Genomic DNA, 57,671 nt, shown 5'->3' with positions numbered 1-57,671 from the left:
TTGAACCTTCATACGTTATTTTGCCTCCTGAAGGAACACAAACTAGTACCGCTGCACTCTCTGGTGCAATCTTTATTTTAGCCGAAGAAGAAACGTTATGGGCTACAAAACGTCCAGAAACTGTATTATATAAATCGACTTTTTTTCCTTGCTCTGTTTGTATTGAAACATTTTTCTTAGTCGTATAAGGATTGTAATATAAAAAAGAAGGATAGGCTTTATCACTATAAAAATCCGTAACCAGTAAATTGAGTTGCAGAATCCCGGCAACATTCGTTTCGCGGATAATACTCCCGAAGATCCCCACGTGTCCACTCCCATAAACACTAAATTGAGACTCCTTTGGATTTTGACCAGGTACCCAAAGCGGTCCGTCCCCTTGTGCTACAGGTCCTTTTAAATTTTCATATTCCTTATAGCTGGATTGTTTGATAATACCTTCATATCCAATGACTCCTTTACTTACCTCAGCCAGTTCAGGAATTGTTTCATGCTCATTAGGCATGTATTGCGGATAAAAAAAACGGGATGCATTTGCGGCATTCAACATCCATTTTCCAATAGCCGTAGCATAGGATTGATTGTAGCGAACCATTGGAACCATTGGCCAAGCCATATCATAGGTATTCATTAAAAAACCATAACCGCCATGATCCACTGTACTGCCAACAGTTCCTGAAATATCAAAACCATTCCAATTGCCTACCAATACGCCCCAACCTTCACGACAAATAGCAGTTCCGTCGAAGGTCCAACCCAGCATTTTATTCGTGTCGTATTGCTCTACTCCTGCTTCAGCATTTAGTCTTGCCGCTAAATATGCACCAAAAGGCATTAATAACTCATACGTCGGGTTTATAGGTTGAGATTGTAACGCAGATAAGGCACTTTTGGCTCCTTTTAAATATCGTGGATCACCAAACTTTTTATACGCTGCATACAAAACCCAAGCATGACCCGCAGCGGCATCTGGTTGTGCACAAATATTATTTTTCATGGGTTTCATTTTACCATAATCAAAATAGGAATAATCATAATTCCCATTCAAAATGGAATCGGCTTTGAAGAATTTTTCGGCAATGCTTTTGGCGATGACCTCAAAGCCAGGTTCATTAGGATATTTATCGTAAACGGCATAAAACAAGAGATTCGGATACACGTCATACCACCAGTCGCGGCCATAGCCGCCGCCCAATAAAGCAACTTCAGGACAGGTATTATTCATCATAATATCCCAACCAGTTTCCGAATTGAAATAATTTTTTAGCATACCAACATAGTTCTTATTTTGTTGCTTAGTTTTGTCAATTCCAACCAAACTCGCTCCTAATGTGGCACCCATAGTAGCAAGCGCTTCATGAAACATCCCTTTATTATTGGTTCCTTGTCTTACATCAGCAACTGCGGTATATAAACCAACAACATCCTGAGGAAAATTCTTTTTACTGCTATCTATCCATACCATAGGCCAATATTTACCTTTGGCATTGAAATCATACACCGTACTATCAAAACGGACCGCTAGTTTTTTATAGTCGATGATTTGAAATGGTTCCGGCAAGTTTGGCATTTGATCTACACGAGCTATCTTTTGTTGTTTTACTTGCGCTACTGCATTGCTTCCGGAAAAGATTAAAAACAGCGCGGCAAAAGTGATTTTGAAAATAGTATTCATTTCTTAATTTGATTTATGTTTAAACTAATTTGGTAGCTACATCTTCTAGGACTTTCATATCGATTTCTACGTCTTCCTCAGTAGAAAGTTTGTTGCCTTCTTTGATGATTTTTTTACTAATGTAAATGGAACACAATTGCAATGTAGCAATAATCCCAACGGCATAACGCAAAGCAAAATCTTCGGATACACTATAATATAAAACTAGAAATGTTCCTGCACCGAAAAGTCTTCCGATATACAAACCCGCTTCATGATTCAATATATAGGTAAATTCACCTCTTTTTTCAATGTGGGAAACAATATCAATCACTCTCAACTGAATAGGAAAATAAGCTAAATCCATTAATGGTTTCGCAATCAACAATAATAACAAAAATATAATTACTCCTGTTTGATTGTACAAAAATCCATTTAGACAAGCACCAAGGGCAAAAAGAATAAGCCCTACAGAAAATATCTTAATTCTGTCTGACGGCTTAGAAAAACGACCGATCAGATAAATGATGATGGCCGCTAATACCGCGCCAATCGATTGTGCATTTCCTAATGCACCTTCTTCTCCTAATAATTTAAAAATAAGCATTGCCGGTGCGGTAACCAAAAATCCTTGCGCCAAACCTTTGAAAGCAGCCAAAGAAAGTAATTTATACCACAACGGATGAAATTTGAAAAATACATATTGCTTTTGAACGGGGTTTTCAAATTTCCCCCTGAAACAGACTACAGAAGCTAAAATAGTGATAACAAAGACAATTCCTGTGATAATAATGTAAGCATCATGTTTCTCTGCATCTCCCGTTTTTGATTGGATAAACCAACCTATCGTTGCAGGTATAATGATGGCAATAATAGTATAAATAAAAGTCTCCAGTCCATAGTAATAATTACGGTTTTTGTCATTTGTAATAGCTAACGCAAGGTAATCTCTATTAGACCAGTATAAACCAAATGACATCCCCATTATAATTCCCGCTATTCCAATTCCGGTTAAATCTAATATCTCGAACGACATCATGACAATCATTGCTACACCACTTAGCATCATTCCGGCAGAATATAGCTTTCGAATGTTGAAATGCTTCAACAGAAAACCATTTAATATGAAAGTAAGTGGTATTCCAGTATAAATGGCCAACTGATAAATTACTACTTTAGAAGTATCATTTGAGTTTCTCATAATATAAGCAGCTACGAAAATATCAATGACCGGCAACACTAGAGCATAAACCAAATTGGTAAAAATCAGAATGCGAAAATTTCGCGTCTGACTCTGAAAATGGTCAATTTCATTTTTAATTTTTTTAAACATGGTCAAATTTTAAAAGTGAATAAATATCTTTTATTGAAAACTTCGCACCACAAACAAATTCATCTGAAGCGCCATAATAAATTGTAATTGTATCCCCATCAGGTTCTACGATGTGTCCATTAGTAAACACTACATTGCCGAAGAAACCGCTCAATTCATAGTCTGCCGTAGGAACCATGATAGGTTCTTGTGTTCTTGCAATTACTTTTGTAGGGTCTTCTAAATCCATTAAAAAAGCGCCTAAACAATATTGATGACTTTCATTGGCACCATGGTAAATTTCTAACCAGCCATTTTCAGTTTTAATAGGAGCCGCACCAGCACCTACTCTTTTGCTATCCCAAAGCCCTTTTCTGGTTTTGATAATACATTTGTGATTTCCCCAATGAATCGCATCTGGAGAGGAAGCAATCCAAATATAATTTCCTCCTATTTCAACACTGCTCGGGCGATGCAAGGCATAATACATCCCATTTACTTTCTCTTCAAAAATGGCACAATCCTTATTATGAGGTGGCATAATCATTCCGTGTTTTTCGAAATTTTTCCAATCAGTAGTCGTACGTAAACCAACACCTACCCCATTATCCGACACGGAAGTGAAGCTCAAATAATATTTACCGTCAATCAAAGCTACCCTGCTGTCTTCGATACCAAAAGTTTCCAACATTCCTTCCCCTATAAGTAATGGATAATCTGCTGGTTCGTGAAAATTAATCCCATCTTCACTGCACAACAATCTTAAATGTGAAAGTGTAGTTAAATAATCTACTCCTTTGTAGTTAATAATTCTGGCGTCACTGGCATCTAATTCCGAATCATCTTTAGCGATTTCAATAATTTCAGTAGTTCCTTTATCGGTTAATACCGGAAAAGAAATCACGCCTTCTTTTTGTTCTGGTCTTTCAGCAACTCTTACCAATAACCACGTTTTTCCATTATATTGAAAGACACCCGGATTCAGCAAACAGGTAACTTGCAGCCCTTCTGTGCTTGCAGGCAAATCTTTCGGTGATAATAATGGGTTTTGTTCAAATCGTTTTGCAATGTCTTTCATGCTATTCTATTTTTTAGTTTTTTAGTTTTATTTTTTGTAAGTCTGCGTTCATTTAAACATATACAACAAATAGCCAATTTTTATTGGACTTAAAAGTTGCTGCAGATCTATGAAAATTTGTTAAATTCGTAAGTATACGTTGTGCAGTTAGATTTTACTTTTGATTATTTGAAACCAATTCAAAATAGAGAAGCAGCAATTTTTTTTAAATGTAACTGCTACTTCTCAAGGGATATTAATCAAACCAAACCAATTAATTAACCATTAATACCCAGCATTTTGAGTCAAAGTTCCCGCAGATGCATCAATTTCTGATTGAGGGATTGGATACAACATATGCTTATCTTGGAAATTTTTTCCATGTGCTGTCATAACTGCTTTTGCAATTCCCCATCTTTTTAAATCAAGCATTCTTTGATTTTCAAAACCAAGTTCTGCTCTTCTTTCAGAAATCAACCACCCTTTTACAGTCGCTTTATCGCTTGAAGCGGGTCTGTCTATTAAAGTTCCAACTGGAGCAGTTCCGCCTGTGGCTGTTACCGTAGTTCTAGCTCTGCCTCTTATTTGGTTGATAATCGCAATCGCTCCAGCATAATCACCTGTTTCATTTAATGCTTCTGCTTTCCAAAGTAAGGCATCAGCATAACGCATATAAACTTTATTTGTAGGCGCATCATCATTTCCTTTATTGGCTCCATCTAAACTACCCAACATTTTATTTACATTACGTTTGGCTATATCTACAGTAAGTAATTTTCTAGGGTCATTTGCTTCAAATGAATTTAAGAAATCAGTACTTGGGGCAAAGAATCCCCAATCCAATGGTGCGCATATTCCGTTTCCTTTTCTAGGATTTGTATTCGATTGGTGATCATAAGAAAAAATAACCTCATTATCAGTAAATTCTTTAGACGTACTGAAATTATCGAAATAATTCGCATTTAAACTATATCCTAACGGAGCTAATTCATTGACGAAAGTGATTACTTCAGGCCATTTTTGAGTATACAATGCTGCTTTTGCCTGTAGTGCTATCACTGCACCTTTAGAAACTCTCCATTTTTCAGTTGTGGAAGAATATTTGGAATTTGGCAACAATGCTTTTGCCAATACTAAATCTGATTTTATTTTGTCCCAAACCAAGTTTTTATCAGCTCTTACAGCAACTTCAAATGCTTCTTGATATGTTTTAACTGGAGCTAAAATTAAAGGCACATCTCCAAAATTAGTCACCAAAGAAAAATAATAGTATGATCTCAAGAAATAAGCTTCTCCCAATAATTGATTTTTTCTCGCAGATGTTATCCCTGTAATAGATTCTATGTCAGACTTTGTCAATAACTCAATGGCAATATTCAGTCTTTTTATCCCTTCATAATCATATTTCCAAAGGCCATTTGGCCCACCATTTGTTGATGTAAATGAGAAATTGTTTATTTCATCCATCCAAGTTTGATCACCGTCTGGATTCCATTTTTTTTCCATGTCATCAGAAGCAATGTCTTGTAAGATATAGTCATTTTGAAATACAAGACCTCCACCCCAATCCCATTGAGCCAAAATGTTCAATCTATTGGAGAGCAATTGATAAGAAGAATTTACAGAATTTTCTACACTATTCAATGTTGGAGCACTATTAGCCTGTTCCAATGTTGTTAATCCAATTGGGGCTTGTGTAAGTTCATCTTGACAACTTACCAATAATGTCAAGCCCATTAGGATACCCGTTTTAAATAAGTTTTTCATAATTTATATTTTTTAATTTTTTATTTAAAGTTTAACTTTTACTCCAAAAATGAACGACTTAGACTGAGGATAAGTTCCTTTGTCAATCAATGAAGTAGATTCTGGGTCTAAGCCTGTGTAATCCGTTATTGTAAATAAATTTTGACCTGATGCATACAAACGCAGGTCATTTATACCAAGAATCGTTTTATTAAAAGTATATCCTATTTCTATATTTTTCAATCTTAAGTAAGAAGCATCCTCCACAAAAACGCTTGACACATTACCTCCACCGTTATTATTAAAAGTAACTCTAGGTGTTGTGTTACTTGTTCCTTCACCATGCCAGCTGTCTAAAACAGATACCATAGAGTTGAATGGGCGGCTATCATAATTAAGGATTTGTTTTAAATCATTGTAACGATCTACTCCTTCAACTCCTTGCAATAAGAAAGAGAAATCAAAGTTTTTGAATTCGCTGTTAAAAGAAAGTCCGTATGTTATTTTTGGAATTGGATTACCAATAAAAGTTCTGTCATCAGCATTAATCTGACCATCATTGTTTAAATCTTTAAACTTGATATCACCCGGTTGAGAGCCATTTGCATTTGCAAATAAATGACTGCTTACTTCTGTAGCATTTTGATAAATTCCATCAAATTGATATCCATAATACGAACTGATTGGTTGGCCAACTTCTGTTTTTGTATGTGTATAATCATCCGTGATATTTTTTACAAATTCCTGAAGTTTATTCACACGATTAGTCAAGGTTGCAATGTTTCCATTTATACCATATTTAAACGCATGATCGTTGTTTTGAAGATTAACACCAAACTCAAATCCTTTGTTGCTCACTTCACCAGCATTTACATAGGTTCTGTTTATCACTCCTACAGAAACAGCAGGCAGACCTACAGTCAATAAAATATCATCTGTTTTTTTTGTAAAGTAATCAGCGGTAAAAGATAATTTGTTATTTAATACACCGAAATCTAATCCAAAGTTGGTTTGCGTAGTGGTTTCCCATTTTATGTCTGGATTACCATAACGAACTACATTTACAACGCCTCCAGATGAGGAAACAAGTGTTTCGTATGCATTATTAGGAATTTCCTGATTTCCGGCTTGACCCCAACTTGCTCTGAATTTCAAATTGGACATCCAGTCAATATCTTTCATAAAATCTTCTTTTGAAACTACCCATCCACCTGAAACTGAAGGGAAATATCCCCATTTATTATTAGGTCCAAAACGAGAAGAAGCATCTGCTCTCATTGTAGCTGTAGCAAAATATTTATTGGCATAACCATAAGTTCCTGAAGCAAAGTAGGATAATAAACTCCAGTTATTTGCTGATCCGGAACTGTAAGCATTATTTGTACTACCATAATCCAAGTATCTGAAAGCATCAGTTGTATTGTCAAAATTTTGTCTGCTTCCGCCTATTGCAGATTCTTTACTGTTTATATTTTCCATACCAAGCAATAAATTGATGCTGTGCAGATCATTAATAGTTTTCACATAATTCAGTGTATTACTGAAAGTAAAAGTCATGTCTTGACCTCTGTTTTCATCTAAATTATTAGGTCTGTTATTTCTTCCTAAACCATAATACTGATTTGAGCTATCGTTAATATTAGCATCCCCAAAATTTTCTGCAAAATTTTTGTTATGACCAAATTTGATATCCACACCTAAATTACTTTTGAATTTTAAAGATTTGTCTGCCAAAAACGCCAATTCTCCATATAAATTTCCAAAAGTTTGAAATGTATTTCTTTTGTCATCTGTAAAGTGAACTATTGCAATTGGATTTGAAGTGTATTCATAATTTTGACTCCAACCGTTATTAGGACCGGCATAAAAAGGCAAATCGGTGTAAGGATTTCTAGTAGAATAAGTTGGGTCATTCACATCTTTGTAAACTCCCAAAACTGGTGGGCGAATCAATGCATGACGAATAATTCCAGGAACATCACCACTTGAAGATAATTTGTCTTGTTTTGCATAACTAATTTGAAGATTAGATCCAACCTTAAAACGATCCGAAACATCTGCACTGATATTCGATCTAAAATTAAAACGCTGATATTGGTCATTGTCTTCTACCACAATACCATCTATACCATAATAGCCCCCAGAAATTAAATATTGAATATTTTCAGAAGCTCCACTCGCTGAAACTTGAACATTTCTAGATATTCCTGTAGTAAATAATTCATCTTGCCAATTTGTATCTGCTAAATCTGTTCTGGTTCTTCTGTCAAAAGCATAAGGACTCTCAGCAGATGCGGCATTTCCAGCAGTATTGTGCCAAGCTTGATCTTTTACGGTTAAGTACTGATCCGTATTTAACATTTTAGGAAGATTCGTAGCGAAATGTAAACCTGTATAATATTCCGCATCAAAACTCGTCATTCCTTTTAAACCGCTTTTGGTAGTAATTAAAACAACTCCACCAGCTGCTCTCGAACCATAAATAGCTCCAGCTGCAGCATCTTTTAACACAGTCATCGTTTTCACATCAGATTGGTTAAGGAAAGAAATATCGCGGGTAGGAACTCCGTCAATTACATACAAAACCTCATTGTTTCCAAGTGTACCTTCTCCTCTAATACGTAATTTTATACCATCACCTGGCGCTCCGGTATTTGCAGCTACAAATACACCTGCAACTTGACCTTGTAAGGCTTGAGCTACATCAGCAACTCTAGTTTTTGATAAATTGTCCATGTCAACAGTTGTAACTGCTCCAGTTATAGACGCTTTCTTTTGACTGGTATACCCTACAACAACTACTTCATCTAATTTTAGTGAATCATTAGTTAATATTGCATTGATAATACTGTTTCCTTTAACTGGAATTTCCTTGGTCAAATAACCAATATAACTAAAGATTAAAACCGCATTAGAATCTACTTTATTAATGGTATAATTTCCATCAAAATCAGTTGTGGTACTTATAGATGTTCCTTTGACAGAAACATTTACTTGTGGTAACGGACCGCTATTATCCGAGACATTTCCCTTAACAGATTGAGCATTAATAATGCCCCCAGCTAATATTACAAACAATAATATTAAATTATTAATGACATTTTTTTTCATCATTGGGAAGTGTTAAATTGATTAATAAATTGAGTTATTTTTTTCATGTTAATAAAAATTAGGTTAATTAAATGCGTTATTGGTTTTTTTTTCTGATTTAAATCAGTTCATAAAAGTAATTGGAGGGCACAAAAAAAGGTGTACACTATTTCGTCAAAAGTGTACACCTGAAGTAAAGATGCTGATTTTTAGAATTTTAAAAAATACCTAATCTTTAGATTTGAATTTAAGCTGGTAATTTTTTGGAGTGGTATTATACACTTTTTTAAACTCGCGATAAAAGTACGAACGGTTATTGAAACCGGATTGATAACAGATCTCAGAGACTGTCAAAACATTCTTACGCAAAAGCTCTGCGGCATGTTTTAATCGTATTGTCCGAATTAAATCTCCTGGAGTAAAACCAAAAATCTGCTTAATTTTTCGATACAATTGTGAATTACTGATGCCTAATTCTTTTTCAATAAATAAGCTTTGAAGATTTTCATTATCAATATTATTGCGAATAAGTTCAATTACCCTTTTTATAAAATCTTTTTCCTCATTATCTATGGGAAGCGTAGATAAGTTTTCGGCAAGAGTATCTTGTGTAAAGTGCCTTAATATCAGTTCTTTTTCTTCCAGTAATTTTTGTATCCTTATTAATAAATGATCGGGATAAAAAGGTTTCGGTATATAGGAATTAGCACCGCTTTCCAAACCTTCGATTCTATGTAATACCGAGTCTTTTGCGGTAAGCATAATAAACGGAATATGGCATGTTTTAATGTCCGTTTTTATTTTTTCACAAAGCTCAACTCCATCCATTATTGGCATCATTACATCGCTGATGATAATATCAGGAATTTTATTTTCAAGGGTTTTTAAAGCTTCTAAGCCATTATAGGTTGCAATAATTTTGTATTTTTCCCCCAATAAGTCATTCAAAAAAAGATGAATTTCTTTCTCATCTTCGACAATTAAAACTGTTTTTCGATTATCTTCCAGCTCTTCAAGTGATGAAATCTTATTGGGTGTATCATCTGTCTTGCTCGGAATTTCTTCCAAGATATTTTTAAGGTAATGCGATATTAAAACTGGACTGATTTCAACGTCCAATTCCTTCTCGCTAAATGCCTCTTTGCCGCAAGGCACCAAAATGGTGAAAGTTGTTTCTTCATTTGGTATGCTAGAAACCAGAATTTCTCCTCTCAATACGGTAACCAATTTTTTAATATAAGCCAGTCCAATACCGGTTCTAAACATATCATTATCAATCCCTTTGTTGGTATCAGATAGAAAAAAACGATCAAACAAAGAATCTAATTTCTCTTTTGGAATCCCTTTACCTGTATTTACGATTGTGATGTTTAATCTTTTTAAATCCTGATCCTCAATGTGAAATTTAAGATCAATTTTTCCATTTACGGGAGTGTATTTAAAAGCATTTGACATCAGATTAAAGACTATTTTTTCAATTTTATCTTTGTCAAACCATCCAGGCAATGTGGAAGGAATATCAAGATTATAATCGATATTTTTATCTAATGCCCATTCGTCAAACAATTCGGCTATTTGTTCAACCAAATTAACCAGATCAAATTCCCTCGCAGTGATTTCTAAATAATCATATTCCGCTTTCCTGAATTCCAATAATTGCTGCGTTAGAAATAATAACCTTGAGGAATTTCGTTGAATCATCTGTATGAACTTTTGATTTCTATCGCTAAGGTTTGCAGTTTCAGATAATTTTTGAACAGGTCCAACAATCAAAGTCAAAGGAGTTTGAAATTCATGGGCAATATTGGTAAAGAATGTAAGTCGGTTTTCGTGAAGTTCTTCTTCCCTTTTTCTAAAAACAATATTTTGACGCAATGATTGACGCTTGTTGTAGTAACTCAATACAAATAAAATAAAAAGTACAAAAAGTACTAAATAAATCAGGATTGCAACAGTTGACTGCCAAAACACAGGCTTAATTCGGATATCAATAGCATGAACCGGTTTACTCCAAACTCCATCGCTATTGGTCCATTTTATCCACAAGGAATAATTCCCCTGAGGAACGTTTGTATAAGAAATAATTCTTCGATTATTAATTGTATTCCAATCCTTATCAAAATTCTTCAACTGATAGGAGTACTGGCATTTTTCACTGTTGATATAAGTCAAAGCCGCTAATTCAATGTCAAAAAAGTTTTGATTATAATTTAAAACAATAGACGGATTCGTTTTTGAATTGGGAGCGATTACCAATCCCTGATAATAGGGAATAGCCTGATTTTGTCCACTGATTTTATCAATAAGAATATCTGGAATAGCGGAAGATTCCTTTATATTTTGGGGCAAAAAATAATTAAATCCTTTTATTCCTCCCATAAAAATAAAATCCGATTTCAGATCTTGGTAAAAAGCACCATCCGCAAATTCATTATTTTGAAGGCCTTCATTTTTTGTGAAATTACTGAATTTGGATTTGGCAAGGTTGAAATTGGACAACCCAAAATTTGTACTGATCCAGAGATTGGATTTTTTATCCGAAACTATTCCATGTATTGTATTATTGGGTAATCCGTCTTTAACTGTAAAACTTCTAAATACGGCGCTTCCATCACTTTTTAAATTTTCTAATAAATTCAAACCAAAACTCGTTCCAATCCAAAGTCTGTTATTAGCATCATTTTGCAGACACAAAATGTCATTATTGGATAAGCTGTGAGGATCATTCTTTATATTTTTAAAAGTGTGAAATTGCCCCGATTTCTTGTCAAAAAGATTTAATCCTCCCAAGCGAGTTCCAATCCAAAGCTGATTTTCATTTTTCGGAATTATTGAAAAAATAATATTGCTACTTAAAGATTTCCCTTCATTATTACCTGCAAGGTATTTCTTGAATTCAGTAACTTTCAATTTTTCTCCTGAACGCCTTATTTTGCAACGAATCATCCCATAACCATTAGTTCCAAGCCAGATAAATCCTTTTTTATCCTGAGAAATGGTATAGGTTGACTTAAAATAATCACATTTTTTATTCCCTTCAATTTCTGCCCAATTGATGAGTTTTGATTTTTTTAGATCAAAAACAGTGATACCATCTCCATCAGTTCCTATAAAAACCAGATTATCCTGTCCTTTGCTTAAAGCAAATACGGCGTTATTAATGGAGCTATTACTTTCATTGAAATTTTCGGGAGTTAAAGATTTTTCAGGGTTTAAATAAAAATTAGAAGGAAAACGGAATAATCCTTTTCCCTTTGTCCCAACCCAAAAAGAATTGCCTCCCACTTCCAAAAATGTCCGAACAATACCACCATCCAGTTCTGGAATTTGCGCTTTTGAAATTAGATTGAATGACCTTTTAAGTGGATACATTTTAAATAGTCCATCACCATCAGTTCCTGTCCAAAGAACATTTTCAGTTCCTTGAATTAGCGTTGTTATCTTTTGATTATTTAGGTATTTCAACCATGGCTTGGTGGTAATTCTTCCAGCGTTGTCTATAATGAAATATCCCGACTTGCCCGAAAGCACAAGTCCTTCTGGAGTATGTCCTATGATATTTTTAATATGTTGTTCAGGAAGTACCTGCTTTTTTTTATCAGGCAAAGAATATAAAGTAGCTTCCCCTACCGTTGAGACACCACAGATTTTCTGATTTGATACTATCCCAAACGTTCTAATATTCTGCGAAATTAATCCCACTTTTGAAATTATTTTTTTACCACTATTCGAAGTTTTAAGCGACAAAGCGTAAAGTTCATTGTTTTCAAATAAGACAAGCAATTCACCTGTTGGTGAGAATTCCATTTTTTTAACCGCTTTTGTCGTAAGATTTTTAACCTTTAATAATTGAAAAGCAGTTCCATCAAAGTAGCCAATTCCCCAGTCTTTTACAGCACAAAATACTTTTTTTGAAGCATCAAGCGCCATGTTAAATTCAGATTCTGATAATGGAGGCTTATTTTCTCTCGAAAAGAAGTACCTCTGAAAGGTATCTGTTTTTTTATCATATCGATTAATTCCATGTATGGTTAAAATCCAAATCTGACCACTACTGTCTTCGTCTATTTTTAGAATTACTTGATTGCTCAGGCTATTTTCATTATCCAATTCAGGTCTGAAGATTTTAAAATTATTCCCATCATATCGATTTAAACCATCCCATGTACCTATCCAAAGTAAATTTTCGGAATCCTGAAAAATAGCATTAACGGAACTATTGGATAATCCTTTAGTATTATCTAATTGTTCCAAAGAATATTTTAAATCTAAAGTTTTGGAAGAATCTAAAAGCGGTTTACGTTTATCGTCATTGCTTCCTTGTCTGGCTGTTTCTTGAAAAAGTGGCGTCTGTTCATTATATGAAGGAGTAGTTTTTTCCTTATTATTACAAGAAATAAATCCCATAAAAATAAAGCCAATAAATAATATTTTAATTTTCAAATTGGATTTTCTTGTGATTATTTTTATTTTTTCTGAAATAATACCGCATTGTAGATACCATGATATCTAATATTTTCGTTTTCTCTTTTAAGCTAAATACAAAAATTTCGATTATTTTTAATGCGCCAAAATTTCTATAAGAAAGATTGTTTTTTTTTAAACAAATTGAAGTATTTATTAATTTCTCAAATATACAAAAAAGTCTTCAATAGAATATGATTGGTGAATAAGTGACAGGTGTAATAATTCAATAATGCTAAATAAAAACTGTTTCGAATAATTTTAATTTAAAATAAACAATGAATTCAAAAAATAATTAAAAAATTTTCGTCTAAATAGATACCTTAGTGAACGAGTTAAACAACATTTCCGCTGTAAACAACGTTCCCGTTCCAAACATCACAGGCAATCCTTTAGATTGATTATGAAACAAATTTTAGTCAATTAAACCATATAAAAAAGACTCCACCATTCCATATGTCACTTTCTCACACAAATGGCAATACTGACCTAAATGTCGGTTGGCAATCAAAATAAATGCTCAATTTCAGTTATATGCTTTTACATATAAATTTAATTTAACCAACTAAACTATATGCTTTTACATATAATTAACTACATTTGTTTAAAATCGTTGCAAAAGCATATAATTATGACATCGCCAACAATAAAGTTGCAATCATTAAAGTGGTGATTACATATCACGATAAAAACAATAAGTTTCCGCCTATGAAAACAATAGCAGATTTTGTAAAAGAGAAAAGAAATGAGGTAAACCTCACACAGGAAGACTTTGCGGAGCGTGCTGGGGTGGCTCTTACTGTGATCCGAAAAATAGAACAAGGAAAGGAAAACCTGAATCTCGAAAAAGTGAATCAGGTACTCAAAATGTTCGGACATACCTTAGCTCCGGTAAATACAAGAGAATTATCCAAAAGTGAAGATTAGAATCTATGAGAAAAGCAGCGATCTACTATAAAGAGTTTCTGGCAGGAATACTCACAGAAACGGATGATGGGGATTATACGTTACAATACGAAGAAAAGTATATAGCGGAACATCCGAAAGAAAGCATCACTTTGACCATGCCGGTACGAACAAAAACATATACGGAGAAACGGTTATTTCCATTTTTTGAAGGTCTGATTCCCGAGGGATGGTTACTGGATATCGCAGCCAAAAACTGGAAAATAAATCCAAACGATCGCATGGGACTCCTTTTGGCTTGTTGCCAAAATTGTATCGGAGCAGTCAGTGTTCAACCAATACCAAATGAAGATGCCTAAGAAATGTTTATATTGTTACCAATCACTAGACGATAAAATCGTTGGTGATTTTCATGAGCACTGCAGCCTAGAATTTTTCGGTACCAAACAACCGCCGGCATTCGAGCATTCGCTAAAGCAAATGGTAGAATTAGCCAAAAATGTGGTGGAGCGAAGCGTGGCAGTACCCGGAGTGCAACCCAAATTATCCTTATCTATTGTCAACGATACGATACAGGACGGAAACAAAGGACGGCTTACAGTTGTCGGTGCTTTGGGCGGCAATTATATTTTCAAACCACCATCCGAGCAATTCCCTGAAACGCCTGAAAATGAGCATGTAACAATGCGTATCGCAGAAGCTTTCGGCATCAATACCGTGAAGTCTAGTTTAATAAGACTGCAGTCAGGAGAACTATCCTACATCACCAAACGCATTGACAGAACGGAAACCGGAGAAAAGATTCACATGCTTGACATGTTCCAAATCACAGAAGCTTTTGACAAGTATAAAAGCTCGATGGAAAAAATAGGCAAAGCCCTGGATGAATTTTCAGATAATACCTTGCTGGATAAAGTCTACTTTCTGGAACTGGGCATTTTCAGTTTCCTGACTGGCAATAATGATATGCACCTGAAAAACTTTTCGATGATACATTCTGGGGAAACCTGGACATTGGCACCAGCCTACGATTTATTAAATGTGGCCATAGTAAATCCAGACGACATCGAAGAACTGGCCCTGACATTGGAAGGGAAAAAGAAAAAGCTAAAATGGGAACATTTCAAAAGACTAGGTGTAAACCTTGGTTTGAATGAAAAACAAATAAAAGGAATTGCGAAACGGTTCCAAAAAAATAAACCCATAGCCATCCAGTGGATTAATAATTCATTCCTCTCGGATGCGTTCAAAGAAAAATACAAAGTACTATTAGAAGAAAGATACCATAGATTATTTGATATCGATTAAGCAAACGCTTTTTTTCATAAATTTAGGCTTCCTAAAGTTTGATAAATAGTACTTTAGAGTGAACCTACTCAAAGCAATAGATAAAGTATGAAAACAGAAACGAAGAGATTGTGTATTTATCCAAAAGACATACAACGCATAACCGGAAAAAGTTACCGTCAAAGCATTAGATTATTACAAAATATAAGAAAGGAGCTGAACAAACTTCAAAATGAATTCGTATCAATCGAGGAATTCTGCCAATACACCAGTTTAAAAATGGAACAGGTCGAACCGCTGATAATTGGTTAAAAATTATTTTTTTGAGAATCAAATTTTGAACTGCTACCCGTTCAAAATTACAAAGTAACCCGTTCATTTTTTAGTATCATTTTTTGTTATTTTGTTGCATAATTCTCAATAAAGCAGTACTTTTACAAAGCATTATTTAATGAATTCAGCACGATAAAAAGGGGGTAAATTCGATTGCCCATATAACATTCAAGAGTATAATTTACTGGTAAACAATACATTATAAAGAGACACAAATCCCTCTTTCTCCGCCAGTAGTATTACAAATTGAATTAAAACCCTTTAAATCGTATGATTTAGAGGGTTTTTGCTTTTAGCCAAACCCCATTTTATTCATTAAATCGTCTTCCTAATGAGACAAATTCGGTGACCTACACCCTATTCCATTTCTAAACAATAGATTGAAAAGGCTATAGCAAAAAATTAAAGGCTTTTAAATATTTTTCAGCAGAGGATAAATCTTTTTAAATTTCTCAAAACTCTGTTTGTAGGTTTCTTTGACACCTCTATTTGGTAAAAAGGTTTTTTCAACTTTATTTTGAGCTAGAACGGCAATATTAGTAGCTTTAAACCCAATCAATACAGCACCCCAAGCAGAAGCTTCTACTGTTTCAGCTACGATTACTTTCATTTGAAAAACATCAGCTACCATTTGTAGCCAAAGTGCACTTTTACCAAAACCTCCGCTGGCCATAATGGTTGTTTCATATCTTTCTTCTGGATCCGGCAGTAAGATTTCTGTGATGCTCAATAGTCCAAATAAAACACCCTCCAATGTGGCTCGAATCAAGTGTGCTTTGGTATGGATAATTCGGATTCCCAAAAGCGTCCCTTGGGCAGAAGCATCCCAAATGGGAGCTCTTTCTCCCAATAAGTAAGGAACAAAAAGTAGACCTTCGGATCCCACAGGAATTGTTTCAGCCTGCTCAAATAATTCTTCGAAAGATTCCTTCGTTTTCAAAATGGATTCTTTCAGCCATTGCAAAACAATTGCACCATTATTTACTGCTCCTAATTTCAAATATTGATTTTCCATCAAATGGTAACACTGCGTTCGCATTTGAGAATCAATATAAGGTTTGTCAACTGGCAACCGCACTGCACCACTAGTTCCAATGGATAATGCCATACGCCCAGCTTCCATTGCTCCGGTTCCTAAATTTGCCAATACTCCGTCGCCGCCTCCAATGATATAATGAAAACCATCTGAATTACTTTTGCTTTCGTGCATTGGGCTTACTATGGTCGAAAGTTGTGACGCTTCTATTTCTAAATAATTCAAAATTTCCGTTTCCCATTCTAGCATATGAATGTTCATTAAACCAGTACCTGATGCCATAGAGGAATCAATCACATATTCGCCAGTAAGATAATGCCAAATGTATTCTTTGATGCTTATAAATTTGTGCGCTTTTGAAAAAATGATGCTATCATTTTCTTTCAACCAAGCAATTTTGGCCATGGGTGAAAAAGTATGAATGGGAATTCCTGTTTTTTGATAAAACCTTATTCCTTGCTCAGATTCTTTTAATGCTTCGGCTAATGAATGTGCCCTATTATCCGCCCATAGAATTGCATCGGTGAGCGGTTTTCCATTATTATCTATGGCTATTATACTTTGCATAGCCGCACTAAAACTGATAAATTCAGGGTTGATTCCTATAGTAATTTCTGCAATGCATCCTATAACAGCCGCTAGAATTTCATTGGGCTTTTGTATACTCCAGTCTGGTTTTGGGTGATACATAGGGTACGACTGGGTAAATTGACGAATTACGTTCCCTGCTTTGTCAAAACAAACTGCTTTAGTTGCTGTAGTGCCTATATCTATTCCTATGTAGAACTTTTTCATTAATTTATTTTTTCTAAACCTTCCCTTTTTTATCCCACAAATACATTCAGTAATAATACGCCTGCTAATCCCATCACTCCGATTATAGTTTCCATTACCGTCCAAGTTTTGAACGTATCTGAAATGCTAATTCCAAAATACTCTTTAAACATCCAGAAACCGGTGTCATTTACATGCGAGCACATTAAACTTCCCGCTCCTATAGATAATACCATCAATTCAGGACTTATTCCAGAATTAATGACCAACGGCTGAACAATTCCTGCTGCGGTTAATCCTGCTACGGTTGCCGAACCCAATGCGATGCGAATAATCGTTGCGATTAACCAACCTAAAAGTAAAGGAGAAAGTGTTGCTTGTTCGAAAGATGCAGCTAAATCAGTACCGATACCGCTGTCAATTAATACTTGTTTAAAAGCCCCACCCGCTGCAATAATCATAATAATCATGGTGGCAGAACTTAGTGCCGAACTAGATTTATCCATAATAACCTGCATTTTCCGACCGCGATTAATACCTAAAAATACAATCGCAAAAACTACCGCAATAAGCATAGAAATAGTTGGACTACCAATGAACCCAAGAATATGACGTACAGACGATTCTTCAGCTAAAGTCAATTCGCTTGTTGTTGCCAATGCCATTAAGACAACAGGAATTAGCGCAGTCAAAAAACTGATACCGAACGATGGCATTTCACCTTCGTCGAATGTTTTGCTTTCGAATAATCCTTTGGGTGGATTAGCTACAATTTTTTTTATGAATTCCGGGAAAATAATACCCGAAAATAATAAAGTCGGAATAGCAATCACTAATCCGTAAAGTAATGTTTTACCAATATCTGCTTTAAAAATTACGGCAATGGCTGTTGGTCCCGGATGGGGTGGCAAAAAACCGTGTGTCACCGAAAGTGCTGAAGCCATGGCAATTCCCAAATAAATAATAGGTTGGTTAGTACTTTTTGCGACAGCGAAAACCATGGGAATCAAAATAACAAATCCCGCATTGTAAAACATCGAGATTCCTACGACAAAACCTGTAAGCATCATCGCCCACTTGATGTGTTTTATACCAAAAGACCGAATCATTACTGAACTTATTCGTTGCGCCGCACCACTATCCGAAAGGATATTTCCCAAAATAACTCCCAATGCAATAATCAATATCAAAGATCCCAATGTGCTTCCAATTCCTTGTTGTAGCGAGTTAATAATATCAGGAAAGTTCATGCCCTTAGCAATTCCCACAAAAAGAGAAGCAATAATTAATGAAATAAAGGCATTGAGTTTTACTGCGGATATTAGAACAAGCAATAAAAGAATACTTGCACTTAAGATTAATATGGACATAGACTGGAATTTTCTAGATTAGGAATCAGATAATAGGTGTCAAATAGAGCGCAGGTGAGACTGTTTTTTGAATGAAGTAAAGATTTTCTACTATTCATTTTTTTCTACCTCATGTCCGCCAAATTCATTGCGAAGTGCTGCTACCACTTTACCGGAGAATGTATCCTGCATTTGGGAACGGTAACGCATCATAATCGAAAGTGCAATAACAGGTGTGGGAACGCCTAAATCCAAAGCAGTTTCCAATGTCCATTTCCCTTCGCCTGAAGAATGCATAATTCCTTTAATACTATCTAATTTAGGATCTTTGGAAAACGCATTTTCAGTGAGTTCCATTAACCAGCTGCGCACCACAGAACCATTATTAAAGAGTTTGGCCGTTTTTTCGAAATCAATATCAAATTCAGAGTGTTCAAAAACCTCAAATCCTTCAGCGATTGATTGCATCATCCCGTATTCGATTCCGTTGTGAACCATTTTTGTGAAATGTCCGCTCCCTGCTGCACCAGTATAAAGGTGGCCGTTTTCAACAGAGATATCCTTAAAAACTTGTGCTACATACTCAAATACAGTGGTATCTCCACCTATCATCGTGCAAGCGCCATTCAATGCTCCCGAAGTTCCTCCTGAAGTTCCACAGTCTAAAAAATCAATACCAAGCTCCTTCAGCTGTGAATAACGACGTTTCGAATCCTTGTAGTTAGAGTTTCCTCCATCAATAATAATGTCATTTTTTTCTAAAAAAGGAATCAAGGAAGTGATTACTCCGTCTACAATTTCACCAGCAGGAACCATTAACCAAATCACTTTTCGCTCATTGAGTTTCTGACACAATTCGTTCACGGAATGTGCAGTTGTAATACCTTCTAGGCCTAGCTTCGTAAAAAAGTCTGTGTTTACATCTTGGGCTACAACTTCGTAACCATTTCGCTGTAAATTAAGGGCAAGGTTGAAGCCCATTTTTCCTAATCCTATAATTCCAATTTGCATGCCTGTTTATTTTTAAGTGTAATTTAAAAATTCTTTTGCAAAAACGTCTTAAAATTTTTCCAGTAAAAGGGATAAAGGTCTAAAAACCTGTACTATTCTTAAAATTAAGACTTATAAAAAATTTCGGTTATGAGTTATTTTTGCAAAAATAAAAACGGGAAAACTCCCCTATTTGTTCCCTATTTATCAACGCAGTCAACAGTTGTAAATTTATATTTCACGCGTTCAAAATCTATAGGTTCACCTTTAACAAAATAAGAGGCACCCATAGTAGTTTCTATTTTCCCGTTGCCTACAATAAGTTCGTTTCCTCGTTTTAAAAAAGCCATAGGATTTTTGTAGGTTATTTTATCATACGTACCCTGAATAAATGTGTAGCTCGCGAATAAAGTATCCCCACGGAATTCTCCTGCGATTTTCCCAACTTTTTTTGGCATATCTAAAATTTTCATCACCATATCGCCGGTTATTTTTCCACTTTTTAAAGTGTTCATTTTTAATTCAAGAGTATCCTTTTCATACAACGCTTTATAACACTGAACGCTTATCGGTTTTTCAGCATGAACTTTGGTAGCTTCACCGCTTTTTGAGGTTTCATTTTTTTTACAGCCTTGGAGTCCAATAAAAGCCAACAGTACACAAGAAAGAGCTAGATTTTTCATAATAATAAGTATTTAGTTAATATTTGTAGCAATAACAATTGCTAATTTACATATAAATAGCGTAAAATACTACAGGTTTATTGGCGTTAAAATTATTAATGATACTGTATTAAAGCAACAGTAGTTTCTTTTACATTACTCTTCAAGTAGTATTAATTTCAATAATAGTTAAAGATCTTTAAGCAATCCGCGTGCAATTACTATTTTCATAATTTCATTCGTTCCTGCATAAATGCGTGCCACACGATTATCTGCATACATACGAGCAATTGGATAGTCCCACATGTAACCATAACCACCAAATAATTGCAAACATTCATCAACGACATGTCCACACATATCAGTGGCAGAATATTTAATCATCGAAGCACTTTCAGTTGTTAGTTTATGCTCTGCTAATAATTCGATACATCGATCTAAAAAAGCCTGATGTATTTGCATTTGGGTAGTACATTCCGCCAATTTAAATTGGGTATTTTGGAATCCCGCAATAGACGTACCAAAAGCGGTTCGTTCTGTAGTATAAGCAATAGTGTTTTCAATGGCTCCTTCAGCGGTCGCAACCGCCATAATGCCAACTGTCAATCGCTCCCGAGCTAATTCCTGCATCATAATTTTAAATCCTGTTTTCTCATCTCCAAGTCTGTTCTCCTTTGGAACTTTTACATTATCAAAAAACAACTCTGCGGTATCTTGAGATTTCATTCCAATTTTTTTGAGCGGGACTCCTTTCGTAAAGCCTTCCATTGTTGATTCTAAAATGAGTAAGGTAACACCCTCCTCGTCTGTACCGTGATTGGTTTTTACCGCCACAATAGCCATATCACACAAAAAACCATTGGTAATAAAGGTTTTTTGACCATTGACCACATAATGATCTCCTTTATCTTCGGCTGTTGTTCGAAGTGCTTTCAAATCGCTCCCGCAATTAGGTTCTGTCATTCCTATAGCGGTTATAATAGCGCCTTTAGCCATTAGCGGTAAATACTTTTGTTTTTGGGCTTCCGTTCCATAATACAATAAATAAGGAGCTACAATATCCGAATGCAACGAAAACCCAGGACCGGTTATTCCCTTTTTTGCGAACGCTTCAATTAACAAGGCATTAAAAGTAAAATTCAGCCCTCCTCCCCCGTATATTTCTGGTATATCCAAACACAACAATCCTAATTCCCCCGCTCGTTTCCATATTTCACGCGATACCATCCCGTTTTTCTCCCATTCGTCTAAATGATCCATAATGTCATTTGTGATGAATTCCTGAATCATTTCGTGCATCATTTTATGCTCTTCGGAGGCATAAATCTTTCGTTCCAATAGTATGTTTTTTAGCATTTTTTTAGCATTTTTAGATTAGAGGATGCATCTGCCGGTTCAAATGGAAATTTACGACATAAGAAGCAACAAATCAACATTATAACGTTATTTATTGCATTATAATTAATAAATTTACTATTACTTTACTTTAGATTTTCAGCTAAATAATCTTGCAATGACGTTAGATAAATACAATCAGAAACGTAATTTTAATTTCACTGAGGAACCCAAAGGTGAAAACGTCAAGTCGAAAAACGATTTAATTTTTATAGTTCAAAAACACGCTGCGTCACATTTACATTATGATTTTCGCTTAGAAATGAATGGGGTTTTAAAAAGTTGGGCAATACCAAAAGGCCCGTCAATGAACCCAAACGACAAAAGACTTGCCATTATGGTCGAGGATCATCCTTTATCTTACAAAGATTTTGAAGGAACTATTCCTGAAGGACATTATGGTGCCGGAAATGTTATTGTTTGGGATAATGGGACTTATACGCTCCCCGAAGAGCAATCAAAAGCAGCTACTGAAAATAAATTAAAAACAGATTTAGAAAAAGGACATATTCGTTTTATCCTGAACGGAAAAAAATTAAAAGGCGAATTTTCATTGGTTAAACTAAAAACAAAAAAAGAAAACACTTGGTTGTTAATCAAGAAAAAGGATACGTTTGCTATTGAAAGTGACATTTTAGAAGAAAATAAATCTGTAATTTCTAATCTGACTTTAGAAGAGTTTGAAAAGTAAATTACAAAAATTAATGATACCTTTTATTTCTTTAAACAGCAAAGAGTTTTGGTCAATTTTAGTGAAAAAATAAGGCAATTGCAATCTCAAGGGCAATTAAAATAATTACAACCCATTCCAGTCTGGAGCTTTCTCTCACGTTCAGTACATCGGTGAAAAGGGTCAGATTGTTTTCTACGATTTGAAGGCGGTAATCTAAATCTTTGAATCGGGTATTGATATCAAAATTGACCTTTAGATGTCGGTTAAGGAGATTTAGTTCCTCATTGTCCCAAACTAAATTGGGATCGTCCAGAATATACAAATTGTCAACAATACTGTTTTTTACATTCAGAACTTTACCTATGTATTTAAGTAAATTGGTTTTTGAAATACTAAGTTTTCCGCGTTGTTCCAATTCTAGAATATAATGTTTTGAAGAGGTAATAAGTTCATTGGTTAGGACTTCATAATAATCTAATGCTACCGATTGTCCAATGTTTAGCATCACAATACGCAAAATAGAAGAATCAACTTGCGGAACAATAACATAGTTGTTTTTCACAACAACCTTTTGTAAATTATCGTCAGTTTCAATTCGGTATTCTTCAAATAAATCCAAATCGACCAAGTTAGTTGCGTAATTTTTTATGAAACTGATCAATTCACTTTTGGCGACCGCATCATAATTGGCGAAAACCACCACCCCATAATCAAAAACGTATAGATAACGGTCCGTATCTTCCAATGCATAAAATACTTCGGAAGTAGATCCCGAATGTACTTCGGCACGAAAATCAGTACGAAATTTTTTGATATTGAAAGATTCAGCAATTTGAACAGCTTCGATTCGTATTTCCATAAACAACTAATTTTGGAACAAATTTAATAAAAAAATTAAGATTGATATAGCCAGAATCTGTCCAAACACTAAACTGTTTTCTGTTTTTTTTTGACATTTTTTATATCATAATAAGCACGGCAAATGATTATTGAAAGAAATTAGCTTAAAATTTTTGAGATTGTATAAAAAAATATAAAAATTAATGAATAAAATTGTTTTTTTTGTTTAAATGCTTGACAATTATACTGTTAATGGAATGTTAATTTATAAATAAAAATTAAAAACATTTGATTGGCAACTTAAAAATGTCAAAAAAACGCACTTAGTCGATTAATATTGTATATGGACGATTTAATTTTGAATTTATTTTTGTTTTTTGTAATAAAAAATTTAATTTTAGCGTAGAATAGTTAATTATCACATATTTAAAAAAAATATAACCTTGAAATTAAACGCCAAAAACAATCTATTTCTTGCATTTGCCATTCTCTGGTCTATCGTGGGTTTTGCACAAGCAACTATAAATGTAAGTTACGGTAATCCAGCAATAAAAATTTTAAATGGAGGATCTGTTAGTTTTGGTTTATCCGGGGAAATAGAATTTTCGGTTACAAATATCCCTACAGGAGGGAATCCTTCATTACTTATTCAAAGCATTACTTCAAGTGACCCAAGTTTTATAGTTTCCTCAAATCCTTTTATTTCTGAAGTCAACATTAAAAAAGGTGAAGTAGGGAAATTTAGAATAAAAAAAACTTCATATAGCTGTGGTTCAGGATCTTCTGTAGTTACAGTATTGGCTAATGTTGGATCTTTTAGTTTCACAGTTAGTTTTGATAATAAACCATCAATTTCTGTTCTGGGTGGTACACCAACACAACCTGTTCCCAACGGACAAATTATTCCTACTTCTGCCAATGGTACTTTATTTGGAACTGTTACTGCAGGGGCAACAGCTACAAGAAATTATTTAATCGCTAATACAGGAACCTGTCCTCTAATGCTTGGGTCGTTAACCTGTTTCGGCTATGACCCTATAACGGGAATACAGTCTACAGATTTTTCAATATATACTCAACCAACACCGTATAATTATCCTGCTAATGTTTACCCTCCAAATGTAATACCGCCCGGAGGTGTAGTTTATTTTGTCGTTCTGTTTTATCCACAAACTCCCGGTATTAAATCGGCTATAATTTCAATTCCTAGTAATGATCTAACAAAAAATCCCTATACTTTTGTACTAAGTGGTGAAGTATATAATCCAACCATAACTGGCCCTGGCGGTGGAAACCCGGATTTTAGACTGTGGCTTAAGTCGACAAGAGGAGTAAATTTATCTCCTGGAACTAACTATGTACCTCTTTGGAAAGATTTGGGATCAACGGGTAAAGATGCAACTCAAGCTACTGCTGTAAATCAACCTACTTATGTTGATGCAGCAATTGGAAACATCAATTATAATCCTGTGGTAAAGTTTCAAAATAATGGAACATCACTTAATCAATTTATGTACAACACAGATAATGGGTATTACACGCATGAAACTTTTATTGTAATGGAACCTGATGCTGCTGTAGACGGGACGACATCGTCTATGACTATTATTTCAGGCACTTCTGCTTCAAATCCGACTTATCCAATTATTGCAAACGAGCATACTGGAATTGGTTTTGGTGATTTTACGTCACGTTTTGCAAATGAAAGATTATGGTTCAGTCAATGGCAAAATAATAGTGGAAGTTTTTATAGTGTAGCAGATAATGTTGGGGACTATTCTAAAGCAGGGATTATCAATAGTCGCAATAAAACGACTACAGCTTCAGATGGTGTTGATTTATTGTTTAACACAAATGCTATTGGAACTATAACAAGCAGTATACCCTATTCTAATTTGGGTTATAATGATGGTTCTATTTGGAAAGGAACCCCTTATAATATTGGGAAAAATATAAATATCGGTACTGCTTATGGAAACCTTAACGGCCGAGTGGCGGAGATAATTTCGTATGCTTCACGTGTGCTTGATGGGAATCGTCCTAGGATTGAAACCTATCTTGCCATAAAATATGGTATCACTTTAGGAGTAAACGGAACCAGTAAAAATTATCTTGATTCCGGGGGAAACATTCTTTGGAACATTTCAAATAATGCGGGCTTTAACTATAACATTGCAGGTATTGGTAAGGATGTAGCTTCCGATTTATATCAAAAACAGTCTAAAAGTGGTAATGACCCTAATGAAGTAACTATTGGATTAGGTGTGATAGCTGCGACCAATAGTGCAAATATTAATCAGTTTAAAAAAGACCGTGATTTTTTAGTTTGGGGTTCTGATAATGGGACGTATACTGCAAGCGGTTCTAATACCACAACAATAAGTAGCGGAATAACAACTTCGACAATTCGAATTAATAAAAAATGGAAAATTGTTGAAACTAAAACTGATGTGGATGGTGACGTCGAGAATGTTTTTGTAGGAATACCAGTAGCCGCTTTTAGTGCATTTCCAAAATTAGCTAATGAAGAATATGCCCTAATTGTTAGTGACAATCCTAATTTTAACGATGTAGATATCATTGATATAATTCCGCTGAAATCAGATGGAATTGGTAATTTGCAAACCTGGTATGACTTTGACGGTACTAAGTATTTTACTTTTGGGAAAGCACTCAAAGTGGAGACAAAACAATTAGTAAAAAGTACTGCCAGCATCATCGACAAAGATTTTTTGGTGGGAGAATATGCTTTAAATCTAAATAGTGGTTCATTTACAGTTGGATGTTGGATAAGAAATGATGGTTCAATTGCCACTAATAAAACCATATTTGGCAAGGGGACTAATTTAGAAATACGATTAAACGCTCAGAATAAAATTGAGGCATTGTGGGATGGCGCTTCACGATTTGTTTCTAATACTGCTGTTGCAGATGGTAAATGGCATAATATTGTCGCGGTTTACTATGTGGGAAGTGCTGATTTTTATATAGATGGAGTTATAGAGTCTTCCACATTTAATCTGCAAAATCCATCGCCTAATTATTCCAGATTTTCGGTTGGTTCTCTTTATATTGATAAAAATAATATTATTAATCCATTTATAGGAGAAATAGACGAGATTCATATTTGGGATATGGCATTATCCTCTGATCAGATAAATTATTTGATGAATCAGGAATTTGTGAAATACGCAGATAATACCGTAAATGGGAAAATAATACCACAATATATCACTAAGAATTCAGTCAAAACAATTCCTTGGACTAAGCTTAAAGCGTATTACGATTTTAATTCCTTTTATGGTACTACCGTTGAGGGATTAACGGATGACCGCAATTTTCTTCGAATTAAATATTTGAATAAAAACAAACAAATTTTAAATACCCAAACCGCACCATTACCTTATGAAACTGTTGCTGATGGTTTGTGGAGTAGTTCGGCCATTTGGAAAAACGGTTCCTTGCAAACCATTCCTAATGATAATTCTATTGTAAATCAAACGCCTCAACCTGTTGTAAAGGGCAATATTGTAAAACTATTAAATAATGTAGAATCAACTGGTAATAAAACACTTTTAGGATTGTTTGTTGAAGGTACAGATTCTGTAACCTACAAAACATTATTGGCAAGTAATAATACTAAAATAGAGGTTTCTAATTACTTAAAATTAGACGGTTTAATTGACTTAAAGGATCGTTCTCAATTAGTGCAGACTCTCAATAGCGAATTGGACCCAACGAGTAAAGGCTTTATAAGAAGAAGCCAACAAGGAACTATTAATAAGTATAATTATAATTATTGGTCATCCCCTGTGGGGCCAATAAATAGTAGCTCCAATAATAATAATTATACCGTAAACGGAGTGTTTAAAGATGGTTCAACAACAACACCTCAAAATATAAATTGGGTTACCGGTTATAACGGTAGTCAAACCACACCTATAAGTTTAGCTAGGTATTGGCTGTATAAATTTCAGAATGGAACTGAATATGCTGATTGGATACATTTTGATGAAATCACAGACCCAATTCTCCCTGCTCAAGGATTTATTTTCAAGGGTGCAGGTGCAGTAGATTCCAGCAATTCATTAACTCAAAATTATACGTTTGTAGGAAAACCGTTTAATGGACTTATTAATGGTAATTCTGTTTTGGCAGACAACTTGTTTTTGGTAGGAAATCCTTATCCATCGGCTTTAGATGCTTATACATTTATTAGTGATAATATTAATACCATTGATGGCGAAATTACCGGAGAACTTTATTTCTGGCAACATTCCCCAGACAATAATACTCATATATTGGGAGGATACACCGGTGGTTATGCTACATTAACATTAACTGGAGGAACTGGGCCTGTGGCTCCGATAGGTATTAACGGAGTGGGAACAAGTACTAAATTATCATATCAGTACATCCCTGTGGGGCAAGGATTTTTTGTATTGGGAAAACTGGGAATTGTTGGAGCTGTACCTATTATTTTTAATAATAATCAACGGGCTTTTGTTAAGGAAAATGATATAGATGATTTAGCTGTACCAATATCCAATACCTTATTTAAAATAGTGCCAAAAAAGAGTTATCCAACGGCTCCTGGTAACCACTTCAATGAGAACAGTAATGATATAGTTTACAATAATTATAACACAAAAATCAGATTAGGTTTTAACACCGCTAAAAATTATCACAGGCAATTATTAATTGGTTTTATGAATGATTTAGCAACTGATGGACTTGATAAAGGTTATGACGGTTATCAAATAGATACACAAGCTAACGATTTATATTTCCTGATAGATGATTGGGAATATACTATACAAGGTGTCGGAGCATTTGACTTTTCTAAAGTGTATCCATTGGGAGTTAAGACTGATACAATAGGTAATGTTCAATTTACAGTTGATAATTCAGAATTCTTACCTGCAAATCAATATATATATATACACGATAAGGAAACTTCAGTTTACTATGACATTACTGAAAAAGCAGCGGATGTTAATTTGCCTGTAGGGACTTATAATACACGTTTTGAATTGGCTTTTCAAACGGACAAATCATTAGCAGTAAGACAAAACGAATTATCAGAATCGATGCTGATGGTATACAATAATGAAATAAAAAAGAAATTATTTATTAGCAAAAATCAAGCAATAGATATTAAAGAAGTTTCAATTTACAACATCGTAGGTCAACAACTAAGTACTTTAAAAAAAGTGCCGAATGTAGATACAGTAGAAATTCCGTTTAACTTGCAAAGCGGTGTTTATGTAATAAAAATAATTACTGATAAAGGCGTAATCAGTAAAAAAATAGTAAAGCATTAATTATAAATTTGTACAAATTTTTGGGTTCAGTCTAAAAGGATTGGGCTTTTTTATTATCATGTACTCATTTTATGCCTCGGCAGGTTAATTTCATGCTCCTGCGGATAAGGTGCCCTATGGGTCATGCTGACATCTTCCCGAAGCTGTTCGTGTACTTTATATTGCCTGTCACTTGTGTTGGAATAACGCGGATCAGGGATGAAAGGCATTTTAGCCATTTTGGTAACGGTAATCGTTGGAAAATGATAATCAACTTCAACAGTTCCCAGAAGCAGGTAACAGCCACCGCCTTTGAAAGGATATTTTTCCAGGCTATTTGTAAAATGTGCGGTGTCAAAATATTCCCCTTCATGATCAACCCAGGTTCCAAAATACATGGCTCCCATCTTGGTAGGAACATGTTTTCTGGAAATAAGATAAGCGAGCATCTTTACGGTTTTTTTATGGTGACTTAATAAGTCTTTGGCCATTACGTGTCCCCGATATTTTGTCTGAAGTAAATCGAATGGAGTGCAGGAAACCGGAAAACTCAAGAGCTCTATTTCATCAAAAGCATCTTCAAAAGCGGAGCGCTCGAGTATTGGCAACGTATATTCTTTGATTGGTTCCTGAAGGAGCATTAGGTTTCTATTTTCGGATTTGAAGTTGACCATAATGAGTCTGGCAATCACCAGTAACTGGTTTTTTGTTTTTCCGGTAAAGCGGAATGCTCCTATAAAAATCAAAATTTGTATGCCTTCAATACCTATTGGAATGCGATTGATAAAATCTTCCAGGGATGTGAATTCGCCATTTTCCTCCCGCTCCGTAATTATACCATGCGCTATTTTAGTTTCTAAACCTTCGAGATGCATGAAACCCAAATAGATCTTGATACCGTATAGGGTAGTTTCGTATTCGCTCTTATTTACACAGGGATTTTGAATGGTTGCACCCGACATTTTGGCTTCATGTACGTATACTTCGGTACGGTAAAAACCACCCTGATTATTGATAACGGCTACCATGAATTCGATAGGGTAATGTACCTTAAGATAGAGACTTTGGTAACTTTCGACTGCATAAGAAGCGGAGTGTGCTTTACAGAACGAATAGCCCGCAAAGGATTCAATCTGCCGGTAAATTTCTTCGCTCAACTTCAAGGGATGTCCTTTTTTTGCACAACAAGCAATGTAATTGTCTTTCACTTTTTGCAATGCTGCTTTGGAGCGTTTTTTGCCGCTCATAGCCCGACGCAGAATATCTCCATCGGCTGCCGGAAGGCCTGCATAATGTAAGGCAATCTTTATTACGTCTTCCTGATAAACCATTACCCCATAGGTTTCGCCGAGTTGTTCTTTGAACACCTCATGAAAATATTCGAACTTGTCGGGATGGTTGTGTCGGAAAATATATTCTTTCATCATACCGGATTGGGCGACACCCGGGCGGATAATAGAGGAGGCAGCTACGAGGGTTTTGTAGTTATCGCATTTCAGACGGCGCAATAATCCACGCATGGCCGGACTTTCGATATAAAAACACCCAATTGTTTTTCCATGGCTTAGAAAATGATTGGACTTAGCCTCATTTTTTGACAATGATGTATTTCGGATATCGACTTTAATCCCTCTATTTTTCTCGATTAGTTTTACACTGTCGTCGATATGACCGATACCCCGCTGGCTCAGGATGTCAAATTTTTCAAAGCCGATATCCTCGGCAATGTGCATGTCGAACAAAACGATTGGAAACCCTTTGGGAGGCATTTCAAGAGGGGTAAAATTGGTAAGCGGTTCTTCTGAAATCAATATACCACAGGAGTGCATGCTTCGTTGATTGGGATACTTTTCGAGCAGCATCCCATATTCCTGAACTAGCTTTACGATTGGGTTTGTATCATGCAACTGCATGGGATTTTTAGCCAATAGATCCAATTCCTCTTTGGGCAAACCAAATACTTTTCCCACTTCCCGGAATATGGAGCGGTATTTAAATTCCACATTGGTACCACAAAAAGCGACATAGTCAGCACCGTATTTATCAAAAATATATCGGAGAATTGTATCGCGTTCTTTCCAGGACCAGTCAATATCAAAATCGGGTGGACTCTTGCGGTTCACATTTAGGAAACGTTCAAAATACAAATCCAGCTCAATAGGGCAGATGTCGGTGATGCCAAGACAGTAACTTACAATACTGTTGGCACCGCTGCCACGACCAATATGCAAAAAGCCCTGACTGATACTGTATTGAATGATATCCCAGGTGATTAGGAAATAGCCGCTGAATTCCAATTGATCAATTACCTTTAATTCCTTTTCTACTCTTGCTTTCGCTTGCGGATTATCAGTACCGTACTTTTTGAATACTCCTTCCTGAGCCAACTTGGTCAAAAGCTGCATATCACTTTCTCGACTTCCGGAAAAGAACTTTTTGTTTTTGGGGGTTTTGAAGTCGAATTCAAAATGGCATTCTTCAATGAGTTTTTCGGTGTTGCTTATGATTTGCGGATACTCCTCAAATTTCGAAAGCAATTCCTTCAGGGGAATCATTACTTCAGACGTCTTGCAACAATCGTCTACAGTAAGTCTGGACAAAATAACATTGGTATCAATGGCTCTAAGGATTTTATGCAGATTGAATTCTCTTTTGGTACGGAAGGTGACGGATTGCAGGACCACCATTTTGTTAAGCCATAAGTGCCATTCCGCAAGAAACAATTTGGGAAGCTGCTCGGGGGCAATGCCAACATATTCATGGTCTTTTAATTCCGTTGGCTTATTTTCGAAAGGATAAATAATGCATACGTTATTAAATGAAGGTGCTACCAATGGTAATGATCTATTTTCGAAATTATGTTGGGTCAGAAAGCGGTTCATTTCGGCTAGACCATCGGCATTTTTGGCCAAGCCGATATAACGTAATTTATGGTTGCAGCGAAATTCTATACCAACGAGAGGTTTGATGTTGACTTCTTCGCAAGCTTTTATGAAATCGTAAATCCCTGTGACGGTATTAATATCGGTCAGCGCCATAGTTTTTATCCCACAAATAACAGCCTGCTGTATCAGTTCAGTAAGCGGTATGGTGCCGTAGCGCAGGGAATGAAAAGAATGACAGTTGAGGTACATAGAATTATAATTTACGGTTTAAAATTTCAGACTTGTTATTGGGCTTGAATGTTGCGCCGGCACAACGCATTACGGCATCAAAGCCATACCGGCTTTTCATTTTGTCCATGGCTTGATACAAAGACACCATTTCTTCAGTGTCCTCAAATAAATTGATTTGATAGGTTCCTCGCACGAGTCCACTGAAACGAATTCCGATTAATCGCAGTCGCATGCGGCGCTGGTATAATTTATCAAATAAGTCCGTGACATTCTGGGTCAGTATATGATCGGCTGAGGTGTAGGGTACTTTGCATTGTTTGGTTTCCGTGTCGAAATTGGCATACCGTATTTTTAATACAACAGTTGCCGTAAGCCATTCTTCTGAACGCAGCTGAAAAGCCAATTTTTCCACCATTCCGATAAGTATTGATTTCAATTTTTGAATGTCAATGGTATCCTGTTCAAAAGTATGTTCTGTCGAAATTGATTTCCGTTCGGAATAAGGTTCCACCGGATTGTTATCAATTCCATTGGCTTTTTTCCATATCTCCATGCCATTCTTGCCGATCATTCGTTGTAATACTTCTGCCGGCATTTCTGAAAGCGTCTGAATCGTTCGGATTCCTATTCGGGACAGCAGCTGAAATGTTACATCACCCACCATAGGTATTTTTTGAATAGATAGTGGATTTAGAAATTGCTGGACCTTATTTTCCGGTATTTCCAGGTTTCCCAGTGGTTTCCCTTCTCCAGTGGCAATTTTAGAAACGGTTTTGTTTACCGATAACGCAAAGCTTATAGGTAAACCAGTTTCTTTGGTAACGGATCGTGCCAGTTCGTTGGTCCATTTGTAACCCCCATAAAATTTATCCATACCGGTAATATCGAGGTAAAATTCATCGATGCTGGCTTTTTCTACGACTGGGGCTTTCTCCTGAATCACTTCAGTAACATCATGCGATAGCCTAGAATATAATTCCATATCGCCTTTCATCACTTTTGCCTGCGGGCAGAGGCGTAATGCCATTTTAATAGGCATTGCGGAACGTACTCCGAAGGTGCGGGCCTCATAAGAACAGGAAGCAACTACACCGCGGTCACCACCGCCAATGATTAAAGGGATTCCTTCCAGTTTTGAATTTCCCAGTCTTTCACACGACACAAAAAAAGTGTCTAAATCCATATGTACAATTGCTCTTTCCATAATCCTTTCCTTTTTTATACTTTACAAAATTAGTACAGGTTGTAACAAATATGATTATATTTGTTGTTACAAATTATAACAAAATCATCATGTCTTTATTTTCCGACAACATCAGAAACCTAAGGGTGCAACAAAAAATTTCCCAAGAAAAACTTGCGGAGTCACTTGCAATAACTAGAGGGAGATACGTTAAATATGAAGATGGGACTTCAGAAGCTCCCTATGAAATACTAAAGAAAATATCTTATTATTACCACATTAGTATTGACTTGTTGCTATCGGTAGATGTGCGGAAAATACCCATGGATGATTTGTTAAAACTCGAGGATAACCGGATATTGCTGCCTATTACGGTGGATAAGGAAGGGGAGAGTTTTATTGAAATTGTTCCTCATAAGGCGAGAGCTGGTTATCTTACGGGCTATTCCGACCCTGAATTTATTGAAAACCTGCAGCATATTTCGTTACCGTGGTTACGCAATGGCAAATTCAGGGCTTTTCCTGTTGATGGTGATTCTATGCCACCGCATAAAAGTGGGTTTTTTATTGTAGGTCGTTATGTAGAAAAACTGGGGGATGTTATGGATGGAAAGACGTATATTTTGCTGACTAAAAACGAAGGAATTGTTTACAAGCGATTAAACAAAAACGGAAAAAACGCCTTAGTGCTTCATTCGGACAATGCTTATTATAAGTCGTATGAAGTTAAGGCTTCTGAAATTCTTGAAATTTGGGAATTTGCCTGCAGTCTTGCTACCGAAGAATTTAAACCAGATGATTTGAGTCCGGAAAGCTTGAAAGAGGTACTAATGGATTTGAGGCGGGAAGTAAGAGAGGTGAAGGAAAAACTTTTTTAGACAGATCGCCGGACTATTGAGAATGAATTTTGTAAAGCGTTCTTAAACAATCTTTAAATTAAAAGGGAGATAAAGGTAAAGGCTCTTAAGTGGATAATTATTACGAAAATTATAGTCAATTGACATTAACAATAGAAATAAAAGATCATTTTACTGTTATACCGGTAATTTTAAGAAATCTACTTTCTATTACTTGACCCTTTGAATTCTATAAAACGGAAAGCTTCGAATAATCTAACATAATTTTGATTCAAATGATACGGTTGCGTTTTTCTCACCAAATTGGTTACAGGATTAGAAGCAAAATCTTCTCATTTTAACATATATTTTTTTGTAGTTTTACCTTACCATATTTCACATTCTAATGAAAGATAAACTAATAAACATTCCTCCTGTACCTGCAGTTCTCTTTGCTATAATTAGCGTGCAATCTGGGGCAGCAATAGCTAAAGGTCTTTTCCCCATTATAGGCGCAACAGGAACTGCATCTTTGCGAATTGCAATTTCGGCCATTATTTTACTAGCCGTTTACCGGCCAAATCTATCTAAAATTACTGCTAGGCAATGGAAATTTGTAATACCTTACGGCTTATCCTTAGGAGCGATGAATTTAATTTTTTACTTAGCAATAGAAAGAATTCCCATAGGGTTAGCTGTTACTTTGGAATTTATAGGTCCGCTCTTAGTAGCGGTTTTGGGTTCCAAACGTATAATAGATTTTCTCTGGGTATTGCTCGCAGCAGCCGGAATCGTTTTAATCGCTCCATGGTCAAATAATGGAATAGATCTGGTAGGTGTCCTATTTGCTCTTTTGGCTGGAGCACTGTGGGCATCGTACATTGTTTTAGGAGGAAAAATTTCGAAAATCATGGAAGGAGGCGAGGCCGTTGCCACAGGAATGCTCTTTGCTGCCCTACTTATTGTGCCCTTTGGGATAATTGGAAACGGCCTAAACAATCTAACACCTAGCCTTTGGGGCTTGGGGATTGCTCTGGCACTTTTATCCAGTGCTATACCTTTTACACTAGAAATGAAAGCTCTTGGTCAGATGCCTGCACGAACTTTCAGTATTTTAATGAGCTTAGAACCTGCCGCTGCTTCTATTTGTGGATTACTTTTTTTACAAGAATACTTAACGGTTAACGAAATATTGGCGGTGATTTTTGTCATAATAGCCTCAGTTGGCGCAACGCTTACTTCCCGGCAAAAAAAAATATAATTTAGTTTTACCTATTTTCATATTCTTTTTTAAAATTTCCTAGTTTTGTCCAATTACTAATATAGTTCAAACTACTTTGGACTATCCGTGCAATTTGCTTTGAAAGCCTCAAATCTTAGGTTTTAGTAGCTTTTACTTTTTTATTCCTGTAAAACTGAAAAAGCAATATAATAATTAAAAAAAATATCCCGGACTCATCGACACTGCCTTTGGTACAATTATCGTTAGCCAAGTTTCTGACTTCGAAAGGATTAATAATTATTTCACCTGAGTTCTTTTAAGTAAGCTTACTAGAAAAAATTCGAAAATTCAGTAGTGATTATAAACTTCTATGTAACATTAGTCACCAATATTAATAAAATCATCAACTAATTTTGTCAAATAAATTAGAAACTTAAAAATAAACCATATGTATTTTGAACACATTTACGACAAGAGTCTTGCTCAAGCAAGTTATTTTATTGGCTGTCAAAAAGCAGGAGTAGCTGCAGTAATCGATCCTAAAAGGGATGTAGATACCTACCTCGAAATTGCCAAACAAAATAATATGAAAATTACTCATATTTTAGAAACACACATACATGCTGATTTCCTTGCCGGATCAAGAGAACTTGCTGCTTTAACGGGTGCCCAAATGTACCTTTCAGCGGAAGGCGGACCTGGTTGGGAATATGAATTTCCTCATGTTGACGTAAAAGATGGTGCTATTTTAAAACTAGGAAACTTAAAAATAGAAGTAGTTCACACGCCGGGACACACACCGGAAAGCATCAGTTTTCTTTTGACTGATACACCTGCCAGCGACGAGCCGGTAATGTTATTCACTGGTGACTTTGTATTTGTTGGTGACATAGGAAGACCTGATTTGCTGGAAAAAGCAGCAGGAATGAAAGGAACTCAAGAAATTGGTGCTAAACAAATGTATCAGTCCATTAAGAAATTTGAATCATTACCAGACTTTATCCAAGTATGGCCTGGCCATGGAGCAGGTTCTGCTTGCGGAAAAGCATTAGGAGCGGTTCCAAGTACTACTATAGGATATGAAAAAATACGAAACTGGGCTTTCCAACATAAAAATGATGAAGCTGGATTTGTAAAATATTTATTGGAAGACCAGCCGGAACCACCTAAGTATTTTGCGATGATGAAAAAACTAAATAAAGTTGATCGTCCGCTTCTTACCAGTGTTCCAAAATTAAAACAACTGGATTATGCAGCGTTATCTGCAGCTTTAGCCAAGGGAACTAAATTGATTGACGCCAGAGATAAAACGGAATTTTCCAAAGGTTTTATTCCGGGAAGCATCAACATTCAAGGAAATAATTCGTTTGCCACTTGGGCAGGATGGTTGCTGACTTATGACGAGTCTTTCATCTTGCTCGCAAATGAATCGCAACTGGATGATTTGACCCGAAAACTAATGAGAATAGGACTTGACAATATTCAAGGTTACATTCCTTCTACAAAAATATGGGAAGAAAATGGTGGTTCTTTAGAGACGGTGAATCAGATTTCATTGGAAGAATTTAAAACTTTGCAACAAGATAAGGACGTTCAAGTAGTGGATCTTCGTGGAGCTGCTGAATATAATGCAGGTCATATTAAAGGTGCTGAGAACGTATTTGTAGGCACTATACTAAACAATCTGGACAAAATTAGTAAAGATAAAAAAGTTTTAATCCATTGTCAAGGTGGCGACAGGGCTGCAATTGCGTATTCTTTATTAGCCAGAAATGGCTACAAAAATGTACTTAACTATTCCCCTGGAATGAATGAATGGATTAGCCAAAACAATCCCATTGAATACTAAAAAACGCAATTATGTTTGGAATTTTTAAAAATATATTTTCTAAAAAAGATACAATGCAAATGGAAAAATCAATAAAAGAAGGTGCGTTCCTTGTAGACGTGCGCACGCCGTCAGAATTCACAGAACGCCATGTAAATGGGTCTATCAATATACCTTTGGATCAAGTTGCGAACCAATTAGATAAATTCAAAGAAAAAGAGCAAATTGTTGTTTTTTGCCGTAGTGGCAATCGCAGTGGTCAGGCCAAAATGATTTTGGAACAGAATGGTTTTAAAAACGTCATAAATGGCGGTACCTGGCAAGATGTAAAAGAAGCAATCAGCAAATAATTATTTTACCATAATAAGGTGCAGTTTAAAGCAATAAATTAAATTGTTTTAAACTGCACCATTATTATTATTTTTAATAATCGAAATTTGATTTTTGTAGAAGAAAAGAAACTGAATTTGTACCTTCCTGCGGAAATAAAAAATAAACTTCTTTTAGAATTAATACAAAATGAACAATACCATGGAAACGAAAAAAGCAATGAATAAAGACTTAATTTTAAGAGAAAAGTTAGCATTACAACGAACGACACTGGCTAATCAATCTACTTTTCTCGCCTTTTTGAGAACGGCCATGTATTTTTTGATTGCGGGTCTGAGTTTGAAAAATTTGTTGAAAGTCGAAAATAGTTTACTCATTGAAATTGCTCTTTTTATTGCTTCATTGGTCATTTTCGTTTTTGGAACTGTCAATTATTTGAAGCACAAGAAATCCATATCCATAAATAAAAAACATATTGGTGATTATCAACTGGAATACTATGAGTTGTGAACAAAATCGTGTATAAAAAAACAACGTTCATTCGAATATTCGATTTGAAAACAAATCACTGTTTCCAATTTTAAAATTAATAACCATCTCAAATGAAAATAAAGAATGCCAAACTGGGACTAAAAGAAAATTGGAAACAGTTTACCATTTTGGTCGTCATAAATGCCTTTGTTGGCGGTATGATAGGAATGGAAAGAACCATTATTCCAAAGTTTGCCGAGATTGAATTTGGTATTGCATCAAAAACTGCTATTCTTTCTTTCATAATCGCCTTTGGAATTACTAAAGCCATCACCAATTATTTTACGGGTAAGCTGGCGAATTATTTCGGCAGAAAAAATTTACTCTTATTTGGCTGGTTTTTAGCTTTACCAATCCCTTTTATTTTGATTTACGCAGAATCCTGGAATTGGGTCATTTTTGCCAATATTCTGTTAGGCATCAGCCAAGGACTGACCTGGAGCAGTACGGTGGTGATGAAAATTGATTTGGTTGGAGAAAAAAATCGTGGACTGGCTATGGGACTCAACGAATTTGCCGGGTATTTTGCAGTTGGATTAGTTGCGTTTCTCTCTGGCTATATTGCCCAAAATTATGGAATTACGCCTTACCCTTTTTACTTGGGAATCGGAATTTCCATAACCGGTTTTTTATTGACTTTGCTTTTTGTGAAAGATACACGAGTATTTGTACACCAAGAAAACACGACTAATAAAACAGAAAAATTAGATAATATTTTTTTGGAAACTACATTCAAAAACAAAACATTAAGTGCCATAACGCAAGCTGGATTAGTCAATAACCTGAATGACGGAATGATCTGGGGATTATTGCCCATTGTATTACTTTCTCTGCATTACGATTCTCAAAACATTGGAATCATAACTGCTATCTACCCCGCTGTTTGGGGTTTCGGACAATTGATTACCGGTAAAATGTCAGATGTTTATTCGAAAAAAAAGATGCTGTTTTGGGGAATGTTACTACAGGGAATAGCGATTCTTTTTATTCCTTTTGCTGAAGAATTTTATCAATTGGCCACCATTTCAGCCTTTTTGGGATTAGGAACAGCATTAGTTTATCCTACCTTTTTATCCGCGATCGCACAGGCTACAAATCCGAATCAAAGAGCCGAAAGTATTGGCACCTTCAGGCTTTGGAGAGATTTAGGTTATGCGATAGGTGCCATTATTTCAGGAATAACTGCCGATTTATTTGGAGTCAATTATGCTATTGTACTGATAGGATTGATCACCATTATGTCATCATTGATTATTGAAATCAGAATGCCAAAAGATACTGTAGTAAAAAATAATCAATAAGGTCATAACCATTAAAATCATATCTTTTTAGAAAGCAATACTTCAATATAAAAAAAATGAACTGGAAAACACTAAAAAAATCAACACTGCAAAATATTGTTTTTATAGCATTAATAGCAATACTGCTATTCAGTCCTTTGGGCACTTTTGTAAAAATACAATTAAACCGATTAATTGCCTTTTCGCCAAAAACAATTGCTGTAACAGACCAAAAAAAACTGTCTACTTATCAATGGCAATTAGTAGACGCCACGGGAAAAAGTGTATCGCTCGAAGCATATAAAGGAAAAATAATATTCATTAATTTCTGGGCCACGTGGTGTCCGCCATGTATTGCCGAAATGCCAAGCATCCAAAAATTATATGCTGATTATCAGGATAAAATGATCTTTTTGTTTGTGACAACCGATTCCTTTGAAAGAGCAAATGCGTTTATGAGCAAGGAAAAGCTTACCCTTCCAGTCTATCAATCGATTACAAATCCTCCCGTAGAAATGGAATCATCTACAATACCTGCCACTTTTCTCATTGACAAACAAGGAAATATTGTTTTAGCCAAAATTGGAACAGCAAATTGGAACAGTGATTCTTTCCGAGGAAAGTTAGACCAGTTACTAAAAAAATAAAATCATTGTCATTTTTTATTTTTTTCTTGTGTGACAAAAGTAACATAGCAACTCATTTATATATTCAATCTTTGCAGTAATAAAAAAATAATTATGTCAATTTTAGAATTAATCAGAGAACCTTGGCCTTGGTATATTGCAGGCCCATTAGTGGGACTTACAGTTCCGGCTTTATTAATCATTGGAAACAAATCATTTGGCATTAGTGCCTCATTACGTCATACTTGTGCCATATGCTTACCGGCAAACATTAAATTTTTCAAATACGATTGGAAAAAAGAAATTTGGAATATGTTTTTCGTTTTCGGTATTTTATTGGGAGGTGTAATTGCGTTTAGTTTCTTATCAAATCCAAATCCAATCAGCATTGATGGAAATCTAAAAGCAGAATTAGCAACTTATGGCGTTACTAACATCAATGGAATGTTACCGGAACAATTATTCTCGTGGGAAAATTTACTTACCCTTAAAGGTTTTTTTATGATGGTCGTTGGCGGCTTCTTTATTGGTTTCGGTTCTCGTTATGCGGGAGGTTGTACCAGTGGTCACGCAATTTCTGGTTTGTCTAATTTACAAATGCCTTCACTTATAGCTACTTGTTGTTTCTTCGTTGGTGGTTTGATTATGGCAAATCTTATTTTACCCTTTATACTTTCACTATAAAATTATTGATATGCAAATTAAAGATCAAAATGCAGACTTCGAAACTCGTTCCTTAGATACCGTTTGTATCAACGAGAGTCAATTAGAACACAAATGGTATCACAATTTGAAATACCTGGTTATAGGTATGTTGTTTGGCATCGTTTTCATCAAAGCCGAAATTATCAGCTGGTACCGCATTCAGGAAATGTTCCGTTTTCAATCGTTTCACATGTATGGCGTCATAGGAAGTGCGGTTATTGTTGGGATAATCTCCGTTTTCCTGATAAAAAAATTTAATATTAAAACCATTTATGGCGAAAAGATTGAGTTCCATGACAAAACCTTCAACAAAGGTCAAATTTACGGTGGACTCATTTTTGGATTGGGTTGGGCAATAACAGGAGCTTGTCCTGGACCGTTGTTTGCACAAATTGGAACTGGCGCTACAGTTATGACTGTTACCCTATTTTTTGCAATAGTGGGAACTTGGGTATATGGATATTTTAGAGACAAACTTCCTCATTAAAAAATAATTCACTTTTAGTCGCCTTTTTGGCAAAAGCAAAAAACAGAATTTTAATTAATCCAAATGATAAAACTTTTTAACTAAGTAGTTAAGCAGGAGATACAGCAAAGTACCTACGAAGGCAAACGAAAGAATAAAACTTACCAGATTTACGACAATATTAGGAATAAACTTCAATCTGGGGTGCGTAAAATATGGTTCCCGATGTAGTCTCTCGTGAATATTTTGTTTGGCTATTTTAATTTTCTTTTTGATGATTGAGTGATTTTAAAGGTAACCAGAAACGGTACTATTTATGATTGACTTGTTAATTACTATTTTGACAAATCTAAAGTAAGCAATTAAATTAATATGTGGAAGTTATGCAATTAAAAAGGAGAATGATGTATCAAAATCCCCTTTTTAATATTGATTAATATCACTTACATAGTATTTTAAGCGTAGTTAGAAAGATTAAAGCAGTTGGTTATCTTTTTTTAATGTTTCCTTTATTTTTTAAGAAGATAACCTCTATGATTTTACTGGTCATTCCCGTATCTATTCTAAGTTGTTTTGATAACACCTCGATTACGTTTTTTTCTTCATCCTCTAATATCCCATCAGCAAGTAATAATTCAAGTGCGTTAGCAAATATCGTTTCTTTATCATTTTCTTTAATCAGTTCGCAGCAAGCAGAAATGTATTTTAATTGCCCCAATTCCATTTTTAGATTAAATGCTTTAGCGTACAGAGGAGCAACATCGATTCCAATGAATTTTTCTTTGGAATGTAATAATCGGGTTAAAGCCACTGTTTCGGAATCCTTAATTTGATTATCGGCGGAAATACAAGAATATAAAATTCCAACCCAAGCTTCCAATTCTGAGGTTACAGGATTTTCAGCAATATTATTTTTGACTTGAAATTTATCAGATGAGATCATATTTTATTTTATTTTTTTAAAGTTACTGTGAACCTTGTAACACTTTGCCATACTTTAGGAATAAATTACCATTTTGCTTTTTGGTTAAAATCAAATTCTCATAAATCTACATCAAAAAAAAACCTTCTCGTTGCTCTAAACAAGAGGGTTCTTTAGATGTTTAAACCTATGAACTAATCTACTATTTTATAAAAAAACATTTGTGGAGTGCCTTCAACACCGGCATCCATCATCAGTTTTTTCTTTGCTTCAGAGTTAATACTTGATTTTGCTTTTTTCATATCCGTGATAGCAAATACTATAGTTACCATGTTAGGGTCGTCAATACTTCGAGCCAATCCTCTATCAATGAGACCTTCTTCCATTCTTTTGGCAGTTCCCTCGGTATCATATACTTTGATCCATGCATCAAAATCTTTTACACGGTGTGTTACCATTAATCTATCTTTCTGGTCAATTTGTGTGTCATCATTTCTTACTACATCATAATAAGTAAATTCAGGCTTGCCTATCACCCCTGCTTTTTTCATCTTTTCTTTCAGATCGGGAAGTACGCTAAATTCCTTTGCTTTTGGAACATCATTAATTTTATCAATTATCATAATTAGGTTTGAATCATCAATTCCTCTCCCTATCATATAATGCGAAATTCCATAAGCCATTCGCATTGAATCATGAGAATCGTATTCTTTTCTCCATTTATCATAATCAGCAACCTTGTGTTTTATCCCAATTACTTCAAAAGGCTCAAATACAGCAACAGTGGTAGCAGTACCTTTTTGCATTGCATTTTCGGGCTCCGTTTTCTCCGCCTTATTGTTTTTACAAGATAAAAATGAAGCAACCAAAACTAATAACAAAAGCGGTTTAAATTTTTTTTTAAAGTTTTCCATACTATTATTTTTTAAGTTGTTTTTACGATGTAAATATAATAATAAATACTGATAATGAGAACATTACAATTTATTTAGATTCGAAATTATTCCTCGTTTACTTGTATAATTTACTGAATTCATTAAATACCAATTTTACAAAAGAACAATATCATTATATTCGCCAAATAATTGGTCATTAGCACGTTTGCTAAGAATGAGTATATGACAGTAATTAAATAACAACAAAATTTATAAAATGAAAAGAAAAATAATACAAGTGTTATTTTTAATATTGCCTTTTTTATGTAGCGCTCAAGAATATATAGATCTATTTTCAGTAAATTATGGAAAATCTCAAAAAACTACTTTTGAAAATTCATCTGTTAATACCAGCATCTCCACATTTCAAACAAATCTTACTTTACCAGTTGTTTTAAATGAAAAATATATTGCTGTTACCGGTGTAAATTTCAGCAGCTATAGCTTACAATTATTTCCCGATTCTAATAACAATCATTTTTATTCAACAAATTTAAGAGCTGGTCTGAGTGTAAAACATTCCGAACACTGGAGTGGACTATACCTTTTCCTGCCAAAAGTGGCATCTGATTATATTAATGTCAGCACTGAAGATATTTATCTGGGTGGATTAGCTTTATTAAAGTATAAAAGAAACGAAAATTTTGGTTATGGTTTAGGACTTTACGGCAGCAGTGAAGCTTACGGTATGTCCGTAGTTCCCATTATTACTTTCTATTATCATAGTCCGAATAAACGTTTTGAAATAAATGCCTTTATGCCAAATGATGCCGATATCAATTATAGTCTGACTGATAAAACAAGAATAGGTGTTGATTTTTTAGGTCATGGAAATAGTTACAAACTGACAACGGATAATGTCCGTTCCAATTATGTAGAAAATAATTCGATAGATTTTTCTTCTTATGTGCAACGAAGCGTTTTAGACAATAAAATCCTTATACGCCTGAAACTGGGCTATTCTTTAAACGAGTTTAGGGTATATCCAATTGATCAAAAACTTGATTTACAGATTCTGGCGTTAAAATTTGGTGACAACCGTACCCGATTATTTGAAGATAAATCAAACACTATCCTTTTAAAAATGGAAGCTATCTATCGTTTTGACTTGAGTACTATTAAAAAATAAAGATTTTTTTTTAAACTTTTCTGCCAACAATTTATACTAGTGTCCAATAAAAAAAGCCGTTCCAAAAAATGAGACGGCTTCAATTTTTTAATTAAAAAAGATTACAAAATATAATCTGTATTGATAAAATTAGATTCTTTGCTATTTAGTAATTCTTGCAAAATGGCATTGTTATACTCATTGTCTTTAGAAGCTACAAAAGTTCTGATGGAGAACGAACGCAACGCATCGTGGATACTCAAAGTCCCCACTGCTGAATCTTTTCTTCCTGTAAAGGGGAAAACATCAGGTCCTCTTTGGCAAGAACTATTCAAGTTTACTCTGCAAACCAGATTCACTAAAGTATCGATAAGCGGTGCAATGGTTTTAATGTCTTTTCCAAACAAACTTACTTGCTGTCCATAATTAGACTCCGCCATATCGTTTAAAGGCTCCTGAATGTCTTTAAAAGAAAGAATAGGCACCACTGGGCCAAACTGCTCTTCGTGATACAAACGCATTTCTTTGTTTATGGGAAACAAAACTGCAGGGAAAATATAATTCTCAGTATGCTCCCCTCCTTTTTCATTGATTATTTTTGCTCCTTTACTTGTAGCATCATCAATCAATTCTTGGATATAAGCTGGTTTTTCTTTTTCTGGTAAAGGAGTAAGAAATACTGATTTATCCCATGGATTTCCATAAGTCAGTGCATCCACTTTGGCAGCAAAACGCTTATTGAATTCATCTGCTATTGATTCATGAACGTACAACACTTTTAAGGCCGTGCAACGTTGTCCATTAAATGATAATGAACCAGCTATACATTCTTGGATGGCCAAATCTAAATCGGCATCCGGAAGGATTATAGCAGGATTTTTTGCTTCTAAACCTAGTACTAAACGCAATCTGTTTTTGTTTGGATGTTGATCTTGCAAAGCAATCGCCGATTTACTGTTTCCAATCAAAGCCAAAATATCAACTTTTCCCGATTTCATAATAGGCGACGCTACTTCTCGTCCTCTCCCGTATACAATGTTGATTGCTCCGGCAGGAAAACTGCTTCTGAATGCTTCTAACAAAGGAGAAATTAATAAAACACCATGTTTAGCCGGTTTAAAAATTACAGGATTACCCATAATCAATGCCGGAATAAGCAACGAAAAAGTTTCGTTCAACGGGTAATTGTATGGTCCTAGACACAATACAACCCCAAGTGGTCCTCTACGAACCATGGCATTTATCCCTTGCACTTTAGAAAAATGGCCACTGCGACTATTTAATTCTTTTAAGCTGTCAATTGTGTCGTAAATATATTCTACAGTTCTGTCAAATTCTTTTTCAGAATCTCCCAAAGATTTACCAATTTCCCACATCAAAAGCTTCACAACTTCTGTTCGAGTCGTTTTCATTTGGGCTACAAAATTTTCCATGCATTTGATACGATCTACAACTTTCATGGTAGGCCACAATCCTTGACCATTATTGTATGCTTCGGATGCTGCTTCCACTGCTTCCATTGCTTCTTTTTCTCCCATAAAAGGAATAGATCCTAGTATAGTAGGCTCATACTTTTCCGTTGATGAAATAGTAGAAAAAACAGCCGAAGTTTGGCCTTCCCATTTTTTTAATTCACCGTTTACTAAATATGTATCTTGATTTAATAATGTTTTAATCTGAAATTCTTCTGGTATTGCATTCATTGCAGGTTGTTTTTGTTTTTTGGTATTAAAAAAGATTTATACGCTATTCCGTTTTATGGCGCAACAATATCACCGTTCCAAGCTAAAATTCCTCCGGTTAAATTATAGGCATTTTCAATCCCCAATTCATTCATAACTTCGCAGGCTTTTGCACTTCTGGCACCGGAACGACAATAGACATAATAGTTTTTACTTTTGTCTAAGCTCTCGATTTCATTTACAAAACCTTGTCCCATATGAATATCAATATTTATGGCATTCTCTATAATCCCGTCATTGTATTCGTCCTCTGTTCTTACGTCTAGTATCACTGCATTCTCATCTGCTTCGAGCTGAGAAATCCAATCTTCTTGTGTTAAATTCATGATGATGTTTTTTGTAAAAATACGATGTTTTTAAATAACTATAAACAGTCCCAAATTAAATTATATAATAATTCAAAGAAAACGTTTTCGTTAAGTATTAATAATCAGCAAATTACATTTTTACTTACGAAATTATTAAAATTTAGTCCATTAAATCTATAGGAAATACTACCAATTCCTTTTAAAACTCTTTCTTTCTAAGTATAAATTTCAATTAAACAGTTCACCTGAATAATTAACTTTTTAGCTTACTTTTACAATACTTATCTTAATTTTTTTTCAAAATACCAGTCCCTTTTTTAACCAAATACATTTAAAAAAACATCTTGCAATGAATGATTCTGATAATTTAAAAAAAATATTTCCATCATTTTCAGACGAGCTTATTGATGAGATTGAAACTAATGCAATTCAACAATCTTATAAAGCTGGTGATATAATCATGCGTACAGGCCAATATATCAACAACACAATTTTAGTTACTAAAGGTCAGATTAAGATATATCGGGAAGGAGAAAATGGAGGGGAGTTTTTTATGTATTATTTACAACCTGGGCAAGCTTGTGCAGTTTCAATGATATGTGCAACTAGAAGTCAAACAAGTCAGATTATGGCAAAAGTGGTGGAAGATGTTGAATTGATAATGATTCCTCTTTCACTCATGGAAAAATGGATGATGCAATATCGTAGTTGGTATGAATTTGTCCTATTTACCTATCGCACCCGCTTTGAGGAAGTATTGGAAGTGGTAGACAGCATAGCATTTAGAGCCATGGATGAGCGACTAGAGTTTTATTTAAAACGTCACGCAGAGGTTTGCGGTTGCAAAGAATTGAAATTATCCCATCAAGAAATTGCTACGGAATTGAATACTTCCAGAGAAGTTATTTCTCGCTTGCTAAAAAAGATGGAGCAAAGAGGATTAGTTCGACTACATCGCAATCAAATTGAACTTTTGACATAAAAACTGTTCTATGTGATAAATGTTACTGTGTATAAAAATCATAGTAACAATCTTTGCAATAAAAAATTAAAAATGGAATATTTAGGTTATTTTGCTTCAATTATTATCGGACTTTCACTGGGTTTAATCGGCGGTGGCGGATCTATTCTCACCATACCTATTTTAGTTTACCTATTTAAAATCGAACCGGAATTAGCCACAAGTTATTCTTTATTCATAGTGGGAATCACTGCTTTATTTGGTTGCATTAGCCATTATAAAATGGGAAACCTTAAAATAAAATCAGCGCTATACTTCGCTATTCCTTCGGTGTTTTCAATTTTGATTATCCGCGAAGTAATTTTTCCCAAAATAGCCTCTACAATTTTCTCTATCGCTTCTTATCAAGTTTCAAAAAATTTCTTGATAATGATTATTTTTTCGGTACTCATGATGGCTGCAGCTATATCCATGATTCGAAAAAGAAAAGCAATAACAAATCCTCCAAAAACAAATTACACACAATTGGGAATAATTGGATTTATAGTGGGAATTGTAACTGGATTTTTGGGAGCTGGCGGTGGGTTTTTAATCATTCCTGCTCTTTTGTTTTTTGCTAATTTACCAATGAAACAAGCCGTAGGAACCTCACTACTTATTATTTTCATTAATTCAAGCATCGGTTTTGCTGGCGATTTATATATTGGCACACCTATTAATTATTCGTTTTTACTCGTGATTTCCAGTATTGCCTTTGTAGGAATGATAATTGGAATCCAACTTTCAAAGAAAATTGACGGAGCCAAACTCAAACCAATATTTGGTTGGTTTATATTAGTCATGGGAATATACATTATTCTCAAAGAAATTCTTTTTAAATAAAACACTTTGTGTAACAATAGTCACTCTTAAAATCAAATACAAGAATTACCTTTGTATAAGAATCTTAAATTATAAAATCATGCAAATAGAACAAATATATACAGGATGTCTTGCCCAAGGTGCTTACTATATAACTTCAAATGGTGAAGCGGCGATTATAGATCCGCTTCGCGAGATAAAACCCTATTTGGATCGATTAGAACGCGATAATGTAAAGCTTAAATATATTTTTGAAACTCATTTTCATGCTGATTTTGTTTCAGGGCATGTTGATTTAAGCAATTCAACGGGAGCACCAATTGTCTATGGTCCAACTGCCAATCCAGAATTTGAGGCAATAATAGCTAAAGACGGTCAGGAATTTAAAATTGGAAACATCAAAATTAAGGCGTTGCATACACCTGGTCATACCATGGAAAGCACGACTTACTTATTACTAGATGAAAACGGAAAAGAACATGCTATTTTCTCTGGGGATACTTTATTCATTGGGGATGTAGGAAGACCTGATTTAGCTCAAAAAGCAGCTCACATGACACAGGAACAATTAGCCGGGATCTTATTTAATTCGCTACGAACAAAAATAATGACTTTGCCTGATGATGTAATTGTATATCCGGCACATGGTGCAGGAAGTGCTTGTGGTAAAAACATGAGTAAAGAAACTGTTTCGACTATTGGCAACCAAAAAATGACCAATTATGCGCTGAGAGCTGATATGACTGAGGCCGAATTTATTAAAGAAGTTACCGAGGGATTACTGCCTCCTCCGCCCTATTTTGGGATGAATGTAGCAATGAACAAACAAGGATACGAAAGCTTTGACAGCGTTCTACATAACGGAATGAAAGCCATTCCCGTAAATGATTTTGAAGCTGTAGTAGAAGAAACTGGCGCTTTGATTTTAGATACCAGAAAAAATGGAGATTTTGCCAAAGGCTTTATCCCACAATCTATAAACATAGGTATTGAAGGTGATTTTGCCCCATGGGTAGGCGCTTTAGTTGCTGATGTAAAACAACCAATTATTCTTGTTACAGAAGCAGGTCAGGAAGAAGAGTCTGTAACTCGATTAAGCCGAGTAGGTTTTGATAAATTAATTGGCCATCTGGAAGGCGGTTTTAATGCTTGGAAAAAATCAGGAAAAGAAATCGACACCGTACACCGAATTACCGTAGAAGAGTTTGCTAAACAAGTCAAAATAGGCGAAAGCAAAGTAATCGATATCCGCAAAGAAAGTGAGTATTGTGCGGAACATGTTGAAGAAGCTTACAGCAAACCTTTGGCGAGCATAAATGAATGGATAAAAGATATCAATCCTAAAGAACCTTTTTTCTTGCATTGCGCAGGCGGTTACCGCAGTATGATTGCCGCTTCAATTTTACAAGCGCGTGGTTTCAGGAATTTTACAGAAATAGAAGGAGGATTTAATGCTATTGCAAAAACTGAATTACCAAAAACTGATTTTGTATGCCAAAGCAAAGTCTTATAGCGACTACATTTTAGTATAATTACTGCTAAAATAACTGGATATCAGAAAATTATATCTTAAATTTACTATAGGTTTTTATTGAATTTTAATGCGTTAAATTTATATCCAAATGAAAAAAAACATGGGTTCCACCGACAGAATTATCCGTATTGCTGTAGCAATTTTAATAGCTGTATTGTATTTTACCAATACTATTAGTGGTACACTTGCGCTAATTTTAGGTGCATTTGCAATTATTTTTATAATAACCAGTTTTATTAGTGTTTGCCCATTATATATGCCTTTCGGGATTTCAACCCGCAAAAAAACTATAGAATGAAAGATGTAAAATGTTGTGTTGTTTCAAGTAAAAAAGCGGTTGATGCAACCTATTGGGAAGCACAATACAAAGCGAAGTCAACGGGTTGGGATTTGGGAATAGTATCCCCGCCCATTAAAACCTATATAGACAAACTGGAGAATAAAAATAGTAGCATTTTAATTCCAGGATGTGGTAATTCCTATGAAGCAGAATACCTTTTGCAAGAAGGTTTTACCAATATCACCGTTATTGACATTGCACCAACATTGGTTACAGTTTTGAAAGAAAAGTTCAAAAACAACCCAAATATTCAGATTATATTAGGGGATTTTTTTGAACAAAAAGGAAAATATGACTTAATTATTGAGCAGACTTTTTTCTGTGCGCTGCCTCCTATTATGCGTCAAAAATACGTTTGGAAAATGCACCAACTTTTGGCTGATGAAGGAAAACTGGCAGGACTGTTATTTAATAGAACATTTGAAGTGAGTCCTCCTTTTGGCGGAAGCAAAGAAGAATACGAGACCCTTTTCCGGGTTGCTTTTGACTTTTTTAAAATGGATGTTTGTTCAAATTCTATTACGCCGCGAGCCAATTCGGAATTATTTTTCGAATTAAAAAAGAACAATAAAGTCAAAGTTAACCTTTATGAATTTAGTGGCATTACTTGCAGCGGTTGCGTTGAAACTGTTACAAAAAAGTTTACCGCAATAGATGGAATACTAAATGTGAGTATGAGCAGTGATTTTGCTGAAGTGTTAATGGTCAGTAAAAACGAAATTGCGGTCGACGATTTACAAAACGCAATTTCTTACGATGAAAAGTATAACATTAAAAAAATAAATTAGTAACACGAATTAGCTTTTTTCAAAAAATGAAAGAATTATTATTTGCAAATTGGCATGTTATGCGGTGGGTTCGCCTAGCGTTTGCCTTATTTTTATTTACTCAAGCCTATACATTGCGAGATTGGATGTTTATCGCCTTTGGTGTCTTTTTCTTCTTGCAGGCGATTTTAAATTTAGGTTGCAGTTCTAATGGTTGCACTATTCCAAAACAATAAAAATACTAAAAATGAGTAATTTCGATACTATAATCAAATCAGACAAACCCGTTTTAATAGACTTTTTTGCAACTTGGTGTGGGCCATGTAAAATGCTTGGCCCTATTTTGAAAGAAGTAAAAGATAGTCTGGGTGATCGCATTTCCATCATAAAAATTGATGTCGACAAAAATCAACAAATTGCGTCTCAATACCAAGTTCGTGGTGTACCAACTATGATTTTATTTCAAAACGGCAAACAGTTATGGAGACAATCAGGAGTTCTAAACAAAGAAGATATCATTAAAATCATCTTGGAAAAAAGTAACTAAAAACTTACTTTGTATGTCGTTCTTACAGGACTTGCGGTATAAATTCAAACTTTCACTGGAGTTTAACCGGCGGACTAGTACATAATAATTGCGTAAAAAAACTGGATTCCTCTTTTTATCTTCAAAATCAGTATGGAAAACCAACCAAAATACAGACTTTCAAAATCCGAATCTTCATTTGTACGAGAACCACTATCCCGTTTTAAAAACTTACTTTTCACTTTTAAAGTACAATACAATTTTATTAAAGCATTTCGCAAAATGCATTTTATTGGTCCATGTGTTACTGTTTTTGGTTCTGCCCGTTTTGGTCCCGAAACAAACCATTATCAAGATGCAGTACGAATCGGGGCAGCACTAGCTGAACTTGGTTTTACTGTTATGACTGGTGGAGGACCCGGAATAATGGAAGCCGCAAATAAGGGTGCTTATGAAGCTGGTGGATATTCTGTGGGATGCAATATTGTACTGCCCATCGAACAAAAACCAAATCCTTATCTGCATAAATGGATTTATATTCCTTACTTTTTTGTGAGAAAAGTTATTTTGATAAAATATTCCTATGGATTTGTAGTAATGCCTGGCGGGTTAGGAACTTTGGATGAATTGTTTGAAGCGCTGACACTAATCCAAAACAAAATAATCAATAGTTTTCCGGTTGTAATTTATGATTCGTTATATCACAAAGAACTTTCACACCATATTCAAATTATGTCAGACAACGAAAGTATAAGTCGTGAAGACATGAAGTTATTATTCATTACTGATTCTGTGGAAGATTTGATAGCCCATATTAAAAAACACTCCATCAAAAAATTTGGTTTAAAAAAACAACCTTACAAAACAAAATGGTGGTTCGTAGAAAAAAGAAAAAAATAGTTGAATTACCTCATCAATAAATATTTGTAACTATTCAGCCTGTAATACAGTAATAGTTTTAAAAGCGTCCAATATGTTTTGACCGTTTTTAATAGAGGTGTCGGTTACCGAACGGATAACCGCATAGATTTGAGCACCATTTTCAGTTTTGAACTGACCGGATACTTTTTGTTTAACTTTTACATTTCTGATAACACTTTCCGATGCATTATTGTCAGGAGGTACTTGGAAATGCGCAAGAAAAGTAAGAATATATTCTTTGTGTTTTATCATTGGTTTATGGAATGCACGCAGTTTCTTTTGATTTTCAGGAAGTGGATTTTCTAGTAAAGCTTCTAAAGAGATTCTTATTTTATCCCTTTCTAAGATTGGCTTGTTATATTGCTCTTGGTTTAAATTTTTCTTAAGTTCTATAGCTTCATACAATGTTCTTTTGAAGTTTGTAGCCCAATTGGACTCAAAGCGTTGTTCAAAAAATATAAGTTCTCGCAATAAATGTGCAATGCATAATTGGTGCGTTTTGCATTGGGTTTGAAAATGACTTGCCCAACAATCATGGACTAAAACCGCATCATGAAAACTTGGAAAAAATTAGTATCAATAGTAGCTGTTCCTCTATTTTTTGAAAACACTACAAATGTAACGAACCTGCTTTGCCAAGTCCAAAACCAACTATTTTTGCCATTTACTCTAATACCTGTTTCATCTGTACCAACAACTTTTTCATTCGATACTTTTTGAGCAATTAAATCATATGCGGGTTGTGCTTTTAATGCAAAACCATCCAAGAGATTGCAAATTGTACCATGTGAAATAGGCAGATTACAAACGTTTTTAAAATATTCGCTCATTCTCTCAAAAGGCAAGTATTGACGAGTATGCATATAGGCAATTGTCGCTTGAATATTAGCGCCGTAACTTATTGTTGCTCTTACATTTTCTGGAAAACAGACTTATTTTGATGACCACAAGAGCACGTCTTTTTAAAAATTCGATGCTCTGTATATTTTGGAAAAATAACTGGAATATCAACCACTTGTCTTTTTAAAAGCAACTCTTCTGGCTGGTCGGATAAATCATTTCCGCAAAAATTACAAAAATCAGGTTTGTGATTGATGATTTGATCTGGATTCTCAACCATTTTTAGCGTAGTGCCTTTGTGTCCTGGTTGTCCACCCGCTTTTTTGCTAGATTTAGTGCGGAAACTTTGGTTTTTCAAAGGCCTATTCTCATCTTTAGAAGGTGAAACTGAACTATTACGACTGTTTTTTCGATGCATTTTATCAAGTAATTTTTCAATTAATGATTCTAATCGGATAACTTTGGTCTCTAATTCAGCAATACGTTTTTTGTCGGAGTTCAATTTCTATTTATTTGACCCAAAGAAAACAAACATCCCTAAAAAGCAAAGCAAATCAAGTAGATAGTTGTTAATTAGTAACGAACAAATGTTCACAACAAAGCTGTTTTTTCAAAAAAAAATCAAAATTGTTCATAACTATGTTTTTTTTTTAGAACAGGCTGAATAGTTACGTTATTTAAAAATGTGTTTTTCTTTTATTCTTTTTCAAATCGGCTAAACATAAAAAGCATGCTTTTTGATTAAAAAGCATGCTTTTATTTTAAAAATTAAATTTAAAAAAGAATCATTTATACAGCCATTTATGCAACATTTTTTCTAAATCAACTTGAATAATTGGTTTTGGAAGATAATCATTCATTCCGGCTTCAAGACATTTTTCTTTATCACCTATCATTATACCGGCTGTAATTGCAATTATCGGGATGTTCTCAGAATCTTTTAATTTCCTGATTTCGTCGGTTGTCTCATAGCCATTTTTATTAGGCATTTGAATGTCCATTAAGATAACATCAGGCTTCTCTTTTATGTACTGTTCAACTGCTTCATTGCCATCTTTAGCTTCAAAAATGATGCAATTTGAAATTAATTTCTTCACCAGAGTTTTTGCTAAAAGCATATTGATTTTATTGTCCTCAACAATTAGAACTTTTTTACCAGTTAACGCCTCACTAAGCACAATAGGCTTTTCTATTGTATTGGTAGTGCGTTCGCTATTTTTTTTATGTTTTGATTTCTTAAATTTAATTTCAAAGAAAAAGTCACTACCTTCACCATATTTACTGATCAATTGCAGTTTACTTTCCATTAACGCCAATAACTGGTTTGAAATCGCCAAACCTAATCCTGTCCCACCAAATTTTCGGTTTGTTGAATTGTCTTCTTGTACGAACGAATTAAATATTTTTTGGTTGTTATTCACTTTAATACCAATACCGGTATCTTTTACAGAAAATTTTAAAACGGAAGATTTAATATTTGAATTTGGAACCTCAGTAATGTCCAATCGAATTTCTCCAAAAGTGGTAAATTTTAATGCATTGCTTAATAGGTTTACCAATATCTGTTTCAAACGGACAGAATCACCCATTATATATTGCGGCACATTACTATCGATGTTTAATACTAAATCTATCTTTTTTAAAGTGGCTTGATAATTAAATAAATCAACAACTTGACGAGTCAATTTAAATAAATTTATTTCTTCTATGTTCAATTCCAATTTTCCAGATTCAATTTTAGAAAAATCTAAAACATCGTTTACAATATGCATCAATGAAGTCGCCGATTCATTAATAGTCGACATGTATTCTGCTTGATTCTTTTTAAGATCAGATTTCATCAACAAATGGGTAAATCCAATAATTCCATTTAACGGAGTCCTTATTTCGTGACTCATATTTGCCAGAAAATCCGTCTTAGCTCTATTAGCAGCTTCCGCTTGCTCTTTGGATTTCACCAATTCAATTTCCATTAATTTACGTGCGGTTATATTCATGAAACTAATCACAATTTCAGTGATATCACCATTTTTATCCAGAACAGGAAAGCCATTACATAATAACCAAATAACATCTTGTTTTGCAGGCCTGTTTACGCCAACAGTTACGTTTTTAAAAGCTTTTTTATCAGCAATAATTTGGTTCACGGGGTATTTTTCAACAGGCATTATTGTAAAATCTTCATTCAAAAAGGTCCAAGCAGGATCAAAATCTTTTTTCCCTTTCATTTGATCATCATTCAAACCAAGCAGTTCAGCGGCCATACTATTACTGATAATTATGGATGTATCAGGCGCATGGACAACAATGCCGGCCTCGAGGTTGTTCAATAAACCACGATACCGCTCTTCACTTTTAAACAATGCAAAATCTACTTTTTTGGATTCAGTTATATCCCTGGAAAGACATATGAAATGAATCTCGTGATCTTCACTTTCTTTCATAGGAGCAATCGAAAGTTCAAACCAATGCATTCCATCTGGTAATTCTAAGGTATATTGCCTTCCATTTGAAAAACCTTTTACCGAAGCTTCCTGTAATGCTGAAATAACTAAATTTGAGGCATCCGAAGGTAATACTTCAGTAACTGTTTTGCCCAGAAATTCACTTGGTGGCATTGCCAATAAATTAAAATGGTAAGAATGGTAATTGTGAATGTAACCATCTAAACCTACTTCAAACAACAAATCTGGAATTGCTTCAAATACACTTGCCAATTTTTCATGCATTTTCAGTAAATCCTCTTCCGCTTTTTTAAGATCGGTAACATCTAACATGGAACCAACGAAACGGATGGGTTTCCCTGAATCATCCCTTATAATTACGGCGCGCTCATAAAAAAAACCATAACTACCATCCGCTTTTTGAAAACGAAATTCGTCTGTCCATGCAGTCGAATTTCCTAAATAAGCACTCTCAATATTTTTTATAACCCTTTCTCTGTCTTCTGGGTGAAGTTTAGACCTCCATATCCTTCTGTTTTCAGCCATTGACAAATCGTCATCATAAGAGTTAAGCAGTTGCTTAAACACTGAATTATGCCAAGTTTTATCTGCTTCGAAATCCAATTCAAATATAGCATCGTTTGTCGCGTGCGAAATCATTTCGAATCGATCGTTAGCTACTTTAATTTTTTCTTCTCCTCTTTTACGCTCGGTAATATCTAACATCGATCCTATATAACGAACTGGTTTTCCAGACTCATCCCGAATAATAATAGCACGGTCATAAAAATCTCCATAAGTTCCATCTGCTTTTAGAAAACGAAATTCATCAGACCATGATGTGGCAGAACTCGCATACGTCTCCTCTAATTTTTTGATCACTCTGTCTTTGTCATCCGGATGTAATCTGGATCTCCATAAAGCCTTGGAATCGATTTTGTTATCTTGACTGTTGTTACCAAAATTGAAAAGTTCAACGAACCTTTTATTATTCCAACTAAATCCCGTTATCAAATCAACTTCAGATATAGCGTCGTTTGTCGCCATGGAGATTCGCTCAAATCGCTCATTAGCCATTTTTATTTTTTCCTCTGTTTTTTTTCTTTCTGTAAGATCAATACCCATTCCTAACAGGCATTTTTTTCCTTCGTATTCTATCATTAAAGAATTAATGTAATACGGAATTTTATTTTTATTTTTTGTAGAAAATTGAACTTCAATACCGGATGATTTTGTTTCAAACACAGTTTTTATCCTTGTTTCTACTTTTATTTTTTCATCACCATCAAAAAAATCTAAGGGATACATTTGAGCAATTTCATAATAATCGTAACCTGTAACCTCTTCAAAGTGTTTGTTCCATTTTAAAAATTTCCCTGATTCATCATACAAATAAAATATACCTGGCAAATTGTTAATAATCGTTTCTGAAAGCTGCTTTTCCTTTAAAATTAAATTTTCAGCAATTTTACGTGCAGTAATATCTGTAATTGTTCCGATGTAGCCAACTATCTGATTTTTAGAGTTTTTTTCAGGAATAGCTTGTCCCATCACCCAAGCAATTGAACCGTCAGCATGAACAAAGCGATACTCTGTATAGGAGGTTTCCTCTTTTTCAGTCACCTGCTCCCAGCGTTTAAATAAAATTTCTTTATCCTCGTCATGCACTGCTTTGAGCCAACCGTTACCTAAAGCCTCTTCATAAGACAACCCTGATATTATACTCCACATTGGGTTCACGTAGGTTGTATACCCTGTTGCATCCGTATGAAAAATTCCAACCGGAGCATATTCCGTAAGAGTATGATAGCGCTGTTCGCTCTCTATAACAGCCGCCTCCGCTTTTTTTCGTAATGCTTCTTTTTCAAAAATATCCAAAGCGAAAGCTACGTCTCCAGTCGCTTCTTCCAGTAACGCTATTTCCTCCGCATCAAAAAAGTTTTTCTCATTGGCATAGAAAGAAAAAATTCCAATTAACTTCCCCATTTTTTTTATCGGAAGTGCCATTAAAGAAAGATATCCCCGTTTTAAAGCTTCTTCTTTCCATGGCAACATTATTAAATCATTTTCAATATCATTGCAGACAACATATTTCCCCTCTCTAACAGCAATACCACCTGGACCACTTCCTTCTGCTGTAGTATCATCCGCAGAAATTGTTTTTATTATCGAAAGATATCCAGAATCTTCTCCCGCTATCATTACAGGAATTATTTTTTTAGTATCTTCATCAACCATGCCAATCCATGCCATTCTAAACTTCCCTAAGTCAACTGCTATTGTACAGGCCTCTTTAAAAAGAATTTGTTCATCAGTGGTACGAACAATCATTTGATTAATTTGACTAATAAATAAATAAAGTCGATTGGCTTTAATTAGTTTTTGTTCAGCCTCAACTCTTTCAGTTATATCGGTAATGATTCCATGACAAATAACTGTTCCTTTTGATTCGACTACCGGTAAAGAAT

The 57,671-nt window shown here is 34.8% G+C and carries 45 protein-coding genes and 1 pseudogene (2 of these 46 cut by a window edge); 24 read left to right on the top strand and 22 right to left on the bottom strand.

All coding sequences use genetic code 11. The annotated features are described in order from the left end of the window. The 6 genes from ACFX5F_RS04540 to ACFX5F_RS04515 form a co-directional block, all read right to left on the bottom strand. Positions 1 to 1,675, bottom strand: the 5' portion of a protein-coding gene (locus ACFX5F_RS04540; protein ID WP_379850325.1) for a glycoside hydrolase family protein. Its footprint begins 53 nt before the window's first position; the window shows 1,675 of its 1,728 coding nt (coding positions 1-1,675); its start codon is at positions 1,673 to 1,675; the stop codon falls past the left edge of the window. A gap of 19 nt (positions 1,676 to 1,694) precedes the next feature. Then, the gene (locus tag ACFX5F_RS04535; RefSeq protein ID WP_379850323.1) at positions 1,695 to 2,987 is read right to left on the bottom strand and encodes an MFS transporter; all 1,293 of its coding nucleotides are present in this window, start codon (positions 2,985 to 2,987) and stop codon (positions 1,695 to 1,697) included. Then, positions 2,980 to 4,044 (bottom strand): glycoside hydrolase family 130 protein, encoded by a 1,065-nt coding sequence (locus ACFX5F_RS04530; RefSeq protein ID WP_379850321.1) that lies wholly within the window; start codon positions 4,042 to 4,044, stop codon positions 2,980 to 2,982. The genes ACFX5F_RS04535 and ACFX5F_RS04530 overlap by 8 nt, the downstream gene beginning before the upstream one ends. A 264-nt stretch (positions 4,045 to 4,308) precedes the next feature. Further along, positions 4,309 to 5,790: a RagB/SusD family nutrient uptake outer membrane protein gene (locus ACFX5F_RS04525; protein WP_379850319.1), complete on the bottom strand. Its 1,482-nt coding sequence runs from the start codon at positions 5,788 to 5,790 to the stop codon at positions 4,309 to 4,311. Positions 5,791 to 5,814: 24 nt separating this feature from the next. Continuing rightward, on the bottom strand, positions 5,815 to 8,883 hold the full coding sequence (locus tag ACFX5F_RS04520; RefSeq protein ID WP_379850317.1) for a SusC/RagA family TonB-linked outer membrane protein: 3,069 nt from the start codon (positions 8,881 to 8,883) through the stop codon (positions 5,815 to 5,817). Between the two features lie 204 nt (positions 8,884 to 9,087). Further along, positions 9,088 to 13,302: a two-component regulator propeller domain-containing protein gene (locus ACFX5F_RS04515; RefSeq protein WP_379850315.1), complete on the bottom strand. Its 4,215-nt coding sequence runs from the start codon at positions 13,300 to 13,302 to the stop codon at positions 9,088 to 9,090. A gap of 729 nt (positions 13,303 to 14,031) precedes the next feature. Here ACFX5F_RS04515 and ACFX5F_RS04510 point away from each other — a divergent pair. The 4 genes from ACFX5F_RS04510 to ACFX5F_RS04495 all read left to right on the top strand — a co-directional run bounded on the left by ACFX5F_RS04510 (position 14,032) and on the right by ACFX5F_RS04495 (position 15,828). Further along, positions 14,032 to 14,250 carry a type II toxin-antitoxin system Y4mF family antitoxin gene (locus tag ACFX5F_RS04510; RefSeq protein ID WP_379850411.1) on the top strand — a complete coding sequence of 73 codons (219 nt, stop codon included), beginning with the start codon at positions 14,032 to 14,034 and terminating at the stop codon, positions 14,248 to 14,250. A 5-nt stretch (positions 14,251 to 14,255) separates the two neighbouring features. Further along, on the top strand, positions 14,256 to 14,588 hold the full coding sequence (locus ACFX5F_RS04505; protein WP_379850313.1) for a HipA N-terminal domain-containing protein: 333 nt from the start codon (positions 14,256 to 14,258) through the stop codon (positions 14,586 to 14,588). Further along, positions 14,575 to 15,537 carry a HipA domain-containing protein gene (locus ACFX5F_RS04500; RefSeq protein ID WP_417398491.1) on the top strand — a complete coding sequence of 321 codons (963 nt, stop codon included), beginning with the start codon at positions 14,575 to 14,577 and terminating at the stop codon, positions 15,535 to 15,537. The genes ACFX5F_RS04505 and ACFX5F_RS04500 overlap by 14 nt, the downstream gene beginning before the upstream one ends. 87 nt (positions 15,538 to 15,624) lie before the next feature. Then, positions 15,625 to 15,828: a hypothetical protein gene (locus ACFX5F_RS04495; protein ID WP_379850311.1), complete on the top strand. Its 204-nt coding sequence runs from the start codon at positions 15,625 to 15,627 to the stop codon at positions 15,826 to 15,828. 433 nt (positions 15,829 to 16,261) lie between these two features. Here ACFX5F_RS04495 and ACFX5F_RS04490 read toward each other — a convergent pair whose 3' ends face one another. From ACFX5F_RS04490 to ACFX5F_RS04470, 5 genes are all read right to left on the bottom strand, one after another. Next, positions 16,262 to 17,680, bottom strand: coding sequence for a gluconokinase (locus ACFX5F_RS04490; RefSeq protein WP_379850309.1), 1,419 nt, complete (start codon positions 17,678 to 17,680; stop codon positions 16,262 to 16,264). Between the two features lie 29 nt (positions 17,681 to 17,709). Then, positions 17,710 to 19,029: a gluconate:H+ symporter gene (locus tag ACFX5F_RS04485; protein WP_379850307.1), complete on the bottom strand. Its 1,320-nt coding sequence runs from the start codon at positions 19,027 to 19,029 to the stop codon at positions 17,710 to 17,712. A 90-nt stretch (positions 19,030 to 19,119) separates the two neighbouring features. Then, the gene (gnd, locus tag ACFX5F_RS04480; protein ID WP_379850305.1) at positions 19,120 to 20,019 is read right to left on the bottom strand and encodes a phosphogluconate dehydrogenase (NAD(+)-dependent, decarboxylating); all 900 of its coding nucleotides are present in this window, start codon (positions 20,017 to 20,019) and stop codon (positions 19,120 to 19,122) included. 179 nt (positions 20,020 to 20,198) lie between these two features. Next, entirely contained in the window at positions 20,199 to 20,681 is a 483-nt protein-coding gene (locus ACFX5F_RS04475; protein ID WP_379850303.1) for a hypothetical protein, read from the bottom strand. Positions 20,682 to 20,849: 168 nt separating this feature from the next. After that, positions 20,850 to 22,016: an acyl-CoA dehydrogenase family protein gene (locus tag ACFX5F_RS04470; RefSeq protein ID WP_379850301.1), complete on the bottom strand. Its 1,167-nt coding sequence runs from the start codon at positions 22,014 to 22,016 to the stop codon at positions 20,850 to 20,852. 157 nt (positions 22,017 to 22,173) lie between these two features. Between ACFX5F_RS04470 and ACFX5F_RS04465 the strand changes: the two genes are divergently transcribed. Beyond that, positions 22,174 to 22,746, top strand: a complete 573-nt coding sequence (locus ACFX5F_RS04465; RefSeq protein WP_379850299.1) for a DNA polymerase ligase N-terminal domain-containing protein — start codon at positions 22,174 to 22,176, stop codon at positions 22,744 to 22,746. Between the two features lie 58 nt (positions 22,747 to 22,804). On the opposite strand, the gene ACFX5F_RS04460 is transcribed toward ACFX5F_RS04465, so the two are convergent. Beyond that, the gene (locus ACFX5F_RS04460; protein ID WP_379850297.1) at positions 22,805 to 23,587 is read right to left on the bottom strand and encodes an RMD1 family protein; all 783 of its coding nucleotides are present in this window, start codon (positions 23,585 to 23,587) and stop codon (positions 22,805 to 22,807) included. A 424-nt stretch (positions 23,588 to 24,011) separates the two neighbouring features. On the opposite strand from ACFX5F_RS04460, the gene ACFX5F_RS04455 reads away from it, so the two are divergent. Continuing rightward, on the top strand, positions 24,012 to 28,892 hold the full coding sequence (locus ACFX5F_RS04455) for a DUF8202 domain-containing protein (RefSeq protein ID WP_379850295.1): 4,881 nt from the start codon (positions 24,012 to 24,014) through the stop codon (positions 28,890 to 28,892). A 56-nt stretch (positions 28,893 to 28,948) separates the two neighbouring features. Here the strand turns inward: ACFX5F_RS04455 and ACFX5F_RS04450 are convergent, their stop codons facing one another. Both ACFX5F_RS04450 and dinB read right to left on the bottom strand, forming a co-directional pair. After that, on the bottom strand, positions 28,949 to 32,005 hold the full coding sequence (locus ACFX5F_RS04450) for a DNA polymerase III subunit alpha (RefSeq protein WP_379850293.1): 3,057 nt from the start codon (positions 32,003 to 32,005) through the stop codon (positions 28,949 to 28,951). Between the two features lie 4 nt (positions 32,006 to 32,009). Next, positions 32,010 to 33,191: a DNA polymerase IV gene (dinB, locus tag ACFX5F_RS04445; protein ID WP_379850291.1), complete on the bottom strand. Its 1,182-nt coding sequence runs from the start codon at positions 33,189 to 33,191 to the stop codon at positions 32,010 to 32,012. An 89-nt stretch (positions 33,192 to 33,280) separates the two neighbouring features. Here dinB and ACFX5F_RS04440 point away from each other — a divergent pair, with 89 nt between their 5' ends. From ACFX5F_RS04440 to ACFX5F_RS04400, 9 genes are all read left to right on the top strand, one after another. Continuing rightward, complete coding sequence (locus tag ACFX5F_RS04440; RefSeq protein ID WP_379850289.1) at positions 33,281 to 34,048, top strand: XRE family transcriptional regulator; 768 nt, start codon at positions 33,281 to 33,283, stop codon at positions 34,046 to 34,048. 364 nt (positions 34,049 to 34,412) lie between these two features. Further along, positions 34,413 to 35,267 (top strand): EamA family transporter, encoded by an 855-nt coding sequence (locus tag ACFX5F_RS04435; protein ID WP_379850287.1) that lies wholly within the window; start codon positions 34,413 to 34,415, stop codon positions 35,265 to 35,267. 409 nt (positions 35,268 to 35,676) lie between these two features. Beyond that, on the top strand, positions 35,677 to 37,077 hold the full coding sequence (locus tag ACFX5F_RS04430) for an MBL fold metallo-hydrolase (protein WP_379850285.1): 1,401 nt from the start codon (positions 35,677 to 35,679) through the stop codon (positions 37,075 to 37,077). A gap of 11 nt (positions 37,078 to 37,088) precedes the next feature. Further along, entirely contained in the window at positions 37,089 to 37,406 is a 318-nt protein-coding gene (locus ACFX5F_RS04425; protein WP_379850283.1) for a rhodanese-like domain-containing protein, read from the top strand. A 181-nt stretch (positions 37,407 to 37,587) separates the two neighbouring features. Further along, on the top strand, positions 37,588 to 37,896 hold the full coding sequence (locus tag ACFX5F_RS04420) for a DUF202 domain-containing protein (protein ID WP_379850281.1): 309 nt from the start codon (positions 37,588 to 37,590) through the stop codon (positions 37,894 to 37,896). A 92-nt stretch (positions 37,897 to 37,988) separates the two neighbouring features. Next, the gene (locus ACFX5F_RS04415; RefSeq protein WP_379850279.1) at positions 37,989 to 39,218 is read left to right on the top strand and encodes an MFS transporter; all 1,230 of its coding nucleotides are present in this window, start codon (positions 37,989 to 37,991) and stop codon (positions 39,216 to 39,218) included. A 56-nt stretch (positions 39,219 to 39,274) separates the two neighbouring features. Next, a complete protein-coding gene (locus tag ACFX5F_RS04410; protein WP_379850277.1) occupies positions 39,275 to 39,844 on the top strand; it encodes a TlpA family protein disulfide reductase in 570 nt (189 codons plus the stop codon). 93 nt (positions 39,845 to 39,937) lie between these two features. Beyond that, on the top strand, positions 39,938 to 40,507 hold the full coding sequence (locus ACFX5F_RS04405) for a YeeE/YedE family protein (RefSeq protein ID WP_379850275.1): 570 nt from the start codon (positions 39,938 to 39,940) through the stop codon (positions 40,505 to 40,507). Between the two features lie 10 nt (positions 40,508 to 40,517). Beyond that, positions 40,518 to 41,015 carry a DUF6691 family protein gene (locus ACFX5F_RS04400; RefSeq protein ID WP_379850273.1) on the top strand — a complete coding sequence of 166 codons (498 nt, stop codon included), beginning with the start codon at positions 40,518 to 40,520 and terminating at the stop codon, positions 41,013 to 41,015. Between the two features lie 466 nt (positions 41,016 to 41,481). Here ACFX5F_RS04400 and ACFX5F_RS04395 read toward each other — a convergent pair whose 3' ends face one another. Together ACFX5F_RS04395 and ACFX5F_RS04390 are read right to left on the bottom strand one after the other, a co-directional pair. Beyond that, on the bottom strand, positions 41,482 to 41,937 hold the full coding sequence (locus ACFX5F_RS04395) for a TerB family tellurite resistance protein (RefSeq protein WP_379850271.1): 456 nt from the start codon (positions 41,935 to 41,937) through the stop codon (positions 41,482 to 41,484). Positions 41,938 to 42,110: 173 nt separating this feature from the next. Beyond that, entirely contained in the window at positions 42,111 to 42,830 is a 720-nt protein-coding gene (locus tag ACFX5F_RS04390) for a hypothetical protein (protein WP_379850269.1), read from the bottom strand. Between the two features lie 238 nt (positions 42,831 to 43,068). On the opposite strand from ACFX5F_RS04390, the gene ACFX5F_RS04385 reads away from it, so the two are divergent. Beyond that, positions 43,069 to 43,980, top strand: coding sequence for a DUF6268 family outer membrane beta-barrel protein (locus ACFX5F_RS04385; RefSeq protein WP_379850267.1), 912 nt, complete (start codon positions 43,069 to 43,071; stop codon positions 43,978 to 43,980). Between the two features lie 101 nt (positions 43,981 to 44,081). Here the strand turns inward: ACFX5F_RS04385 and ACFX5F_RS04380 are convergent, their stop codons facing one another. Beyond that, entirely contained in the window at positions 44,082 to 45,662 is a 1,581-nt protein-coding gene (locus tag ACFX5F_RS04380) for an NADP-dependent glyceraldehyde-3-phosphate dehydrogenase (protein ID WP_379850265.1), read from the bottom strand. Between the two features lie 53 nt (positions 45,663 to 45,715). Then, entirely contained in the window at positions 45,716 to 46,027 is a 312-nt protein-coding gene (locus ACFX5F_RS04375) for a rhodanese-like domain-containing protein (protein WP_379850263.1), read from the bottom strand. 331 nt (positions 46,028 to 46,358) lie between these two features. On the opposite strand from ACFX5F_RS04375, the gene ACFX5F_RS04370 reads away from it, so the two are divergent. The 8 genes from ACFX5F_RS04370 to ACFX5F_RS04335 all read left to right on the top strand — a co-directional run bounded on the left by ACFX5F_RS04370 (position 46,359) and on the right by ACFX5F_RS04335 (position 51,898). After that, on the top strand, positions 46,359 to 46,991 hold the full coding sequence (locus tag ACFX5F_RS04370; RefSeq protein ID WP_379850261.1) for a Crp/Fnr family transcriptional regulator: 633 nt from the start codon (positions 46,359 to 46,361) through the stop codon (positions 46,989 to 46,991). Between the two features lie 72 nt (positions 46,992 to 47,063). Then, positions 47,064 to 47,852: a sulfite exporter TauE/SafE family protein gene (locus tag ACFX5F_RS04365; RefSeq protein WP_379850259.1), complete on the top strand. Its 789-nt coding sequence runs from the start codon at positions 47,064 to 47,066 to the stop codon at positions 47,850 to 47,852. Positions 47,853 to 47,931: 79 nt separating this feature from the next. After that, positions 47,932 to 49,344 carry an MBL fold metallo-hydrolase gene (locus ACFX5F_RS04360; protein WP_379850257.1) on the top strand — a complete coding sequence of 471 codons (1,413 nt, stop codon included), beginning with the start codon at positions 47,932 to 47,934 and terminating at the stop codon, positions 49,342 to 49,344. Between the two features lie 109 nt (positions 49,345 to 49,453). After that, a complete protein-coding gene (locus ACFX5F_RS04355; RefSeq protein ID WP_379850255.1) occupies positions 49,454 to 49,663 on the top strand; it encodes a YgaP family membrane protein in 210 nt (69 codons plus the stop codon). Beyond that, on the top strand, positions 49,660 to 50,493 hold the full coding sequence (locus ACFX5F_RS04350; RefSeq protein ID WP_379850253.1) for a methyltransferase domain-containing protein: 834 nt from the start codon (positions 49,660 to 49,662) through the stop codon (positions 50,491 to 50,493). The genes ACFX5F_RS04355 and ACFX5F_RS04350 overlap by 4 nt, the downstream gene beginning before the upstream one ends. 26 nt (positions 50,494 to 50,519) lie before the next feature. Then, on the top strand, positions 50,520 to 50,708 hold the full coding sequence (locus ACFX5F_RS04345; protein WP_379850251.1) for a hypothetical protein: 189 nt from the start codon (positions 50,520 to 50,522) through the stop codon (positions 50,706 to 50,708). An 11-nt stretch (positions 50,709 to 50,719) separates the two neighbouring features. Further along, positions 50,720 to 51,019 carry a thioredoxin gene (gene trxA, locus ACFX5F_RS04340; RefSeq protein ID WP_379850249.1) on the top strand — a complete coding sequence of 100 codons (300 nt, stop codon included), beginning with the start codon at positions 50,720 to 50,722 and terminating at the stop codon, positions 51,017 to 51,019. A 132-nt stretch (positions 51,020 to 51,151) separates the two neighbouring features. Further along, positions 51,152 to 51,898 carry an LOG family protein gene (locus ACFX5F_RS04335; RefSeq protein ID WP_379850247.1) on the top strand — a complete coding sequence of 249 codons (747 nt, stop codon included), beginning with the start codon at positions 51,152 to 51,154 and terminating at the stop codon, positions 51,896 to 51,898. Positions 51,899 to 51,928: 30 nt separating this feature from the next. Here the strand turns inward: ACFX5F_RS04335 and ACFX5F_RS04330 are convergent. The 4 genes and pseudogenes from ACFX5F_RS04330 to ACFX5F_RS04315 all read right to left on the bottom strand — a co-directional run. After that, positions 51,929 to 52,408 (bottom strand): annotated as a pseudogene (locus tag ACFX5F_RS04330) (IS66 family transposase); the annotation flags it as partial. A gap of 50 nt (positions 52,409 to 52,458) precedes the next feature. Then, positions 52,459 to 52,821 (bottom strand): IS66 family transposase, encoded by a 363-nt coding sequence (locus ACFX5F_RS04325; RefSeq protein ID WP_379850407.1) that lies wholly within the window; start codon positions 52,819 to 52,821, stop codon positions 52,459 to 52,461. Positions 52,822 to 52,829: 8 nt separating this feature from the next. Continuing rightward, positions 52,830 to 53,261, bottom strand: a complete 432-nt coding sequence (locus tag ACFX5F_RS04320) for a DUF6444 domain-containing protein (protein WP_379850245.1) — start codon at positions 53,259 to 53,261, stop codon at positions 52,830 to 52,832. Positions 53,262 to 53,544: 283 nt separating this feature from the next. Beyond that, positions 53,545 to 57,671, bottom strand: the 3' portion of a protein-coding gene (locus ACFX5F_RS04315; RefSeq protein WP_379850243.1) for a PAS domain S-box protein. It continues 2,257 nt past the right edge of the window; the window shows 4,127 of its 6,384 coding nt (coding positions 2,258-6,384); its start codon lies off the right edge, out of view; it ends in the stop codon at positions 53,545 to 53,547.

This window comes from Flavobacterium zhoui, from assembly GCF_042787235.1.
GTDB lineage: Bacteria > Bacteroidota > Bacteroidia > Flavobacteriales > Flavobacteriaceae > Flavobacterium > Flavobacterium zhoui.
The sequence above is the reverse complement of the archived record's forward strand: the minus strand, read 5'-3'. Positions and strand labels throughout refer to the sequence as shown.

Bases quoted from the DNA above. Each gene is read 5' to 3' on its own strand.
- ACFX5F_RS04535 (WP_379850323.1), bottom strand. From the start codon at position 2,987: ATGTTTAAAAAAATTAAAAATGAAATTGACCATTTTCAGAGTCAGACG.
- ACFX5F_RS04530 (WP_379850321.1), bottom strand. From the start codon at position 4,044: ATGAAAGACATTGCAAAACGATTTGAACAAAACCCATTATTATCACCG.
- ACFX5F_RS04525 (WP_379850319.1), bottom strand. From the start codon at position 5,790: ATGAAAAACTTATTTAAAACGGGTATCCTAATGGGCTTGACATTATTG.
- ACFX5F_RS04520 (WP_379850317.1), bottom strand. From the start codon at position 8,883: ATGATGAAAAAAAATGTCATTAATAATTTAATATTATTGTTTGTAATA.
- ACFX5F_RS04510 (WP_379850411.1), top strand. From the start codon at position 14,032: ATGAAAACAATAGCAGATTTTGTAAAAGAGAAAAGAAATGAGGTAAAC.
- ACFX5F_RS04505 (WP_379850313.1), top strand. From the start codon at position 14,256: ATGAGAAAAGCAGCGATCTACTATAAAGAGTTTCTGGCAGGAATACTC.
- ACFX5F_RS04500 (WP_417398491.1), top strand. From the start codon at position 14,575: ATGAAGATGCCTAAGAAATGTTTATATTGTTACCAATCACTAGACGAT.
- ACFX5F_RS04495 (WP_379850311.1), top strand. From the start codon at position 15,625: ATGAAAACAGAAACGAAGAGATTGTGTATTTATCCAAAAGACATACAA.
- ACFX5F_RS04490 (WP_379850309.1), bottom strand. From the start codon at position 17,680: ATGAAAAAGTTCTACATAGGAATAGATATAGGCACTACAGCAACTAAA.
- ACFX5F_RS04485 (WP_379850307.1), bottom strand. From the start codon at position 19,029: ATGTCCATATTAATCTTAAGTGCAAGTATTCTTTTATTGCTTGTTCTA.
- gnd (WP_379850305.1), bottom strand. From the start codon at position 20,019: ATGCAAATTGGAATTATAGGATTAGGAAAAATGGGCTTCAACCTTGCC.
- ACFX5F_RS04475 (WP_379850303.1), bottom strand. From the start codon at position 20,681: ATGAAAAATCTAGCTCTTTCTTGTGTACTGTTGGCTTTTATTGGACTC.
- ACFX5F_RS04470 (WP_379850301.1), bottom strand. From the start codon at position 22,016: ATGCTAAAAAACATACTATTGGAACGAAAGATTTATGCCTCCGAAGAG.
- ACFX5F_RS04465 (WP_379850299.1), top strand. From the start codon at position 22,174: ATGACGTTAGATAAATACAATCAGAAACGTAATTTTAATTTCACTGAG.
- ACFX5F_RS04460 (WP_379850297.1), bottom strand. From the start codon at position 23,587: ATGGAAATACGAATCGAAGCTGTTCAAATTGCTGAATCTTTCAATATC.
- ACFX5F_RS04450 (WP_379850293.1), bottom strand. From the start codon at position 32,005: ATGTACCTCAACTGTCATTCTTTTCATTCCCTGCGCTACGGCACCATA.
- dinB (WP_379850291.1), bottom strand. From the start codon at position 33,191: ATGGAAAGAGCAATTGTACATATGGATTTAGACACTTTTTTTGTGTCG.
- ACFX5F_RS04440 (WP_379850289.1), top strand. From the start codon at position 33,281: ATGTCTTTATTTTCCGACAACATCAGAAACCTAAGGGTGCAACAAAAA.
- ACFX5F_RS04435 (WP_379850287.1), top strand. From the start codon at position 34,413: ATGAAAGATAAACTAATAAACATTCCTCCTGTACCTGCAGTTCTCTTT.
- ACFX5F_RS04430 (WP_379850285.1), top strand. From the start codon at position 35,677: ATGTATTTTGAACACATTTACGACAAGAGTCTTGCTCAAGCAAGTTAT.
- ACFX5F_RS04425 (WP_379850283.1), top strand. From the start codon at position 37,089: ATGTTTGGAATTTTTAAAAATATATTTTCTAAAAAAGATACAATGCAA.
- ACFX5F_RS04420 (WP_379850281.1), top strand. From the start codon at position 37,588: ATGGAAACGAAAAAAGCAATGAATAAAGACTTAATTTTAAGAGAAAAG.
- ACFX5F_RS04415 (WP_379850279.1), top strand. From the start codon at position 37,989: ATGAAAATAAAGAATGCCAAACTGGGACTAAAAGAAAATTGGAAACAG.
- ACFX5F_RS04410 (WP_379850277.1), top strand. From the start codon at position 39,275: ATGAACTGGAAAACACTAAAAAAATCAACACTGCAAAATATTGTTTTT.
- ACFX5F_RS04405 (WP_379850275.1), top strand. From the start codon at position 39,938: ATGTCAATTTTAGAATTAATCAGAGAACCTTGGCCTTGGTATATTGCA.
- ACFX5F_RS04400 (WP_379850273.1), top strand. From the start codon at position 40,518: ATGCAAATTAAAGATCAAAATGCAGACTTCGAAACTCGTTCCTTAGAT.
- ACFX5F_RS04395 (WP_379850271.1), bottom strand. From the start codon at position 41,937: ATGATCTCATCTGATAAATTTCAAGTCAAAAATAATATTGCTGAAAAT.
- ACFX5F_RS04390 (WP_379850269.1), bottom strand. From the start codon at position 42,830: ATGGAAAACTTTAAAAAAAAATTTAAACCGCTTTTGTTATTAGTTTTG.
- ACFX5F_RS04385 (WP_379850267.1), top strand. From the start codon at position 43,069: ATGAAAAGAAAAATAATACAAGTGTTATTTTTAATATTGCCTTTTTTA.
- ACFX5F_RS04380 (WP_379850265.1), bottom strand. From the start codon at position 45,662: ATGAATGCAATACCAGAAGAATTTCAGATTAAAACATTATTAAATCAA.
- ACFX5F_RS04375 (WP_379850263.1), bottom strand. From the start codon at position 46,027: ATGAATTTAACACAAGAAGATTGGATTTCTCAGCTCGAAGCAGATGAG.
- ACFX5F_RS04370 (WP_379850261.1), top strand. From the start codon at position 46,359: ATGAATGATTCTGATAATTTAAAAAAAATATTTCCATCATTTTCAGAC.
- ACFX5F_RS04365 (WP_379850259.1), top strand. From the start codon at position 47,064: ATGGAATATTTAGGTTATTTTGCTTCAATTATTATCGGACTTTCACTG.
- ACFX5F_RS04360 (WP_379850257.1), top strand. From the start codon at position 47,932: ATGCAAATAGAACAAATATATACAGGATGTCTTGCCCAAGGTGCTTAC.
- ACFX5F_RS04355 (WP_379850255.1), top strand. From the start codon at position 49,454: ATGAAAAAAAACATGGGTTCCACCGACAGAATTATCCGTATTGCTGTA.
- ACFX5F_RS04350 (WP_379850253.1), top strand. From the start codon at position 49,660: ATGAAAGATGTAAAATGTTGTGTTGTTTCAAGTAAAAAAGCGGTTGAT.
- ACFX5F_RS04345 (WP_379850251.1), top strand. From the start codon at position 50,520: ATGAAAGAATTATTATTTGCAAATTGGCATGTTATGCGGTGGGTTCGC.
- trxA (WP_379850249.1), top strand. From the start codon at position 50,720: ATGAGTAATTTCGATACTATAATCAAATCAGACAAACCCGTTTTAATA.
- ACFX5F_RS04335 (WP_379850247.1), top strand. From the start codon at position 51,152: ATGGAAAACCAACCAAAATACAGACTTTCAAAATCCGAATCTTCATTT.